The organism is Streptomyces sp. NPDC093089, assembly GCF_044754405.1.
Taxonomy (GTDB): Bacteria; Actinomycetota; Actinomycetes; order Streptomycetales; family Streptomycetaceae; genus Streptomyces.
On sequence record NZ_JBIVPA010000001.1, the window covers coordinates 478481 to 535116 of the forward strand.

Genomic DNA, 56636 nt, shown 5'->3' on the forward strand with positions numbered 1-56636 from the left:
GAAACGGAAAGGCCCGCCCCCTCTCGGGGACGGGCCTTCGCTGTTTCACGTGAAACAGCGGACGATCATCAGGCCTTGGCCTCGACGAAGGGCTCCAGGTCGCGCAGGATCGCGGCCTTCGGCTTGGCGCCGACGATGGTCTTCACGACCTCGCCACCCTGGTAGACGTTCAGCGTCGGGATGGACATGACGCCGTACTTGGCGGCCGTGGCCGGGTTCTCGTCGATGTTGAGCTTCACGACCTCGATCTCACCGTGCTCGGCGGCGATGGCCTCCAGCGACGGGGCGATCTGGCGGCACGGTCCGCACCAGGCGGCCCAGAAGTCCACCAGGACGGGCTTGTCGCTGTTGAGGACGTCCTCTTCGAAGGAAGCGTCGGTCACAGTCTTGAGGGCCACAGCGGCCTCCTTGATCTCGCGGGGTGTAGGGGGCGGAAGTCGGTGGATCAGACCGCGGGGGTCTCGGCCAGCTTCTCGCTGTCGGCGAGAGCGGACAGGAAGCGCTCGGCGTCGAGAGCGGCGGAGCAGCCGGTACCGGCGGCCGTGATGGCCTGGCGGTAGGTGTGGTCGACGACGTCGCCGGCACCGAAGACACCCGTGAGGTTGGTGCGCGTCGACGGGGCGGCCACCTTGAGGTAGCCCTCCTCGTCGAGGTCCAGCTGACCCTTGAAGAGCTCGGTGCGCGGGTCGTGGCCCACGGCGATGAAGAGGCCGGTGACCGCGAGCTCGCGGGTCTCGCCGGTCTTCGTGTCGCGCAGGGTGACACCGCTCAGCTTCTGCTCGCCGTGGATCTCGGTGACCTCGCTGTCCCAGGCGAAGGAGATCTTCGGGTCGGCGAAGGCGCGCTCCTGCATGGCCTTCGAGGCGCGCAGGGTGTCACGGCGGTGGACGATCGTGACGGACTTGGCGAAGCGCGAGAGGAAGGTGGCCTCCTCGATCGCGGTGTCGCCGCCGCCGACGACGGCGATGTCCTGGTCCTTGAAGAAGAACCCGTCGCAGGTGGCGCACCAGGAGACGCCGCGGCCGGAGAGCGTGTCTTCGTTGGGCAGGCCGAGCTTGCGGTGCTGGGAACCGGTCGTGACGATGACGGCCTTGGCGCGGTGCACGGTACCGGCGGTGTCGGTGACGGTCTTGATGTCACCGGTCAGGTCCACGGCGATGACGTCGTCCGGGACGAGCTCGGCGCCGAAGCGCTCCGCCTGGGCCCGCATGTTGTCCATCAGGTCCGGGCCCATGATGCCGTCACGGAAACCGGGGAAGTTCTCGACCTCGGTCGTGTTCATCAGGGCGCCACCGGCGGTGACGGCACCCTCGAAGACCAGCGGCTTCAGCGACGCTCGGGCCGTGTAGAGCGCAGCGGTGTACCCCGCGGGCCCGGAGCCGATGATGATCACGTTACGGACGTCGCTCACGGGTTTCTTCCTCGTCTCTGCAGACTGCCACTGCCTACGGGGGCGGTTGTCTCGGTCGCTCTCACCCCACCCAACGGATCCTAAGGGGCGTGCATTCCCGAGACCGCCGCGCGGCACCGTGGACGCGGCGGAGAGACGTCAGGAGCGGGGGTACGTCTGGCTCAGCAGGACATCGGCGGCCGGGCTCGAACCGTCCGCGGAGCCGTCGGCGCAGGAGGCGTCGAGCACATAGGCCTGGACCCGCGTGCTGTCGGAGCGATCGGCCAGGACCAGCAGATAGGAGGGCATGCCCTGGTATTCACCCCGCTCGTGACCGAGTACCGGGTCGGTGCGGCCGGTGCCGGCCAGGACACAGGCGGGTACGGCGTCGTCCCGGTTGCGCTGGGGGGCGGTGGGGGCGGTCTCGGAGGACATCGACTCGGGGCTGATGCCCTGGGGAGTCTTGGCGGCGGTGGTGTTCCCGGCCAGGAGCGCATGGACCCGATCCTCGACCGGGGACCCGGAGAAGGGGCTCAGGGCCGCGCCGGCGACGGTGTCGGCCTTCTTCGTATCGGAGGCGCTGTCGCCTGCGGTCAGATTTCCTGCCTGGCTGAGGTACAGGCTCGTCCCCAGGACCACGGCGCCGAACGCCGCGCCGAGCGTGGACAGCAGGGCGATCCGGCGGCGGCGGGGCTTGCCGGGGCGCCCGGGGCCGGTGGCGGCGCGAGAGTTGCCCGCAGGACGGTCCGAGGCCGGTGAAGGGGCACGGGAGGGGGTCGCGGCCTCGACCGGGAGGCGCGATGTTTCACGTGAAACAGCGGCTTCGCTCTCGGGCGCGGTGGAATTGAGGAGGGCCTCGGCAGCGAGCGCGGCGTCGATCCGGCCGGCGATCTCGGCGGGCATACGAGGAGGCCCGGGGAGGGTGCCCAGGAGCCCCCGGATCTCCTCCAGCGAGGACCGGACGTCCGCGCAGAGGGGACAGTCGTCCAGGTGCCGACGGACGGCCGCGGAGCGGGTCGGCGAGAGGAGCCCCTCGGTCAGATCGGAAATCTCCGAGACGTCCGGGTGCTGTGTGGTGTCGGCCTTGCCGGCCGTGAAAGTCACGTGCGCCCACCTCCGCCCTTCACAGCAGCTGGATCAGTCGGTCCGGTATCCGTCGGCCCGGGCACCGTTGGGACGGATCCCCCCGGCGTCCGGTTCCTTCCCCCTTCGACGGCCTCGTTACCCACGGTGTCGACGCGCAGATGAGTGACCATCGGCAGGAGGCGCGCCCGCCCGCGTGCGCAGCGGCTCTTCACGGTCCCGGCGGGGACGCCGAGGATACGGGCAGCCTCCGCAACGGGGTAACCCTGCATGTCGACCAGGACGAGCGCGGCTCGCTGGTCCTCGGGGATCGCGTCGAGTGCGGCCAGCACCTGGCGGTGGAGGTCCTGGCGCTCCACGGGCGCCTCGGCCGACTCGTGGGGGCCGAGGAGCTGCTCGAAACGGTCGGTGTCGTCGACGGGGGACGTGCGGCGCGAGGCGGTCTTGCGCGCGCGGTCGAGGCAGGCGTTCACCGTGATGCGGTGCAGCCAGGTCGTGACGGCCGACTGGCCGCGGAAGGTATGGGCGGCCCGGAAAGCAGAGATGAGGGCGTCCTGGACGGCGTCAGCGGCCTCCTCGCGGTCCCCCAGGGTTCGCAGCGCCACCGCCCACAGCCGGTCGCGGTGGCGCCGCACGAGCTCACTGAAGGCATCGGGGTCCCCGGCGACATGACGAGCCAGGAGTTCCTGGTCGTCTGCGGCATCTATCGGACGGTCCAACGGTGAGCCCCCTCCCCTGTGGTCGTCAGCCCATGACCTTGACTTCGGTCAGCTGGCCGCGGAACTCGCCTCCGGTGAGGGGCAGCTCCGTCAGCCAGACCAGAACGTAGCGGGTCGTGACCGGCTTGGTGAACTTCAGCTTCACATCGCTGTCGTTTCCGGACGCCTGGACGGTGAACCCTTCGGCCGTGGACGGCGCCGAGGAGGCGCCTTCGGGAGCCGTGCGGACCTCCACCGCGGTGCGCCCGACGAACGACAGGTCGACCTCGCGGACCTGCTGGGCCGAGCCCAGGTCCAGCACGATCCCCACGCCGCGCTTCAGATTGCCGAAGTTCGCGGTGGTGTAGTTCTTGGTGTGCCAGAAGGTGCTCGGATCACCGTCGTAGGCGCTCGCCACCGACTCCGGGTACTCCTCGCCGTTGCCCCCGGGGGGCGGGTCGAAGTCCTGGGCGGACGAGATGGCGATCGGCTTCAGCTGCTGCGGCTTCTCGTCGACCGGGGGCTGCACGATCGGAGTCTCGTTCTTGGGCTTCGGGGCGAGCAGCCGGTCGGCGATCTGCCAGCTGCCGAGGCCGAGCGCGGCGATCAGCAGGGCCGAGACGGCCCACTTCAGCGCCCTGCCGGTGCGGCTCTGCAGCGGGGGCGGAGGCACGAGGACCGGCTGGGGGACGACGGGACGCGACTGGGGTCGGCCGTACGTGCCCTGCTGGTACGTCGTGCGCTGGTACTCGGGCGGGGCGGTGTACTCGGGCTCGGGCGGCTTGACGCGGGGCATCGCCGCCACGGCCTTGGCCAGCTCGTCCGGGGTCGTGCAGGGCGGCTCCTGCCGCGAGGCGGTGGCGCCGTCGTTGGCGAGGGCGCGCATGGCGATCTCGGAGAGGCCGCGGTGGACGCCGGCGCGGACCTGGTCGGGCGGAAGCAGCCCCACGTCCTTGGGAAGCCCGGAGAGCCCGTGGGCGTCGCTGTCGTACGGCCAGCGCTGGGTGAGCGCGGCGTAGAGCAGGGCGCCGATGGCCTCGGTGTCGCTGCGCTGCGGACGGTCGGCGGTGATGCCGCGCAGGGCGGCGTTCACGGCCAGGCCGCGGATCCGGTACTGACCCGTGGAGCTGCGCAGGACGGCGCTCGGGGTGAGCCGCAGGTGGGCGAGGCCTTCGCGGTGGGCGGCGGCCATCGCCTGGGAGACCTGGCTGACGAGCTGGTAGGCGTCGTGGGGCTCCAGCGGGCCGGCCGCGAGCAGCGTGGTCAACTCGGTGGAATCGGGCAGCCACTCGTGCACGACGTACACCAGGTCGTTCTCCTCGACGGCGTCGAGGACCTGGACGAACCGGGGGTCGCCGAGGAGGGCCGAGGAGCGGGCCGCGGCCAGGACCGAACGGGCCCTGGGGTGGTCGGCGGGCAGCAGGTGGACCCCGACGGCGCGCCGAAGCTTCTCGTCGACCGCACGCCAACTGCTGAAGCCGTCCAAACGGGTGACGCACTCCTCCAGCCGGTAACGTCTGGCCAGTTTGTGCCCGCTGTGCAGTTCGGGTGCCGTGATGGAGGGCTGTTCGCCGCCCTGTCGTTCGACCGCCTTGTTCTCCGTGGCCTCGGCGGTCTTCTCCGCCGTTTTCTGCTCTTCCGCCACCCCGTCGGTCGCGGCCGTGTCCGCCTTGGCGGTCAGCGGGTCGTCACCGCTGTTGTCGGCCACGTCGACGGCAGCCGTGCTACGTTCCGCCACCGTCGTTCCTGCCTCCCCATCCGTTGCGCCACATCCAACAGCCATGCCAATTGTGCCCACAGTCCGACGCTGTGCACGACACGCGGTTCCCGCCGATGGTTGTGCGGGACCGTCGCATCAGCGTCCCAGGCGCCCGCGCACCATCCCGACCAGGGTGTTCAACTCCGCGATGCGCATGCGCTTTGCCGCGACGAAGAAGACGCCGAGGAGTACCGCTCCGCCGACGATCAGGGCGACGAGCGAACCGAGGGCACCCTCGCCCAGGAGTTTCAACAGGCCGAAACCGACGGCGCCGGCGACGATCGCGGCGGGTACGGAGGCCATGCAGAGGCGCGCGTAGGTCCGCACCACCTGGGTGCCGTCCAGGTCGCCGCCGAGGCGGTTGCGGAGGCGGCGCCAGGCGATGCCGACGCCGACGGCGTAGGCGAGCCCGTACGAGGCGGCCATGCCGACGACGGCCCACTGGGCGGGCAGCACGACGTAGCAGATCGCCGAGGCAGCCGCGTTGACGGCGGCGACGATGACCGTGTTGTAGAAGGGCGTCCGGGTGTCCTCGTAGGCGTAGAAGCCGCGGAGCACGACGTACTGGACGGAGTAGGGGATCAGGCCGAGGCCGAAGGCCATCAGGATGAAGCCCATGCCCTGGGCCGCCTCGACGCCGCTGGAGGCGTAGAGAAGGGTGCACATCGGAACGCCGAGCGCGAGGAAGGCGAACGAGACCGGGACGATCGCGACGGCCGAGTTCCGCAGGCCCTGCGAGATGTCGTCCCGGACGGCACCGGGGTCGTCGTCGTGGGCGGCGCGGGAGATCCGCGGCAGCAGCGCCGCCATGACGGAGACCGTGATGATGGCCTGCGGCATGCCCCAGATGAGCTGGGCGTTGGAGTAGGCGAGGAAGCCGGCGCCGTTCTTGCCCGACGCCTCACCGGCGGCCGTGGCGAGCTGGGTGACGACCAGGACGCCGGCCTGGTTGGCGAGGACGAAGAGCACGGTCCACTTGGCCAGCTTGACGGTCTTGCCGAGCCCGTGGCCCTTCCAGTCGAAGCGGGGCCGGAAGCGGAAGCCCGTCTCACGGAGGTACGGGATCATCGCCAGGGCCTGGACGACGAGGCCGAGGAGGGTGCCGACGCCGAGCAGGCGGATGCCCTCGTCCGGGATGGTCTGCACGCCCATGTGGGACTCGGCGGAGGTGCCGTACACCCAGATGAACAGGCCGAAGGTGACGATCATGACGATGTTGTTGAGGACCGGCGTCCACATCATCGCGCCGAACTTGCCCCGGGCGTTCAGAATCTGACCCATCACCACGTGCACACCCATGAAGAAGATGGTGGGCAGGCAGTAGCGGGCGAAGGTGACGGCCACGCTGTTGGCCGCGGCGTCGTCGGCGATGGTGTTCGACATCAGCCGGATCAGCAGCGGTGCCGCGAAGACGGCGAGGGCCACGATCAGGCCGAGCGCCACCATCACGAGGGTCAGCAGGCGGTTGGCGTAGGCCTCGCCGCCGTCCTCGTCGTTCTTCATCGAGCGGACGAGCTGGGGAACGAAGACCGAGTTGAGGCCGCCGCCGACGGTGAGGATGTAGATCATCGTCGGCAGGGTGTAGGCGATGGTGAAGGTGTCACCGAGCAGGGCCGCGCCGAGCGCGCCGGTGATCACCAGGCTGCGGACGAAGCCGGTGAGCCGGGAGACCAGCGTGCCGGCCGCCATGACGGCGCTCGACTTCAGCAGCCCGGAGGCGCGGCCGGACTTCTTGGCCGCGGGGGCGGGCAGCGGGTCGGGCTCGGGAGCGGGCGGCGGCACCTGCCCGGGCGTCTGCTGGTCCCGGTACAGGTGGGCGAAGGCGTCCGGCTCGGGCTCCTCCTCGCCCGCCCGGGTCACCAGGTCGTCGACACCGGTGAACTGGACCGTGCGCGCGTCGTCGCCGTACGGCAGATGGCGGGAAGGGCCCTCGGGCTCGGGCGCGGGCGTCTGCGCCCACACCCGGGGGTCGGGAGCGTGCTGGGGCGCGACCGGCTGCTGGTAGAGCGGCTGGGGCTCCTGGTAGGTGCCGGGCGGGGGCGGCGGGTGCGCGGCCCGGTCGTAGAGGGCCTCGCCCACCGGGTCCTGCGCGGCCAGGTCCTGCGCCCGGTACGGGTCGTGCGAGAAGGCGTCCTGGACGTAAGGGTCCTGGGCGTGCGGGTTCTCCCCGTAGGCGTCCTGCGCGTGCGGGTTCTGCGCGTAAGGGGCGTGCCCCTGCGGGTTCTGCGGGTAGGGCTCGTTCCCCTGCGGGCCGGGGGCACCCTGCGGCGCGGGGCCGCCCGCGCCCTGGCCGCGGTCACCGTCATACGGCGCGTTCATGCTTACCCCACCTCATCGTCCCCGGCCGACCGGCCACGACATCGCTCAACGGTCCACCTTCTCACCCGGTCCCGACGGGCCGCCGCTTTCGGACGCGGTGTCCGGTGTCGGGTCACTCGGCTGCTCGGGTTCGTCCCCGGAGGGTTCGTCCCCGCCGGTCTCCGCCTCGGCGGGCCCGTCGGTCTCCGCGGCTTCGGCCTCGGCGTTCCGTGCCGCGATCCGCTTCCGCTGGGTGTACATCCGCACGCCGGCGAGGACGAGGAGCAGGACGCCTCCCGCGATCACGAGCATCACCGTGGGCGTCATCTCGGAGACCTTCACGGTGAAGGTCATCGGCTGCCCGTAGGGGGTGCCGTCCTCGGTGTAGAGCTGCGCGGTCATCGGCACCTGGCCGTTGACGTTCGCGGAGGCCGTGAACTTCACCGACTGGCTGTGCCCGCCGTTGATCTTCACGGGGAGTTCGGCGAAGCCCTCGCCGTTCACCTCCAGCCGGTTCTTGTTGCCGGAGGTGAGGCGCAGCACCAGGTGGTCCACGCCCTGCAGCAGCTTGTTCTGGACGGTCACGGGGATCGTCGCGCTGCGGCCGGAGAGCGTGAGGTCCGACTTGTCGACCAGCTGGACGCTCTTGGTGAGCCCCTGGAGGTACTCCAGGACGTTGCTGCGGTAGACCAGCGCCGCTCGGACCTCGCCGCGCCAGGAGACCGACATCTCGCGGTTGATCGCGTTGCCGAACGGCGTCACGACGCGCTCGGGCTGCTCCAGGACGACCTTGAAGTCGTCCAGCTCGTCGCGGGTGGTCTTCATGTCGCGGAAGGCCTGGACCGGCAGCTCCCGGTCGCGCAGCTTCTTCGGGTACCGGGAGGAGCTGGGCACCGCGGTCGAGGCGTCCGGGTCGGGCTTGGCCGCCGCGGCGGCGACGAGGTCGAGCGGCTGGCTCCAGCGCTTGGCGGACAGGCCGCGCAGGGCCTCGGCCATGGTCTGGGCCTGGGCGGAGGTCGGCATCCGCTGCGGGGCGACCACGACGCTGCGCTGGTCCTCCGGCTGCTCCAGGGTGATCGCGAGGGACTGGGCGAGGAACTCCTGGACGGCGAGCGTGGAGCTCTCCTCGCGGACCATGTCGCCGTCGAAGGTGGTGGACAGCATGGCGTCGCTCACCACGGCCGTGGTGCTGCCGTTGCCCAGCGGGCGGGCCGCCGTGGGCGTGTAGGGGAGGTCGTCGCGGACGCTGTCGCTGCGCGCGATCACCTTGTCCGCGCCGGCCGAGGTCGCGACCGCCACGATCGAGGGGTCGACGGCGCCGTCGACGGGCCAGGCGAAGTCGGTGGACGGCCGCAGATGGAGGACGGTCTCGATCGTGGTCCCGGCGAGGTCGGTGGCCGACTGGAGGTGCCCCAGGGAGCCGGGGACGTCCTTGCCGTGATGGGCGAGCGAGGCGAGGTCGGGGTCGGCGAAGGGCAGGGCGACGACCTCGCGCCCCCGGACCGCCTTCTCCAGGGCGTTCAGCCACCGCTCGGCGACGTCCTTGTTCTTGCCGGGGACGTGCAGGGTGCCGTCCTTGACCCGGTAGCCGTTCGCCATCGCGTCGACGGTGGCCAGCAGGTCGGGGTCGAGCACCCAGGTGACGGGGAGGTCCTTGCCGAGCGAGACCATCTCGTCCAGGCGTCCGCCCGGACGCAGCTCGTCGGCCAGGGCGTCGTCCTCGAAGACCGGGGTCTGCTGGTCGTCCGTGGCCGTCTCCGCCGAGACGTGGGCAGAGGAGATCAGCGGCCAGAGGTAGGTCAGCTGGGTCTTCTTCTTGGTGGCTTCGGGCTGGTACGGCAGGAAGGTCCGCTCGATGCCGAGCACCCGGTCCGACCCCTGGTCGGAGGTGTGTCCGGTGAGGGAGACGCCCAGCTGGTAGACGCCCGCCTCGTCGAGGCCCAGCTCGGAGACCGGGACGGAGAGCGAGAAGTCCGCGCTGAGACCGGCGCCGAGCCGGGGGATCTTGACGGTGGGAGCGTCCTCCAGGGGAGCGGGGTCGCTGTCGTACCGGAAGCCGGTGCGTCCCGTCACCTGCTCGATCTCGCTGCGGCTCGTCATCCGCGGCCCGACGCGCAGGTCGACGGTCGCGTCGGTGACGGTCTTCTTCCCCCGGTTGGTGACCGTTCCGGTGACCGTGACGGTGTCCCCTTCGACGGGGCTGCTCGGGGCCATGGTGTCGAGCGACACATCGACGGTCCTGGATCCGGTGCCGTCCCCGGCCGCGAGCGCGGGGGACGCGCCGGCCGGGGCCTGGAGCAGCCCGGCGAGGAGCGGCGCCCCGAAGGCGACGGTGATCGTGCGCCGCAGCCATCGGCGGGCAGGTGAGGGACCGGTTCCCTGGATGTCTGCCGCCTCGGCCACGCGTTCGCCCGTCCTCGTCGTTGTCAGTGGTGCCAGTGGTTTCGATGGTTCCCGGTTGCTGTGTCCAGGCATGGTAACGAGGCACGCTGGGGGCAAGTGCCGGGGACTGCTCCAGGCGATCTTCCTCCTCGGAAAACGGGGACGTTGCGGCGAGCCGGGGCACGTACCCTTTTCTGTTGTGCCGAACGCCAACGAAGACACCCCGACTGAACTGAGCCAGGTGCAACGCCGCGCGGTCAGCGAACTGCTGCGTGTGTCCCCTGTCGCCGACGACCTCGCCCGCCGTTTCCAGGATGCCGGGTTCAGCCTCGCGCTGGTCGGTGGCTCGGTCCGGGACGCGTTGCTCGGCCGGCTCGGCAACGACCTGGACTTCACCACCGACGCCCGCCCCGAGGACGTACTGAAGATCGTCCGTCCGTGGGCCGACGCCGTGTGGGAGGTCGGAATCGCCTTCGGGACGGTCGGCTCGCAGAAGGACGGCTACCAGATCGAGGTCACCACGTACCGCTCGGAGGCGTACGACCGGACCTCGCGCAAGCCCGAGGTCTCCTACGGCGACTCGATCGACCAGGACCTCGTCCGGCGTGACTTCACCGTCAACGCCATGGCCGTGGCCCTGCCCGAGAAGACGTTCATCGACCCGTACGGCGGCCTGGAGGACCTCGCCGCCCGGGTGCTGCGCACGCCGAGCACGCCGGAGGAGTCCTTCTCCGACGACCCCCTGCGGATGATGCGGGCCGCGCGCTTCGCCGCGCAGCTGGACTTCGAGGTCGCCCCCGAGGTGGTCACGGCCATGACGGAGATGTCCGGCCGGATCGAGATCGTCTCCGCCGAGCGTATCCGTGAGGAACTCAACAAGCTGCTGCTCTCGGCACACCCGCGGAAGGGCCTCGGCCTCCTCGTGGACACGGGCCTCGCCGAGCACGTACTGCCCGAGCTGCCCTCGCTGCGGCTGGAGAGTGACGAGCACCACCGGCACAAGGACGTCTACGAGCACTCGCTGACCGTGCTCGACCAGGCGATCGACCTGGAGGAGGAGGGTCCCGACCTGGTGCTCAGGCTCGCCGCTCTGCTCCATGACATCGGGAAGCCGCGCACGCGCCGCTTCGAGAAGGACGGCCGCGTCTCCTTCCACCACCACGAAGTGGTGGGCGCGAAGATGACCAAGAAGCGCATGACCGCGCTCAAGTACTCCAACGAGATGATCAAGGACGTCTCCCGGCTGGTGGAGCTGCACCTGCGCTTCCACGGCTACGGGACCGGCGAGTGGACCGACTCCGCCGTGCGCCGCTACGTCCGCGACGCCGGTCCGATGCTCTCGCGGCTGCACAAGCTGACCCGCTCGGACTGCACGACCCGGAACAAGCGCAAGGCCACCGCCCTCTCCCGTGCCTACGACGGCCTGGAGGACCGCATCGCCCAGCTCCAGGAGCAGGAGGAGCTCGACGCGATCCGCCCCGACCTCGACGGCAACCAGATCCAGGAGATCCTCGGCATCGGGCCCGGTCCGGCCATCGGTCAGGCGTACAAGTTCCTGCTGGAGCTCCGTCTGGAGAACGGGCCGATGGGGCACGACGAAGCCGTCGCCGCACTCAAGGAGTGGTGGGCGGCGCAGAGCTGAGCCGTGCATCGGGGGCGGTCCGTTGTTTCACGTGAAACAGCGAGGCGCTCCCTGTGAGAAGGGGTGGTGTTTCACGTGAAACATCACCCCTTCGTGCGCTCCCCCCGCAGGGCCAGCGCGATGGCCGCGTAGATCAAGGCCACCAGCACCACCAGGAACGAGGACCGCCCGTCGGGCGGCAGCATCAGCGCGGCGACGCCGGCCGCGCCCACGAAGGCGACGTTGAACAGCACGTCGTAGAGGGAGAAGACCCGTCCCCGGTAGGCGTCGTCGACGGCGGTCTGCACCACCGTGTCCGTCGCGATCTTGACGCCCTGGGTGATCAGGCCGATGACGAAGGCGGCGATGAGGAAGGGGACCGGAGCGAAGGTCAGGCCGAGCGCCGGCTCCACGACGGCGGCGACCGCCGCGCACACGGTCATCCAACCGAAGGGGCCGAGCCGCCCCACCCCCCAGGGGGAGAGCAGGGCGGCCGCGAAGAATCCCGCGCCCGAAGCGGCGACGGCGAGCCCGAGGAGGCCGAGGCCCTCGGTGTCCGTGGAGCTCCAGGCGTAGCGGCTGAGCATGAGCACGGTGACGAGCAGGGCGCCGTAACAGAAGCGCATGAGGCCCACGGCGATGAGGGCCCGGGCGGCGGGTCGGCGCTCGGCGAGGTGGCGGAGCCCCCCGACCAGCGCGCGGGCCGTCGAGGCCAGTGCCGAGCCGAGTCGTTGAGGGGCCAGGTCGGGGTCCGGCCCCAGGAGCTCTCGGGGCATCCGCAGGGAGGCGAGGGCGGAGCAGAGGTAGAGCAGGGCGCCGACGGCCACGACGACCGCGTCGGAGTTGTCGGCGAGCAGCCGGACGCCGAACGCGAGGCCGCCTCCCAGCGTCGCGGCGAGGGTTCCCGCGGTCGGGGAGAGTGAGTTCGCCACGACCAGCCGCTCGTCGTCGACGACCCTGGGGAGCGAGGCCGAAAGCCCCGCGAGGACGAAGCGGTTGACCGCCGTGACGGAGAGGGCGGAGGCGTAGAAGAGCCAGTCGGGCACCGAGGCGAGGACGAGCACCGCGGTCCCGCAGGCGAGCAGGGCGCGCAGGAGGTTGCCGTACAGGAAGACCTGGCGTCGCTGCCAGCGGTCGAGGAGGACGCCGGCGAAGGGGCCGACGAGCGAGTACGGGAGCAGGAGTACCGCCATGGCCGAGGCGATGGCGGCGGGGGAGGTCTGCTTCTCGGGGGAGAAGACGACGTACGTGGCCAGGGCCACCTGGTAGACACCGTCGGCGCACTGGGAGAGCAGCCGTACGGCGAGCAGGCGGCGGAAGTTCGTCAGGCGCAGGAGTACGCGCAGATCACGTACGACGGGCATGGCAGCAAGACTCACATACGAAGAGGGCCCCCGGGCAGTGCCTCGGGGACCCTCGATCGACAAGCGTGCGGCGCTTTAGCGCTCGACCTCACCCTTGATGAACTTCTCGACGTTGGCCAGGGCCTCGTCGTCGAAGTACTGCACCGGCGGGGACTTCATGAAGTACGAGGACGCGGAGAGGATCGGGCCGCCGATGCCGCGGTCCTTGGCGATCTTCGCGGCGCGCAGGGCGTCGATGATGACACCCGCGGAGTTCGGGGAGTCCCACACCTCGAGCTTGTACTCCAGGTTCAGCGGAACGTCACCGAAGGCACGGCCCTCGAGGCGCACGTACGCCCACTTGCGGTCGTCCAGCCAGGCCACGTAGTCCGACGGACCGATGTGGACGTTCTTCTCGCCCAGCTCGCGGTCGGGGATCTGCGAGGTGACGGCCTGCGTCTTCGAGATCTTCTTGGACTCCAGGCGCTCGCGCTCGAGCATGTTCTTGAAGTCCATGTTGCCGCCGACGTTCAGCTGCATGGTGCGCTCGAGGCGGACACCGCGGTCCTCGAAGAGCTTCGCCATGACGCGGTGCGTGATGGTGGCGCCGACCTGGGACTTGATGTCGTCGCCGACGATCGGGACACCGGCCTCGGTGAACTTGTCGGCCCACTCCTTGGTGCCGGCGATGAAGACCGGGAGGGCGTTGACGAAGGCGACCTTGGCGTCGATGGCGCACTGCGCGTAGAACTTCGCAGCGGCCTCGGAGCCGACGGGCAGGTAGCAGACGAGGACGTCGACCTGGCGGTCCTTCAGGATCTGGACGACGTCGACCGGGGCCTCGGCGGACTCCTCGATGGTCTGGCGGTAGTACTTGCCCAGGCCGTCGAGGGTGTGGCCACGCTGAACCGTGACGCCCGCGTTCGGGACGTCGCAGATCTTGATGGTGTTGTTCTCGCTGGCGCCGATGGCGTCGGAGAGGTCGAGGCCGACCTTCTTCGCGTCGACGTCGAAGGCGGCGACGAACTCGACGTCACCGACGTGGTAGTCGCCGAACTGGACGTGCATCAGGCCGGGCACCTTGGTCGCCGGGTCGGCGTCCTTGTAGTACTCGACGCCCTGCACCAGCGAGGCGGCGCAGTTGCCCACGCCGACGATGGCTACGCGAACCGAACCCATTCCGGTTGCTCCCTGTGTGATCGTGGAAGCCCTGCTGTGCGCAGGGTTTCACTTGGCGGTGTCATCGGACGGATCCGGCCGGGTACTGCCCCCGTGCCGGGGCAGGCCGCCCGTTTCTCCAGAATCGTTGTCGTGCAGAGCGGGGGCGTCGGAGCCGGATCGCTGATCCCGCCCTGCCCGCTCGCTCTCGATGAGCTCGTTCAGCCAGCGCACTTCGCGCTCCACGGATTCCATGCCGTGGCGCTGCAGCTCAAGCGTGTAGTCGTCGAGGCGCTCGCGGGTCCGGGCCAGGGAGGCGCGCATCTTCTCGAGGCGCTCCTCCAGCCGGCTGCGGCGGCCTTCGAGGACCCGCATCCGCACCTCGCGTTCGGTCTGACCGAAGAAGGCGAAGCGGGCGGCGAAGTGCTCGTCCTCCCAGGCATCCGGGCCCGTGTGGGAGAGGAGCTCCTCGAAGTGCTCCTTACCGGCGGGCGTCAACCGGTAGACGATCTTGGCCCGGCGTCCTGCGAGTGACGCGGCCAGGGCCTCCTCCGGAGCGCTGCCCGGCTCCTCGATCAACCAGCCGTTGGCGACCAGCGTCTTGAGGCAGGGGTACAGCGTCCCGTAGCTGAAGGCCCGGAAGACGCCCAGCGAGGTGTTGAGGCGCTTCCGCAGCTCGTACCCGTGCATGGGGGCCTCGCGGAGCAGGCCGAGAACGGCGAACTCGAGGATGCCCGAGCGCCTGCTCATCCGTCGCCTCCTCCGCTTCCCCGGCCTTTATGCCGCGCTGATGTATCGACTCGATACATCAGCACGATAGAACGGCCTACCGGTCTCGACAAGTGGGACCGCCGTGACCGGCGTCACATCATCAATTCACAGCGATCGACTTGCCTGATTTGGGTGGAAGTCCGGCTCTCCGCGGGTTTTGGCCGTGCGTAGTCTGTGCGGCATGCAGACCACCGGGAACCAAGCGACGCCGTGGGGCGTCAGTGCTGCGGGTGACCGGCTGCGGTACGGATGGGCCTCCGATGAGGTGCCGTGCGTGCACATTTCGGGGGGACCGGAACTCAACTGCCGCTTCCAGGCGTACGCGCCTGCCCGAGGAGTAGTCGTTCGATGAGCGAGCATCGTCGCAAAATGCCGCCGCAGCAGCCGCCGACGGGTGGGCGCGCGGCGGCACGGCGCGCTGCCCAGCAGCCGGTGGGCCGCGGGTCGGCACCGGCCCATGACGTCGGTACGAGGGCCCCGTCGGCCTCGTACGGGCCGCCTTCCTCTCACGGAGAGGAGCGCGCTTACGGCGGCCGCGCGGAGGCCCGCAGAGCCGCCCAGCGCGGCAGTCGCCGCAAGGGCGCGGACAACGGTCCCGGGAGCCCGGGCGGCCCCGGTGGAGGCCGACGCGGAGGCGGCGGCGGTGGCGGGGGACGCGGTGGCGGTCCGGGGCGGGGCCCCGGCGGTCGCCCGCCGGGCAAGAAGCGGATCATCGACTATCCGCGGTACGGCAAGTACGGCTGGCGTCGCTGGATGCCCTCGTGGAAGCTCGTGACGGGCACGTTCCTGTTCTTCGCGGCGAGCGTGATGGGCGCCGCGGCGTTCGCGTACTCGCGGGTCGAGATCCCGAACGAGGCCGAGACCGCGACCTCGCAGAACAACATCTACTACTGGGCCGACAAGTCCCGCATGGTCGCGACGGGCAGTGGCACCAACCGTCAGATCGTGCCGATCGAGCAGATCCCGACGGCCATGCAGAACGCCGTCATCTCCGCCGAGAACAAGACGTTCTGGGAAGACTCCGGTGTCGACCCGATGGGCATCGCCCGCGCCGTGTGGAACATGGCCAAGGGCGGTGAGACCCAGGGTGGGTCGACCATCACCCAGCAGTACGTGAAGAACAACCGCCTCGACGACCAGTCGCAGACGCTCACCCGGAAGGTGAAGGAACTCTTCATCTCCATGAAGGTGGGCAACGAGGTGAAGAAGCCCGCCATCATGGCCGGCTACCTGAACACCTCGTACTACGGACGCGGTGCCTACGGCATCCAGGCCGCGGCCCGCGCGTACTTCAACAAGGACGCCAAGAACCTCAACCCCAGTGAGTGCGCGCTGCTCGCCGCGGTGCTGAAGGGCGCGACGTACTACGACCCGGCCGGCTACCCCGAGATCGACTCGGAGGCCACGGCCGAGAAGAACACCGCCCGGGCCACCAAGCGGTGGGGGTGGATCCTCGACGAGATGCAGAAGGACGGGCACCTCCCGGCCGAGGAGCGGGCGAAGTACAGCGCGTTCCCCAAGGTGAAGAAGCCCGGCCAGAGCGCCAACCTGAGCGGCCAGATCGGCTACCTGGTCAGGACCGCCAACGCCAACATCAAGACCCAGTTCGGCATCAGCGTCCAGGATCTGGAGCGCGGCGGCTACGAGATCTACACCACCTTCGAGAAGCAGAAGGTGGACAAGCTCGAGAAGTCCGTCAAGAAGATCCTCGACAACCACATCGACCCCAAGAAGCGCCCGGACGACGACACGCACGTCCAGTTCGGCGGTGCCTCCGTCGACACGGCCACCGGGAAGATCGTCGCCCTCTACGGCGGCGCCGACGCCACCAAGCACTTCAGCAACAACGCCGACGCCACCGGTGCCATGGTCGGCTCGACGTTCAAGCCCTTCGTGCTCGCCGCCGCGATGAAGTACGGCGTCCGCGACCCCAAGCTGGGCCCGGTCCAGGACGAGTCCAGCCGCAAGATCCTGGACCCGGACAAGAGCCGCTACAACGGCAAGAACAAGCTGACGGTCCGGAAGTACAACGGCGACATCTGGGTCAACGAGGAGGGCAAGGAGTGGCAGCAGGTCAACGACGAGGACGCCAGCTACGGCGCGATCTCGCTTCGTGAGGCCATGGTCCACTCCGCCAACTCGCCCTACGTGCAGCTCGGCATGGACATCGGCATCGACAAGGTCCGCCAGTCCGCGGAGGAGGCCGGACTCCTGAAGAGCTCGCTCGTCCAGGGCGAGGTGCCGTCGTTCTCCCTCGGCATCTCCAGCCCGAGTGCCATCCGCATGGCGGGTGCCTACTCGACCTTCGCCAACGGGGGCAAGCAGAACGACCCCTACTCGGTCGAGACCGTCAAGAAGGGGGGCGTCGTGATCAAGCAGCACAAGGCGGCGCCCAAGCAGCCCTTCAGCGAGGCCATCGCCAGCCAGGTCACCGACGTGCTCCGCGACGTCGTGCTGAAGGGCACCGGCACGAAGGCCCGCATCCCGGGCCGCGACGTGGCGGGCAAGACCGGCACCACCGACGCCAACATGTCGGCCTGGTTCGTCGGATACACCGCGCAGCTGTCGACGGCGATCGACATGTACCGCTACGACGACGACGACACCAAGAAGAACCGCAAGTTCGAGGACATGTACGGCACCGGTGCCCAGCCGAAGATCCACGGTTCGTCGTTCCCGTCGCGGATCTGGCAGGACTACATGTCGGACGTGGTCAAGGACATGCCGCTGGTGAAGTTCCCCGAGCCGATGGACATCGAGAACGCCGAGCCCGTGTTCGGCGGTGGCGCCACCAGCCCGACGCCGACGCCGACGGCCACGGAGACGCCCACCGAGTCCGCGACGCCGTCCACGACGCCGCCGGCCACCGCCACCACGACTCCCCCGACGACCAGGACGCCGAAGCCGGGCAAGACGACGTGTGACGTCTGGGACATCGAGTGCAACTACCCGGGGAACCCGGGTGGGAACACCGGAGGACCCACGACGACGGCGCCCGGCTCGGAATCACCGACGCCCACTGGTACGGCGACGGAGGAGAGCGGCGGCGGGAACGGCAGACCAGGCGGCGGGTCCTGGAGTCCCTGACCCGGTCGCGCGGGTAGTTCCCTGAGGGCCGCCGCGTCCGCTTCGTACCTTCCGTACGGAGCGGCCGCGGCGGCCCTCGCCGTTTTCACCGGGACGGTACGGCAGGATGTCCCCCATGCCGAGCCTCCAGAAGACGAGCGCGCCGCAGGACCGGCCCCAGGGCCGCTCGCGGACGGTCATCCCCACCCACCGGGACAAGGTGGCCGCCGCGGGCAGCGAACTGATCGGCGGCCCCTACGGGCGCCGGGCGCTGCCCGGTGCCGGGCAGCTCACTCCCGTGCGGGTGATCGCCCTCGTGGCCATCGGCATGTTCGCCCTCGGCATGGTGCAGAAGCTGCCCTGCTACAACTGGGCCTGGTTCCGGGGGACGACCTCCCAGTACACCCACGCCTGCTACTCCGACATCCCGCACCTCTTCGCCGGGCGGGGCTTCGCGGACGGCCTGGTGCCCTACTTCGACCGGCTGAGCGGCGACATACCGTTCCTGGAGTACCCGGTCCTCACGGGCCTGTTCATGGAGGTCGCCGCCTGGCTGACGCCGGGCGGCGGCAGCGGGGCCGAGAACGAGCGGGCGTACTGGCTGGCCAACGCGGGCCTGCTGATGGCCTGTGCGGCCGTCCTCGCGGTCTGCGTGACGCGGACGCACCGCCTGCGACCCTGGGACGGGCTGCTGGTGGCCCTGGCCCCGTCGATCGCGCTCACCGCCACGATCAACTGGGACATACTGGCCGTCGCGCTGACCGCCGCCGCCGTCATGATGTGGTCGCGCGGGCGGCCGCTGGCCTTCGGCATCCTGCTCGGCCTGGCCACCGCCGCCAAGTTCTACCCGATACTGCTCCTCCTGCCCCTGCTGCTGCTCTGCGCGCGGGCCGGGAAGTGGCGGGAGTACGGGACCGCGGTGCTGGGCGGGTGCGGCGCGTGGCTGGTCGTGAACCTGCCCGTGATGCTGCTCGCCCCCGAGGGCTGGAAGCAGTTCTACCTGTTCAGCCGGGACCGGAACGTCGACTTCGGATCGGTCTGGCTGCTGATCAGCCAGCGGACGGGGACGTCGATCACGCCGGAGCGGGCCAACCTGTACGCGCTGGTGCTGATGGCGCTGGCCGCGGCGGGACTCGCCTACCTGGCGTTCACGGCACCTCGCCGGCCCCGGTTCGCCCAGCTGGCCTTCCTGATCGTCGCCGCGTTCGTCCTGGTCAACAAGGTCTACTCGCCGCAGTACGTGCTGTGGCTGGTGCCGCTGGCGGTGCTCGCCCGACCCCGCTGGCGCGACTTCCTGGTCTGGCAGGCGTGCGAGGTCATGTACTTCCTCGGCATCTGGATGTACCTGGCGTTCACCAGCAGCGGCAACAAGCAGGGCCTGCCGGTGGACGGCTACCAGTTCGCGATCGTCCTGCACCTGCTCGGCACCCTGTACCTGTGCGTGATGGTCGTACGCGACATCCTGGCGCCCGAGAAGGACCCGGTGCGGCAGGACGGCTCCGACGACCCCTCGGGAGGCGTCCTGGACGGGGCCGAGGACGTCCTCGTGGCGGGCAGGGCCGCGCATCCGGCCCGGCACGCCGCTCCCGGCGCGGAGGAGGGCCGACGGGTGCGGTGGGGCACCTCGGACGACCCGCGCGATCCTTGGGGCGCCCCCGAGTAGCCACATGACTCACCCCCCGGGAGCAGGGCTCCCGGGGGGTGAGTCATGTTCCGGCCGGCTCAGCGCTCGACGAGCCGGTCGAACTGCGTCGTCGTGTGGCGCAGATGGGCCACGAGCTCGTCGCCGACCCGCGGCTCCTCGGCGTCGGAGGGCACGAACAGGATCGACACCTGCATGTGCGGCGGCTCGGCGAACCAGCGCTGCTTCCCGGCCCAGACGAAGGGCGACAGGTTGCGGTTGACGGTGGCGAGGCCGGCCCGGGCGACGCCCTTGGCACGCGGCATGACGCCGTGCATCGCCTTGGGGGCCTCGAGGCCCACGCCGTGGGAGGTGCCGCCGGCGACGACGACCAGCCAGCCGTCCGAAGCGGCCTTCTGCTGGCGGTAGCCGAACCGGTCGCCCTTGGCCACCCGGGTCACGTCGAGGACCGCGCCCCGGTACTCCGTGGCCTCGTGGTCGCCCAGCCACAGCCGGGTGCCGATCCGGGCGCGGAAGCGGGTCTGCGGGAACTGCTGCTGGAGCCGCGCCTGCTCCTCGGCCCGCAGGTGGCTCACGAACATGGTGTGCAGGGGCAGCCGGGCGGCCCGCAGGCGGTCCATCCAGGCGATGACCTCCTCGACCGCGTCCGTGCCGTCCGGGCGGTCCAGCGGGAGGTGGAGGGCGAACCCTTCGAGGCGTACGTCCTCGATGGCCGAGTGGAGCTGCTGCAGCTCCTCCTCGTGGACGCCGTGCCGCTTCATCGAGCTCATGCACTCGATCACGACCCGGGCGCCCACCAGGGCGCGGACGCCGTCCACGGACGACACGGAGCGGATCACGCGGTCGGGCAGCGGAACCGGTTCCTCACCCCGGCGGAAGGGGGTGAGGACCAGCAGGTCGCCGCCGAACCAGTCCTTGATCTTCGCGGCCTCGTAGGTGGTGCCCACAGCCAGCATGTCGGAGCCGAACCGGGCCGCCTCGTCCGCGAGGCGCTCGTGTCCGAAGCCGTACCCGTTGCCCTTGCAGACCGGGATGAGACCGGGGAACTGGTCGATCACGCTCTTCTGGTGCGCGCGCCAGCGAGCGGTGTCGACGTAGAGGGAGAGCGCCATGGCCGGCCCGGAACCTTTCTGGTGGCAGCGGTGTATCAAAGATGTGTACGAGACTACGAAAGCCTACGGAACGGTCAGCGGCGCGACATGTAGATGTCGAGCGCCTTGTGGAGCAGCTTGTTCAGCGGGAAGTCCCACTCGCCGACGTACTCGACGGCCTCGCCGCCGGTGCCGACCTTGAACTGGATGAGTCCGAAGAGGTGGTCGGTCTCGTCGAGCGAGTCCGAGATGCCCCGCAGGTCGTAGACGGTCGCGCCCATCGCGTAGGCGTCGCGCAGCATCCGCCACTGCATCGCGTTCGAGGGCCGGACCTCACGGCCGATGTTGTCGGAGGCGCCGTACGAGTACCAGACGTGGCCGCCGACGACGAGCATGGTCGCGGCGGAGAGGTTCACGCCGTTGTGGCGGGCGAAGTAGAGCCGCATGCGGTTGGGGTCCTCGCTGTTGAGGACGGTCCACATGCGCTGGAAGTACGAGAGCGGGCGCGGCCGGAAGTGGTCGCGGATCGCCGTGATCTCGTACAGGCGCTGCCACTCGGCCAGGTCTTCGTAGCCGCCCTGGACGACCTCGACGCCGGCCTTCTCGGCCTTCTTGATGTTGCGGCGCCATAGCTGGTTGAAGCCCTTGAGGACGTCGTCGAGCGAGCGGTTCGCGAGCGGGACCTGGAAGACGTAGCGGGGCTGCACGTCGCCGAAGCCGGCGCCGCCGTCCTCGGCCTGCTGCCAGCCCATCTTCCGCAGCCGGTCCGCGACCTCGAAGGCGCGCGGCTCGATGTGGGTGGCCTCGACGTCCTTGAGGCGCTTCACGTCCGGGTCCTGGATGCCGGCCTTGATCGCGGCCGAGTCCCAGCGCCGGATGACGACCGGGGGGCCCATCTTCACGGAGAAGGCGCCCTGGTGCTTGAGGTGCGCCAGCATCGGCTGCAGCCAGTCGTCGAGGTTCGGCGCGTGCCAGTTGATGACCGGGCCCTCAGGCAGGTAGGCGAGGTACCGCTTGATCTTCGGGAGCTGGCGGTAGAGCACCAGGCCGGCGCCGACGAGCTCGCCGGACTTGTCGAACCAGCCGAGGTTCTCCGAGCGCCACTCGGTCTTCACATCAGCCCACGCCGGGACCTGGCAGTGGCTCGCCGCGGGCTGGCTCTGGATGAATGCCAGATGCTGCTCACGGCTGATGGTCCTCAGGGTCAGGCTCATGCGGGGCGCTCCTCGGCAGGTGTGTCCCCATCGGTCAGGGGCTCCGGCTCTCGCGCCGAAGCCTACTGTGACCGGGGAGCGCCCCGAATGGGTGCGTGTGCCCTGACGTGCCGCCGGACTCAGCTGATGACGCCGCCGAAGAGGCCGCCGTGCGCCATGCCGAGATAGAAGCCGAACGCCGAGGCGCCGAGTCCGAGGACCAGCAGGAAGCGCTCGCGGGTCGTCGCGGAGATGAACTGTCCGTAGGCACCGGTCAGGATGCCGATCAGGCCCGACCAGGAGCTCAGCAGGTGCAGGTTGTCGAACATCGCGGTGACGAAGGCGATGACGCCCAGGACGAGCGTCACGCCGACCAGGGCGTCCTGGAGCGGGTGGGGCTTGCCGTCGGTCGCGAAGAGGGAGTGGCCGGGGTCGGGTCGCATTGCCTGTGCCATGGGGCACCTCCTGGCGTTGCTGCGCGAGGGCGGCGCCTTATGGCGCCGCCGACATCCGTTGTGTACAGATTGCGTCCCCTCACCGGTGAATTTCAACCGCAGGCCGATGTGCGGGTACTCTGTACAGCTGCGCCGGTGTCTGCCCAGGTCCCTCCGGGATCCCCGACGGCCCCCTCGTTCACCGAGGGGATTGTCAGTGGTGGTGGATACCGTCGCTCACGCATCACGACCCTCCTGCCACGGAACGACCGTGGCCGCTGAGTCCAAAGGAGGTGGGTTCCACATGCGTCACTACGAGGTGATGGTCATCCTCGACCCCGATCTGGAGGAGCGCGCTGTCGCCCCCCTGATCGAGAACTTCCTCTCCGTCGTCCGTGAGGCGAACGGAAAGGTCGAGAAGGTCGACACCTGGGGCCGTCGTCGTCTCTCGTACGAGATCAAGAAGAAGCCCGAGGGCATCTACTCGGTCATCGACCTGCAGGCCGAGCCTGCGGTCGTCAAGGAGCTCGACCGCCAGATGAACCTGAACGAGTCGGTCCTCCGGACCAAGGTCCTCCGTCCCGAGACCCACTGAGCTTCTAGCTCAGAGGTCATCGGGTTCGAGTAGCAACAAAGCAGCCAGAAGCAAACCCGCCGAGAGGTTCCCCCATGGCAGGCGAGACCGTCATCACGGTCGTCGGCAATCTTGTCGACGACCCCGAGCTGCGCTTCACCCCGTCCGGTGCGGCGGTCGCGAAGTTCCGTATCGCGTCCACCCCCCGCACCTTCGACCGTCAGACCAATGAGTGGAAGGACGGCGAGAGCCTGTTCCTGACCTGCTCGGTCTGGCGTCAGGCGGCGGAGAACGTCGCCGAGTCGCTCCAGCGAGGCATGCGCGTCGTCGTGCAGGGCCGGCTGAAGCAGCGGTCCTACGAGGACCGTGAGGGCGTCAAGCGCACGGTCTACGAGCTGGACGTCGAGGAAGTCGGCCCCAGCCTCAAGAACGCCACGGCCAAGGTCACCAAGACCACCGGTCGCGGTGGCCAGGGTGGATACGGCGGCGGCCAGCAGGCCGGCGGCGGTGGCGGCTGGGGTGGAAACTCCGGCGGTTCCCAGCAGGGTGGTGGCGGTGCTCCCGCCGACGACCCGTGGGCGACCGGCGGTGGTGCTCCCTCCGGCGGCGGCGGCCAGCAGGGCGGCGGAGGCGGCTGGGGTGGAAACTCCGGCGGCGGCTACTCGGACGAGCCCCCCTTCTAGGCCTCGCCTGGAAGCAGCTCGTACTCCCACTTCTTGATCACACAGGAGAAACACCATGGCGAAGCCGCCTGTGCGCAAGCCTAAGAAGAAGGTCTGCGCTTTCTGCAAGGACAAGACCGCGTACGTGGACTACAAGGACACGAACATGCTGCGGAAGTTCATTTCCGACCGCGGCAAGATCCGTGCCCGCCGCGTTACCGGCAACTGCACGCAGCACCAGCGTGACGTCGCCACGGCCGTGAAGAACAGCCGTGAGATGGCGCTGCTGCCCTACACGTCCACCGCGCGATAAGGGAAGGGTGACCGAAAAATGAAGATCATCCTCACCCACGAGGTCTCCGGCCTCGGTGCCGCTGGCGACGTTGTCGACGTCAAGGACGGCTACGCTCGCAACTACCTGGTCCCGCGTGGTTTCGCGATCCGCTGGACCAAGGGTGGCGAGAAGGACGTGGCGCAGATCCGCCGCGCCCGCAAGATCCACGAGATCGCGACCATCGAGCAGGCCAACGAGATCAAGGCCCAGCTCGAGGGCACGAAGGTGCGCTTGGCCGTTCGCTCCGGCGACGCCGGCCGTCTCTTCGGCTCCGTGACCCCGGCCGACATCGCCTCGGCGATCAAGACCGCGGGTGGCCCCGACGTCGACAAGCGTCGCGTCGAGCTCGGTTCGCCGATCAAGACCCTGGGCTCGCACCAGGTGTCCGTGCGTCTGCACCCCGAGGTTGCCGCGAAGCTCGGCGTCGAGGTCGTCGCCGCGTAACGCTGCCCTTGGCAGTCTGCGCTCAGCAGTGAGGAAGGGCCGCACCCCTCGGGGTGCGGCCCTTCCGCTGTTTCACGTGAAACAGGGCGTTTCACGTGAAACGTTCAGCGCGTGGCGCCCGTGACGATCCAGCGACCGGAGCGGGTGCGCAGCCACAGGGTCAGCATCCGTACCGTCATCATCAGCGTCATCGCCCACCAGAGGGCGGTCAGGCCTCCGCCGAGCGCCGGGATCAGCAGGGCCACCGGGGCGAAGACGGCGAGGGTCAGCAGCATGGCCCAGGCGAGGTAGGGACCGTCTCCCGCCCCCATCAGCACGCCGTCGAGAACGAAGACGACCCCTGAGATCGGCTGCGAGACCGCGACGACCAGCAAGGCCGGCAGCAGGGTGTCCTGGACCGTCGTGTCACTGGTGAACAGCGGGATGAACAGGGGCCGGGCCACGATGAGGAGCGCACCCAGCACGACGCCCGAGACCACGCCCCACTGGACCATGCGGCGGCAGACCTGCCGGGCGCCGTGGGCGTCGTCCGCGCCGAGACAGCGGCCGATGATGGCCTGGCCGGCGATGGCGATCGCGTCGAGGGCGAAGGCCATGAGGTTCCACAGGGACAGGATGATCTGATGGGCCGCGACCTCGGCGTCACCCAGCCGGGCCGCGACGGCCGTGGCGATCATCAGGACCGCGCGCAGCGAGAGCGTACGGACGAGCAGGGGGGCGCCGGCCTGTGCGGAGGCGCGGATGCCGGCCGCGTCGGGGCGGAGGGAGGCCCCATGGCGCCGTGCGCCCCGAACGACCACGAAGAGGTAGACGGCGGCCATGCCGTACTGGGCGATGACCGTGCCCCAGGCGGAGCCGGCGATGCCCAGATCGGCGCCGTAGACGAGCCCGACGTTGAGTGCGGCGTTGGTCGCGAAGCCCCCGATGGCCACGTAGAGCGGTGTACGGGTGTCCTGGAGGCCGCGCAGGACACCGGTGGCCGCCAGGACCACCAGCATCGCGGGGATTCCGAGGCTGGAGATCCGGAGGTAGGTGACGGCGTACGTCGCGGCGGTGTCGGAAGCCCCGAATACGTCGACGAGCCCGGGTGCGGTGGGCAGGGTCAGGGCGATGACGGCGGCGCCGAGGAGGAGCGCGAGCCAGATGCCGTCCATGCCCTGTCGGATGGCGGCCTGGAGGTCGCCCGCGCCGACGCGTCGCGAGACGGCGGCCGTGGTGGCGTAGGCGAGGAAGACGAAGACGCTGACGGCGGTGGAGAGCAGGGTGGCGGCGATGGCCAGGCCCGCGAGTTGGGGGGTGCCGAGGTGGCCGACGATGGCGCTGTCGACCATGAGGAACAGTGGTTCGGCGACGAGGGCACCGAAGGCCGGCAGGGCCAGGGAGACGATCTCGCGGTCGTGCTGTCGACGGACGGCCTTGGAGGTCACGGGGGCCTGGGTCATGGGGTCAATCTAATCTTCCACAGGTAAGCGATGCAATGCCTTTGCACTCCTTACTTTCCGAGGGTGTGGGGCTTCGGGTGTGGGCCGTTTGTTCTGATCTTGATCCAGGGGGAGAACTTTTTCTCCCCCACAGCCCGTGGATGGAGAAACCGCAGGTCAGATAGGTAAATTCAAGGAGGCTATGAGTTTGTCCACATGACTGTCCCCCGGTCCGTGCACAGGTTCCGGGGAGTTCTCCACAGCATCTGGGCCTTCATCCCCAGGGCCTGTGGATAACCAGATTGGCTGACGCCCCCGGCGGGCCTACCGTGGTGCGGCGCCCGACGCGTCAGAAGCGGTCGCAAAGCCACTCGTTGATCAAGCCCGTGGCGTAAGAAAGAGTGGCAGGGCGAGGTCCGCGGAGCGGACGGGAGGAGGTGCTTGGTGAGCGTCACCGAGCCCATGGACGACCCTTGGGCCGACAGCGGACCGAGTGACCGGCTGCCCACCCGTACCCGCGGTGAGGGGCGCGGCCGAGGCCGCGGCCGTGACGACCAGCACGAGCGGGGCAACGACGGCCCGTGGGACGGCGGACTCTCCGGCTTCGAGCGCGTGCCCCCGCAGGACCTCGACGCCGAGCAGTCCGTCCTCGGCGGCATGCTGCTCTCCAAGGACGCCATCGCGGACGTCGTGGAGATCATCAAGGGCAACGACTTCTACAAGCCCGCCCACGAGACCGTCTACGCGGCGATCCTCGACCTCTACGCCAAGGGCGAGCCGGCCGACCCGATCACGGTCGGCGCCGAGCTCACCAAGCGCGGCGAGATCACCCGGGTCGGCGGCGCCTCCTACCTCCACACCCTGGTCCAGTCGGTACCGACCGCGGCCAACGCCTCGTACTACGCGGAGATCGTCCACGAGCGCGCCGTCCTGCGCCGCCTAGTGGAGGCCGGCACCAAGATCACGCAGATGGGCTACGCGGCCGACGGCGACGTCGACGAGATCGTGAACTCGGCACAGGCCGAGATCTACGCGGTCACCGAGCAGCGCACCACCGAGGACTACCTGCCGCTCGGCGACATCATGGAGGGGGCCCTCGACGAGATCGAGGCGATCGGCTCCCGCAGCGGCGAGATGACCGGTGTGCCCACCGGCTTCACTGACCTCGACTCCCTCACCAACGGCCTGCACCCCGGCCAGATGATCATCATCGCGGCCCGACCCGCCATGGGTAAGTCGACCCTCGCCCTGGACTTCGCCCGGGCGGCGTCCATCAAGCACAACCTGCCCAGCGTCATCTTCTCCCTCGAAATGGGCCGGAACGAGATCGCGATGCGTCTCCTCTCGGCCGAGGCCCGGGTCGCGCTCCACCACATGCGCTCCGGCACGATGACCGACGAGGACTGGACGCGTCTCGCCCGCCGCATGCCGGACGTCTCCCAGGCCCCGCTGTACATCGACGACTCTCCGAACCTGTCGATGATGGAGATCCGGGCCAAGTGCCGCCGGCTCAAGCAGCGCAACGGCCTCAAGCTCGTCATCATCGACTACCTGCAGCTCATGCAGTCGGGCGGCTCGAAGCGGCAGGAGAGCCGTCAGCAGGAAGTCTCCGACATGTCGCGAAACCTCAAGCTCCTCGCCAAGGAGCTGGAGCTCCCGGTCATCGCGCTCTCCCAGCTGAACCGTGGCCCGGAGCAGCGCACCGACAAGAAGCCCATGGTCTCCGACCTGCGTGAGTCCGGCTCGATCGAGCAGGACGCCGACATGGTGATCCTGCTGCACCGCGAGGACGCCTACGAGAAGGAGTCCCCGCGCGCAGGCGAGGCGGACATCATCGTGGGCAAGCACCGTAACGGTCCGACGGCCACGATCACCGTGGCCTTCCAGGGCCACTACTCGCGCTTCGTCGACATGGCACAGACCTGATCCGAGCACCCTCCCGGGGAAGCTTCGTATGTGACAGGGTGTTGGATCGTTCCGTGACGACATCTTTCGAAGCTTTGTTGCCCGGTACCGAGCGTGCTCTGCTGCACCGCGTCGCGGTGGCCCAGGCCGAGGGGCGGGCGCCGTCCCTCGTGGGGGCGGTGGTCCGCGAGGGGGCGCTGGTCTGGAGCGGTGCGCGCAGTTGCGTGGACGGACACGCGCCGGACGCCGACACGCAGTTCAGGATCGGCTCGATCACCAAGGTGTTCACCGCCGTCCTGGTACTACGGCTTCGGGACGAAGGGCTCCTCGGGCTCGACGATCCGCTGGAGCGGCACCTGAAGGGAACCGGGGTCGGCGAGGTGACGATCGCTCAACTCCTCGGCCACAGCAGCGGTCTCGCTGCCGAGACGCCCGGTGCGTGGTGGGAGCGGTCGTCCGCAGAGCTGCGCCCGGAGCTCTCCGACGTGCTGGGGGAGGAGCCCTTCGTTCGGGCCCCGGGGCGCCGCCACCACTACTCCAACCCCGGTTACACATTGCTCGGTTCGCTGGTCGAGGCCGTGCGGGGCGTGCCCTGGGAGGAGGCGCTGCGGCGCGAGATCCTGGAGCCGCTGGGGATGGACCGGACGACGGTCGACCCCGTTGCCCCGCACGCGGGCGGCTGGGCGGTGCACCCCTGGGCTGACGTGATGCTGCCCGAGCCGTCAGAGCACCTGGGGATCATGGCGCCGGCCGGTCAGCTCTGGTCGACCGCCGCCGACCTCGCCCGGTTCGCCGCGTTCCTCGCGGCGGGCGACGAGCGGGTGCTCGCTGCGGCCACCGTGGCGGAGATGCGGGCGCCCGCGGCCGCGGCAGGGGAGGGCGACTGGGAGGGGAGCTACGGGCTCGGACTCCAGCTGATCAGCAGGGACGGCCGGACTCTCATCGGCCACACCGGGTCGCTCCCGGGCTTCGTCGCCTGTCTCTGGGTGAGTGTGGAGGACGGGCTGGCGGGGGTCGCCCTCTCCAACGCCACCTCGGGAGTGGCGATCGGCGCCGTGGCCGCCGATCTCGTCCGGATCGTGGCGGACGCCGAGCCGAGGCTCCCGCAGCCGTGGCGCCCCCTGCCGGAGGCCGAGGTCGACGAGGAGCTCCTGTCGCTCACGGGGCCCTGGTACTGGGGGACGTACTCCTACGGGCTCCGGCTCGGTCCCGAGCGGAGCGTGGTGCTCGAACCGCTGCGGGGCCCCGGTCGGCGGGCCCGCTTCCGGGCGCTGCCCGAGGGCGGCTGGGTCGGGCTGAACGGCTACTACGAGGGGGAGACGCTCCGGGCGGTGCGGCGCGACGACGGCACGGTGAGCCACCTCGACCTCGGGTCGTTCGTCTTCACGCGGGAGCCGTACGCGCCGGAGGACGCTGTGCCGGGTGGCTTCGATGAGGCGGGCTGGCGCGGGCTCTGAGCTCCTACCTGGGATGTTTCACGTGAAACGGCGTGCCGGCAGCCTCCCGGCACGCCGTTTCACGTGTGCCGACCTCAGAGACTCTTCTTGAAGCCCACGTGGGAGGCCTCGAAGCCGAGCCGCTCGTAGAAGCGGTGGGCGTCGGTCCTGGTGACATCGGAGGTCAGCTGGACCAGCCGGCAGTCCTGGCGACCGGACTCCTCGACGGCCCACTCGATGAGCTGCGTGCCGAGGCCGCTGCCGCGCTCGTCGGCATGGATGCGGACGCCCTCGATGATCGAGCGGGTGGTGCCCCGGCGGGAGAGCCCCGGGATCACCGTGAGCTGGAGCGTTCCGACGACCTTCTGGCCGCGGACGGCCACGACGACGTGCTGGTGAGGGTCGTTCGCCAGGCGCTCGAAGGCCGTGAGGTACGGGGTGAGGTCGTTGGGGGACTCCCGCTGCGCGCCCAGGGGATCGTCGGCGAGCATGGCGACGATGGCCGGGAGGTCGTCTGCGGTGGCGGGGCGTATCTCAAGATCGCTCATGCCTGGCAGCGTACTCCCGGCCGTCAGGCTCCCCCGGTTCAGGCGGGAACGGTCACGCCCTCCACGACCTGGACCAGCGGGGCGAGCTCGGGGTTCTTCGCGGCCTCGTCGAGGGCCTCGCGAAGGGCGCTGTCGTTGGTCGGGCGGGCCTCTTCGAGAAGCTTCTGGCCGGCCTCGGTGACATCGGTGTAGATGCCGCGGCGGTCGGTGGCGCAGAGGTACCGGGTGAGCAGGCCGCGGTCCTCGAGCCGGGTGACGAGCCGGGTCGTGGCGCTCTGGCTGAGCACGACGGCGTCGGCCACCTGCTTCATCTGGAGGTGGCCGCCCGGGCCGCTGTGCTGACGACTGAGGACGTCGAGGAGCGAGTACTCCCGCACGCTCAGACCGTGCCCGGACTCCAGTGCGCGCTCGATGTGGGTCTCGATCCGGCCGTGCAGCAGGGAGAGGGCGCACCAGCGCTGGGAGAGCGCGGGGTCCGTGGCGGTCATGGTCTCTCCTCGGTCTCTCCTGGTCGGCGGAGCGGCTCTCGACCAGGGTAGACGATGCGACGCAATAATGCGCGTGTGCAAGTAAACCTGTCCGGGTCCGACGGTGGCGATCGGGCCCGCCGGGTTACCCGGCCGCGACCGTCAGGGGCGCGAAGCGGCGTCGCCAGTCGCCGGGGAGGTCGGGCAGGGACCTGATCATCACCGAGTTGGAGGCGACGGGGTCGATGCCGTTCTCCTTCACCCAGCGCAGCAGGGTCGTGTGGCGCACGTCGATGTCCGTCCGCAGGGGCCGGTCCGTGGCCGCGGCCAGCGAGGCGATCAGAGCCTGCGCCGTGTCCGTGTCCCTCGCGACCAGAGGGCCGACGACATGGGTGTCCATGTTGGGCCAGGCCGCCGCGAAGCCGGTGATCTCGCCGTCCTCCTCGGCTACCCGGAGGTGGTCCGCGAACGAGGGGAGCCTGGTGAGGACGTGCGTGCGGTCCAGGCCGAAGACCTCGCGGTCGAGACGCAGGATCGCCTGAAGGTCATCCGCCGTCGCCGGCCGGACCGGAACGGCGGGGGCGGGCGTGGTGAACGTGAAGCGCCCGCGCACCATCTCCGCCCGGCTGGTCTCCGCGAACCCGAGCTCCTCGTACAGGGGCTGCCCGTTGGGGGTGGCGTGCAGGGTGAGCGCGGTGTCGCCGGCCTCCGCCAGGACGTGCCGCATGAGTCGGCGCCCCACACCCTGGCGTGCGTACCGCTCGGCGACGAGCACCATCCCGATCGCGGCCAGCCCGGGGCCGTACGACGTGACCACGCAGCCGGCGAGCAGCCCCGTGCCGGAGGGGTCGTCGATGCCGTACCCGGTGCCCGCGGTGAGCAGGAATCCCCACTTGTGTTCCTCGCGAGGCCATCCCCGGTTCTCGGAGAGGTCGGCGCAGGCGAGGAGGTCGTCCGAGGTGAGGCGTCGGACAGGAAGCTGTGCCAGGGGCGTGGGGGAGGTCGGCATGTCTTTCAGGCTGTCCGAACCGGGGATCGTCCGTCCACTGGTTTACGGATCCGGCCGATCATCCGAGGAGGCGTTGCCTCCGCCCCGTGGCACGTCGGACGATGTTTCACGTGAAACCCTCCACACGGCGCCTGCACCTCTTCGACCTCGACGGCACTCTGATCCGCGGGTCGGCCGCCGCGGTCGAGATCTCCCGGCAGTTGGGTCTCGTCGAGGAGATCGGGGCACTGGAGCGGGGCTTCCTCGAGGGCCTGACACCGGACGAGTTCGCCGTGCGGGCACGGGATCTGTGGGCCGAGCTCCTCCCGGAGCAGGTCGTGGCGGCGTTCGAGGGGGCTCCGTGGCTGGCGGGGATCCGCGAGGTCTGGGCGGACATCCGGGCCCGGGGTGACCGCTGTGCCGTCATCTCGCTCTCGCCCGACTTCTTCGTCCGGCACCTGCTGGAGTGGGGGGTCGACACGGTGCACGGTTCGGCCTGGCCGTCCGTCCCGTTCCGCGAACCGATCCACCGGCCGGGCATCCTCAACGCCGCGGCGAAGGTGCGGATCGCACGGGAGCTCTGCGCGGGGTACGGCATGGACCCGGCGGACTGCATCGCGTACGGGGACTCGATGTCCGACGCCGAGCTGTTCGCGCTCGTGCCGGACACCGTGGCCGTGAACGCGGACCACCATCTCGCCGGGCTGTCCCGCCACAGCTACACCGGCGGGGACCTGCGCGAGGCCTACGCCCTCGTCCGAAACAGCGCAGCTTAGCCAGAAACCCGGCTCTATGGCCCGAGAACTCCGCTTTCTGTCCGAGGCGGCGAAGCGAGGGGTCATGCTGCGAGCACGAAGCCGGTCAGCGCGAGGGCGAGGCACATGATGGATGCTCCGACCAGCACGACGGCCGCAGAGCACGCGGACCGAATCGAGCCCGGGGTGGTGTACGAGACCGCGGCGGAACCGGGGACGGAGGGCAACGAACCTCCGATACCGGGGAGAGGCTCCGCCGACGCACTGCTCGTCCGCCGCACGCTGGCGGAGATCGCACCCATCGCCGACAAGGTGACCTCGTACTTCTACGCCCTGCTGTTCGTCCGGAACCCCGAACTGCGCGAGATGTTCCCCGCGGCCATGGACACCCAGCGGGACCGGCTCCTGAAGGCGCTCCTGACCGCGGCCGAGCACATGGACGACGTGCCGGTGCTCACCGCGTACCTCCAGAACCTGGGTCGGGGACACCGCAAGTACGGGACCCGGGCGGACCACTACCCGGCCGTCGGCGAGGCGCTCATCGGCGCGCTCGTCCGGTACGCGTCGGAGAGCTGGAACGAGGAGACCGAGGCGGCCTGGGTCCGTACGTACACGACGATCTCCCAGATCATGATCGACGCGGCGGCGGACGATGAGCAGACCGCGCCGGCCTGGTGGTACGCCGAGGTGGTCTCCCACGATCTGCGTACCCCGGACGTCGCCGTCGTCACGCTCCGGCCCGACCAGCCGTACCCGTTCCTCGCGGGGCAGTACACGACGCTCGAGACCCCCTGGTGGCCCCGGATCTGGCGGCACTACTCCTTCGCCTCGGCACCGCGGCCCGACGGGCTGCTGTCCCTCCACGTGAAGGCGGTCCCGGCCGGCTGGGTGTCCAACGCGCTGGTCCACCGGGCCCGCCCCGGGGACGTGCTGCGCCTCGGTCCGCCGGCCGGCTCGATGACCGTCGACCACGCCACGGACACGGGTCTGCTCTGCCTCGGCGGTGGTACCGGGATAGCGCCGATCAAGGCCTTGGTCGAGGACGTGGCCGAGCACGGGGACCGGCGTCCGGTCGACGTCTTCTACGGGGCGCGCCACGGCCACGACCTCTACGACATCGACACGATGCTGCGGCTGCAGAAGACCTTCCCCTGGCTCTCCGTCCACACGGTCACCGAGGAGCAGGGGCGGCTTCCGGAGGCCGTGTGCCGCTACGGCCCCTGGAACGAACGCGACGCCTACCTCTCGGGCCCGCTGGGCATGGTCCGGCAGGGCGTGGACGCGCTGCGCGGGGCGGGGGTCCCGTCGGAGCGCATCCGCCACGACTTCCTGGCCGAACTGGCCCCGGCGTCCTCGGCCTGAGGCGCGTCGGGGCGGGGCGTCTCAGCCCAGGTCGGGAGCGTGCATGGCGCGGACGCCCTCGATGTTGCCGTCGAGGTAGTGGCGCAGGGAGAGGGGGACGAGGTGGACGGCGGCGATGCCGACCCGGCTGAAGGGCACCCGGACGATCTCGTACTCGCCGACCGGTTCGTCCATCTCGGGGCCGTGCCGCAGCGCGGTGTCCATGGAACCGAGCCGGCACACGAAGAAGTGCTGGACCTTCACCCCGGAGACCCCGCCGTCGACGATGTGCTCGACGGTGTCGACGAAGCAGGGCACCACATCGGTGATCTTGGCGCCGAGCTCCTCGTGCACCTCGCGGTGCAGGGCCTCGACGACGGTGGCGTCGGAGGGCTCCACGCCGCCGCCGGGCGTGACCCAGTAGGGATCCATCCCCGGCTTGGTGCGCTTGATGAGGATGAGGTCGTCGCCATCGAGCAGGATGGCGCGTGCGGTGCGCTTGATCACGGGCCGTTCGGTCATGGGCCGTTCGTTCATGGGAAGAAAATGGCCCGTCCGGGGTGTCCTGAAACTCACCAGCCCGCCGCGGCGCGCAGCAGTTCCTCGTGAGCACGCGCGAGGGGAGACAGCGCGAGCGTGCCCGTGCGCGCGACCAGGAAGTAGGTCCGCAGCGGAGGGACCGGGGGTTCGAGCAGCGCCACGAGCCGCCCCTCCGCCAGATCCTCCTCGCACAGATAGCGCGGCAGGACGGCCAGGCCGGCACCGGAGGCGGCGGAATCCCGGACGGCCCGCAGGTCGGGGGCGATCACGGTCGCGGTGGCGGCCGGTTTGGTGTCGAAGACCGTGGCCCAGTAGCGGGAGACGAACGGCAGCGACTCGTGCACCTCGACCACCGGAAGCTGCTCGAGGACGACCGAGCCCTTGCCGAGCAGCACCTCGGGGGAGAGCCGGGCCGCCCAGCGCTCCGCCGCGACCAGGACGTGCTCCTCGTCGCAGAGCGGGGTGGAGACGAACAGGCCGCCGCGAGGGCGGGCGGTGGTGACGGCCAGGTCGTGGTGGCCCGCGGCGAGCCCGTCGAGGATCTCCTCGGTGTTGCCGAGGAACGAGGCCCGCACGGCGAGCCCCTGCCCGACCAGCGGTGTGAGGGCGGGCAGCACGCGCAGCGCGGTGAACTCCGGAGGACCGGAGACATGGAGGGTGCGGGCGCCGCCCTGCTCGTCGAGGCCGGACTCGGCTATCTCGACCAGGGCGTCCAGGTGGGGTGCGGCGCGATGGGCCAGCTCGTCGCCGACGGTGGTCGGGGTGACGCCGCGCGCCTGTCGCAGGAAGAGGGGGCGGCCCAGCTGCCGTTCCAGGGTCCGGATCTGGCTGGTGACGGCCGGCTGGGAGAGGCCGAGGAGCGCCGCGGCCCGGGTGAAGGAGCCGGCTCGGTGCACGGCGACGAACGTGCGCAGCAGGGACAGATCCATGCCCGCCCCCTCCCGGCCGCGCGGCCGTGCGACTCAGGCGGTCGGCTGACTGCGCCTCAGGACTGTCCAACTATAAATAAGTCGATAGGTCGCTGTCGCTACCGTGATTGGACACTGACGCACAGTCAACTAGCCTTGTTCAGGCGGTCTCCGCGCGTGGAACCGAGGCGTTCCGAGCCACGAGGGGGGAGGCTCGGAGCGTCTCGTTCCATCGGTCGGCGCCCTGCTCTCAGCCGGTGGCGCCGGCCTCGTCGAGGGCCTGCAGGACATCGGCGATCAGGTCCTCGGGATCCTCGGCACCCACCGAGAACCGGATGAAGCCCTCAGAGACCGCGTCTCCGCCCCAGCGCCCGCGCCGCTCCGCCGTGGAGCGCACACCGCCGAAGCTGGTGGCGTCGTCCACGAGCCGCAGCTCCTCCAGGAACCGCTCGGCCCGCTTCCGGTCGGCCAGTTCGAACGAGATCACCGGGCCGAAGCGCCGCATCTGCCGGGCGGCCACCGCGTGCGACGGGTCGTCGGGCAGCCCCGGGTAGCGCAGCCCGGTGACGTCCGCACGCCCGGCGAGCTCCTGCGCGAGCGCCAGCGCGGTGGAGCACTGCCGGTCGATCCGCAGCTGGAGCGTGGCGAGCGAACGGTGGGCGAGCCAGGCCTCCATGGGGCCGGGAATGGCGCCGACGATCTTGCGCCAGCGCCGTACCTCCGCGGCCCGCTGGGGATCGCGGCAGCTCACGTGGCCGAGCAGGATGTCGCCGTGGCCGGTCATGCCCTTGGTGTCGCTGGCGACGGAGAAGTCCGCCCCCAGCGCGAGGGGCCGCTGGCCGAGCGGTGTGGCGAGGGTGTTGTCGACCGCCACGAGCGCCCCGACGGCGTGCGCCTCGCGCACCAGGCGCCGGATGTCGCAGACGTCGAGCCCGGGGTTGGACGGGGTCTCGATCCACAGCAGCCGGGCCCCTTCGAGCACGGCCAGCTGGCCGTCGCCCCCGGTCGGGGCGGTCCGGACCTCGACGCCGTACGCCCTCAGCTGCTCGTGCAGCAGCGGCAGGGCCTGGTAGCCGTCGCTCGGCACGACCACGGTGTCGCCGGCCTTCAGCTGGGAGAAGAGCACGGCCGAGATCGCCGCCATGCCGGAGGCGAAGACGAGCGTCTCGACGCCCTCCTCCCCCGGTGCCTCCAGCCCGCCGATCGCCCGCTCCAGATGGGTCCAGGTGGGGTTCTCGTCGCGGCCGTACGCGTAACCGCCGGTCGGCTCGCCCGGCAGGTGGAAGTGGGCGGCGAAGACCGGTCCCGGCAGGGTCGGTTCGTACTTCACGGGCTCGGGGAGCCCGGCGCGCACCGCGCGCGTGCCGTCGCCGTACGTCGTGTCGGTCATGCTGTCCGGTCCTCCAGTTCCGCGCGGACGGCGTCGAGCAGGCCTTCGCCCGCCGCCTCCACCATCTCCAGGCACTCCTCGAAGTCCTCACGGCCCCCGTAATAGGGGTCGGGGACGTCGAGCCCGTCCTCGGCGGCCGGGTCGTAGGAGCGCAGCAGCCGTATCCGGGCCGCTTCCTCGGGGGTGCGGGCCAGTGAGCGGAGCTCCCGCAGGTGGCCTTCGTCGAGCGCGATCACCAGGTCGAGGGCGGGGAACCAGGAGGCCCGGAACTGCCGGGCGGTGTGCGCGGACGTGTAGCCGCTCTCCTCCAGCACGGCCACCGTGCGCGGGTCGGCACCGTCGCCCTCGTGCCAGCCTCCGGTTCCCGCGCTGTCGACCACCACCGTCCCGCCGAGACCGGCCTCCTCCACCTGGCGGCGGAAGACGTGCTCGGCCATCGGCGACCGGCAGATGTTGCCAGTGCAGACGAAGCAGACGCGGTAGGTCACGGTCCCCACTCAGTCACCGTCGGGGAGCACGACGTTCAGCGCCCACGACACGATGGAGATGATCAGGCCGCCCAGGACGGCGGTCCAGAAGCCCTCCACGTGGAAGCTCAGGTCGAACTGCTCGGCCAGCCAGGACGTGAGGAGCAGCATCAGCGCGTTGACCACGAGGGTGATCAGGCCGAGCGTCAGGATGAAAAGGGGAAGCGTCAGCAGCTTGACGATCGGCTTGACCAGGAAGTTCACGAGCCCGAAGACCAGGGCGACGAGAATGAGGGTCAGGGCCTTCTTGCCGGTGCTGTCGCCGGTCAGAGTGATGTCCTGGAGCAGCCAGATGGCGACTCCCAGGGCGCCCGCGTTCGCGAGCGTCTTGACTACGAAATTCTTCATGTGTCTGATCGTGGCAGAGATGATCGGGCCGAGGCAGGGGCGGACAGGCGATGAAGGCATTCCGGCTGGATGAACTGGAGGCGGAGCGTGCCGCGAACGACGGTGCGTACCTTCAGTTCCTGCGCGAGCGGAACATGTCGGTGGGTCTGTACGCGCTGGATGCCGGGGCGCTCGACCCGCAGAAGCCGCACCGCCAGGACGAGGTGTACTTCGTGGTGAGCGGCCGTGCGTCGATCACCGTCGGGTCGGAGACGACCCAGGTGGCGCGCGGCAGCGTGGTCTACGTGCCGGCGGGGGCGGAGCACAAGTTCCACCACATCAGCGAGGACCTGCGGGTGATGGTGGTCTTCGCCCCGGCGGAGAGCTGACACCGGAGAGCTGACACCGGAGAGCCGGTGCCGGAAAGTCGAGCCGTCGAGCCGTCGAGCCGTCGAGCCGTCGAGCCGTCGAGCCGTCGAGCCGTCGCCGTCGAGCCGAGAGCGGAGCGCCGGTGCGCGCGGGCCCGGGCGGGCGGCTGAGGGCCGTGGGGCCGAAGCCCCTAGGGGTCGGATCAGGGGAGAGCGGGGGCCGCGGGGCCCCCGTGGGACTTTCCCGGCACCTAGCCTTGAGGATGTTCGGCGCGGAGCGCGCGGAACGGATTCTCGAGAGCGAGGTAGGGACGATGGCCGTACAGGAGATTCTCGCGGGGATGCCCTGGTGGGTGAAGTGGGTCGCGATACCCGCGCTGGCCCTGCTCGTCTTCGGCGGGCTGATCACGAGCGTCCTGGCCTTCGTGGTCGGACTGCTCTTCAAGGTGCTGCTCTTCGTCGCCCTGGTCGCCGGACTGATCTACGTCGTACGGAAGTTCAGCTCCTCCGGCACGTCGCGTGAGGACTGGTAGCACAAGCTACTGATCAGTAGGAGGCCGACGGTGGGGATTAGCCCGGGCGGGGGAACGCGCTGGTCGAATCAGGGCATCGGCCCAGGGGCTGCCACTAGAGTGGAATCTCTCCGCCGTGTTGGGGACTACGGGCGTAGATCCCCCTACTGACCAGCGGTTTTCCCTGGCCCGGCGGGCGCGCGGGGGCGGCCCCCGCGGGCGGGTGCACTGCATCCGTCGTCACGCCTGGGGGTGACCTTTGGCCACGGCTACGCAAACGGCTGCGCCTACCCTGATCGGCTCGGTACAGCGAGCGCTGAGACTCCTGGAGGCCGTCGCCTCCCACGCGGACGGCGCTCCGGCCAAGCAGCTCGCCCGTGAGACGGGCCTCCCGCTGCCCACCACGTACCACCTGCTCCGCACCCTGACGCACGAAGGCTATCTACGCCGCGAGAAGGGTGTGTTCGTCCTTGGCGACGCCGCCGTACGACTGGCCGGTGGCGGAGACGTGCAGAATCGTCGCATCAAGATCGAAGACTCCCTTGCCCGCTGGCGGGACGAGATCGGTGTGCCCATCTACTTCGCCCTGTACCGCGAGGGCGAGATCGAGCTCGTCGCCGTCGCCGACACTCCTTCCGCCCCCGCCGTGGAGGAATGGGCCGACTTCCGCGAGACCGCGCACGCCCATGCGATCGGGCAGTGTCTGCTGAGTCAACTCGATCTGAAATCTCGTCAAGACCACCTTGACCGCCACCCGGTGGAAGCCATCACTCCGTACACGGTGCGTAACCGGAGTCTGCTTTTGGGGCGTTTGGGCAGTTTGGGGCGAATGGAACCCCTGGTGGAGCGTCAGGAATATGCGCTCGGCACGGTCTGTGCCGCCATCCCCATTACGGCGGGCTCCGCGGCGGGCGCGATGGCCATTTCCCTCCCCCTCCACCAGGAAGAACGGTTGCTCCCAGCAGTCGAGCGGCTACGTACGGAGATCGGAAGGCTCCTCGGCTCGCTCGCTTTCTCTATCAGTATCTGAAAAATCACTCCTTGTGATCTGCTATCGCTTACAGCACGATTGCGTCAAGAGGGCCATGGGGGATCATTCCTGGCCGTTTCGGTCACAGCTTTCAGCAGCTGTGTTTACACAACTGCTTCATCTACTGCGGGGTACATGATGCGAGAGTCGGTTCAGGCCGAGGTCCTGATGAGCTTCCTCGTCTCCGAGGAGCTCTCCTTCAAGATCCCGGTCGAGCTGCGATACGAGGCCAGGGATCCCTACGCGGTGCGAATGACCTTCCACCTCCCCGGAGACGCGCCCGTGACGTGGGCGTTCGGCAGGGAACTGCTGCTCGACGGGATCAACCGGCCGAGCGGTGACGGCGACGTGCACATCGCGCCCACCGAGCCCGAGGGGCTGTCGGACGTCTCCATCCGACTCCAGGTCGGCGGCGACCGCGCCCTGTTCCGGGCCAGCGCACCGCCGCTGGTCGCGTTCCTCGACCGCACCGACAAGCTCGTGCCGCTCGGCCAGGAATGCACCCTCGGCGACTTCGAGGACAACCTGGAGGCCGCGCTCGGCCGCATCCTGGCCGAGGAGAACGCCGGACCCGCCTAGAGGGGCCTGCCGATCAGGCTCGGACAGGCCCCGGCGGGTCCTGCCTCACTTGGCGCGACGGCGTCGTCCGCCCCGTACCGCCGTGGCCTTCCGGCCACCGGTGACCGGAAGGCCGTCGGCGTCCGTGCGGTCGGCCGAGACCACGAGAGCCGCCAGGGCCGTGGTGACCGGAACGGCGGCGACCAGACCGATCGACCCGACCAGTGTCCGGACGATCTCCTCGGCGACCAGCTCGCTGTTGGCCACCGTCCCCATGCTGCTCTGCGCGATGGAGAAGAGCAGCAGCAGCGGGAGGGCGGCACCCGCGTAGGCCAGCACCAGGGTGTTCACGACCGAGGCGATGTGGTCGCGGCCGATCCGGATGCCGGCCCGGTACAGCGCGCGCGGCCCCATGCCCGGATCGGCCTGGTGCAGCTCCCAGACCGACGAGGTCTGGGTCACCGTCACGTCGTCGAGCACGCCGAGCGAACCGATGATGACCCCGGCGAGCAGCAGGCCGGACATGTCGATCTCCGGGTACAGGCCGTGGATCAGACCGGTGCTGTCGTCGGTGTTGCCGCTCAGCGAGGCCCAGTCGATGAAGACCGATCCGAGCAGACCGATCAGCAGCAGTGAGATCAGCGTGCCGAGCACCGCGACCGAGGTGCGGGCCGACAGGCCGTGGCACGTGTAGAGCGCGATCAGCATGATCGCGCTCGACCCGACCACCGCCACGACCAGCGGATTCGATCCCTGCAGGATCGCCGGCAGGATGAAGAACGTCAGGACCAGGAAACTCATGGCGAGCGCGACGAGCGCCATCACGCCCTTCATCCGGCCGACGATCACGACCGCGAGCGCGAAGATGCCGGCGAGCACCGCCAGCGGCACCTTCCGGTTCACGTCCGTCACCGAGTACTGCAGGTCGCGCGGGGCGTCGGGGGCGTAGGCCACCACCACGCCCTGTCCCTCGTGCAGTTGACGCGGGGCGTCGGGCTGCACGATCTCGGTGAACGTGCGCCCCTTCTCCGGGCCGCTGGTGACCTCGATCGTCGCCTTCTCGCACTCCCCCTGCTGCGCGGCGACCGCCTCGCGGCCCTCCGGGGTGGAGGTGTCCCCGGTCGGCGGGACCTGGGCGGCGTTCACGCTCTTGCAGTCGACCTGCTCGACGGAGACGACCTCACCCTGCTCGGTCTGCCGGTCGAAACCGACGCCGGTGCGCTCGTGCGCCGGAGTCCCGCCGGGCCACAGCACCACGAGCCCGACGACGACGGCGGTGGCGAAGGGGATCAGGACGGCGGCGATGACCTTGCGCAGATGCCGCGAGACGGGGGCTGCGGGGCCGTGGCCGTGGCTGTGCCCGTGGGAGTGCCCGGAGCCGTGTCCGTGGGAGCGTCCGTGCCCGTGGGCCGGACCGTGGCCGTGCTCGTGGGGAGGGCCGGGGTCGTGCCCCGGGCCGTGGCCGGGATCGTGCGCGGGGTCGTGGCCGGGATTGTGCGCGGGGTCGTGCGACTCGGGGGTCTGATGGGGGGAAGTCACCGGCCGATCATCGCAAGAACGACGGGGGCCCACTGTTCAGCACGCCAGGGTGACGCTAGCGTGGTGGCACCTTTGCACACGCGGGAGCTCGGAGCACCGGGCTGAGAGGGCGCTGATCACCGTACTCACGTACGGGAAGAGGCTGCGCCGACCGCCGAACCTGTTACCGGGTAATGCCGGCGTAGGGAGATCAGGTCTCATGACCATTCAGGACGCACGCACGCCTGCCTCCGAGCAGAACCTGTCCGAAGGACAGGAGCGCACGCCGGGCTGGCACAAGGGGTACCTCCAGGGTTCGCGCCCCGACCTCCGGGTGCCGGTCCGTCAGGTGCACCTCACCAACGGCAAGGACGTGACGCTGTACGACACGTCCGGCCCGTACACCGACCCCACCATCGACACCGACGTCCGTCGCGGCCTCGCGCCGCTGCGCGAGAACTGGATCATCTCGCGCGGTGACACCGAGGAGTACGCGGGCCGCCCGGCCCGTCCCGAGGACGACGGCATCAAGCACACCTCGCCGCGCGGCGGCGGGCTGAAGAACCTCGACGCCGTCTTCCCGGGCCGGCCGCGCCTGCCGCGCCGGGGCCGCGACGGCCAGGCGGTGACGCAGCTGGCGTACGCCCGCCGGGGGGAGATCACCCCGGAGATGGAGTACGTCGCGATCCGCGAGAACGTCTCCCCCGAGGTCGTGCGGGAGGAGATCGCCGCGGGCCGGGCCGTGCTCCCGGCGAACGTGAACCACCCGGAGATCGAGCCGATGATCATCGGCAAGAAGTTCCTGGTGAAGGTCAACGCCAACATCGGCAACTCCGCCGTCACCTCGTCCATCGAGGAGGAGGTGGAGAAGATGACCTGGGCGACCAAGTGGGGCGCCGACACGGTCATGGACCTGTCGACCGGCCGCAACATCCACACCACCCGCGAGTGGGTGCTGCGCAACTCCCCCGTCCCGATCGGCACCGTGCCGCTCTACCAGGCCCTGGAGAAGGTCGACGGCAGGGCCGAGGACCTGACCTGGGAGATCTACAAGGACACGGTCATCGAGCAGGCCGAGCAGGGCGTCGACTACATGACGGTGCACGCCGGCGTGCTCCTGCCGTACGTGCCCCTCACCGCGCGCCGCAAGACCGGCATCGTCTCGCGCGGCGGCTCGATCATGGCCGCCTGGTGTCTCGCGCACCACAAGGAGAACTTCCTCTACACGAACTTCGAGGAGCTCTGCGAGATCCTGGCGGCGTACGACGTCACCTACTCGCTCGGCGACGGCCTGCGCCCCGGCTCGATCGCGGACGCCAACGACGAGGCGCAGTTCGCCGAGCTGCGCACGCTCGGCGAGCTGAACACGATCGCCAAGCGGCACAACGTGCAGACGATGATCGAGGGCCCCGGGCACGTCCCGATGCACAAGATCAAGGAGAACATCGACCTCCAGCAGGAGATCTGCGAGGAGGCGCCGTTCTACACGCTCGGCCCGCTCACCACGGACGTCGCGCCCGCGTACGACCACATCACCTCGGGCATCGGCGCGGCCATGATCGCCTGGTGGGGCACGGCGATGCTCTGCTACGTCACGCCCAAGGAGCACCTGGGCCTGCCCAACAAGGACGACGTGAAGACGGGCGTCATCACGTACAAGATCTCGGCCCACGCGGCGGACCTCGCCAAGGGGCACCCGGGCGCGCAGGAGTGGGACGACGCGCTCTCGGACGCGCGGTTCGAGTTCCGCTGGGAGGACCAGTTCAACCTGGCTCTCGACCCTGACACCGCGCGCGAGTTCCATGACGAGACGCTGCCGGCGGAGCCCGCGAAGACCGCGCACTTCTGCTCGATGTGCGGTCCGAAGTTCTGCTCGATGAAGATCTCCCAGGACATCCGGCGTGAGCACGGCGGCACGCAGCAGGAGATCGAGGCGGGCATGGCGGAGAAGTCCGCGGAGTTCGCGGCGAGCGGCAACCGCGTCTACCTGCCGCTGGCCGACTGACGCACGGGCCCGGAGACCGGCCCGCGACTTCCGGGGGAGTCGCGGGCCGGTCCCGTCGTGTCAGGCCCCGCCGCCCGGGGGTCGGGTGGTCCCGTCGTGTCAGACCCCGTCGTCCCAGGGACCGGCCGGACCGGCTGGGTCGGCCGGACCGGCTGGGTCGGGTGGGGCGGCTGGGTCGGGTGGGGCGGTGGCGGCGAGGGCGTCGCGGAGGAAGGGCAGGATGCCGCGTTCGAGGAGGGCGTGACGCCAGGCCTCGCGGGCGCGGCTCAGTTCGTCGTCCGGTGCGGCCGAGACCGGTCCCACCTCGGTCGGACTGTTGCGCAGGGCCGTCAGGAGGAGTCCGGCGGCCGCACAGAGCAGCCCGCCCGCGGCGACGGAGCCGAAGACGAGACCGGCGGTCAGGAGCGTGGCGCCGAACGCGACGGTGGGGGCGATGGCGTGCAGCACCGCGCCGACCAGCAGGAAGATGACGGCGGCCGCGCCCGCGAGGACCGGCACCATGACGGTGACGATCGCGGCTACGCCCGCGCCGGGACCGGGAGGGTCGAGGTCGTGGGGCGAGGGCGCGCGGGTGCCGACGGCCGCGCGGTTCTGTTCGCGGACCTTGACGAAGTGGTCGTACTCGCTCGCCGCCGCGGTGGTGACCAGCGCCGTCGCGTTCAGCGTCATGGAGCGCAGCTGCGCGACCGTGAGCCGGCTGCCGACCCCGACGAGATCCGGACGTGCGTGGGCGGTGTTCAGTGCGTCGTCGAGGACCCGCTCGTACTCGGCGCGATCCTCGGTCAGCAGGTGCGGAGCCACGTTCATGTGCATCCCCCGATGCTCCGTAGGCCCGGGATCAGCCGTGGAAACGCTCGGCTGGGCGGAAACGGAGGAGAGCCTGCTACGGATGGACCCGATGGTATTGCGGTGACGCCACGACCTGACAGGGTGTTTCCGGAATTCGACTTCTCCGGATGCGCAGGGTTATGCGTCAGCCGTTCAGGGGGAGTTGGACGACCAGTAGCTTTCCGGCCATGGTCACTCCGCCGTCCATGGCGATGGCGAGGCCGTCGGCGTACACGTGCGGTCCGTCGACGATCGGGCCTCCGCTTCCCTCGCCCTCCTCCGTGCCGACCTGGCCGAGGAGGTACGGGATGGGGCTGTGGCCGTGCACGATCCGGCGGCCGCCGTAGGTGCCGAGGAGCTCCTGCACGGCCTGGGGGCCGCCCTCGTCGCGGAAGGCGAAGCGCTTGGTGAACTTCCGGAACAGGTCCCAGACCTCGTCGGCGTCGTTCCGGGTGAGGATCTCGTGGACCGTTTCGTTGACGTCCTCGATGGTCTCGCCGTATTCGAGGTACGCGGTGGTGTCGGAGTGCAGGAGGAGGTGGTCGTCCTCCCGCACCACGGCGTCGAGGCGGGACATCCACTGGAGGTGGACGTCCTGGAGGCGGTCCATGTCGTGCTTCTGGCCGCCGTTGAGCAGCCAGGCGGCCTGGAAGGTGGCCGTGCCCGCGCCGGAGTTGACGGGGGTGTCGCCGAAGCGCTTGGCCCCGATGAGGAGCAGCTCGTGGTTGCCCATGAGGGCCTTGCAGTAGCCGCCGGCGGCGGCGGCCTCCGCGGAGAGCCGCATGACGAGGTCGATGACGCCGATGCCGTCGGGTCCGCGGTCGGTGAAGTCGCCGAGGAACCAGAGGCGGGCGTTGCCCGCGGACCAGCTGCCGTTCTCGTCGATGAGGCCCTGCGCGCGCAGGGCGGCGACCAGCTCGTCGAGGTAGCCGTGGACGTCGCCCACGACGAAGAGGGGCCCGGGGCCCTCGCCGCCGGCGGCGGTGGGTTCGGTCGCCGCCTCGGGCGTGATCGGCACCTGGAGGGTGTCGCCGCGCTGGATGACCGGGAGGTCGCGCTCGGTCGGCGTGTACCCCTCGGGCAGCTCGCCCTCGGGGAAGGCGTTGCCGGGGTGGCCGGTGGCGACGGAGACGATGGAGGAGCCGGTCGCCTCGGGGTACGCGGGGGCGAGGCGGCGGCCCAGCTGGAGCGTCGGGGCGGCGGGCATGGGCGCGGTGGGGGCGGCCGCCGGAGGCGCGGGAGCGATCGGCACGGCCACGATCGGCACGACCTCGACCGGCGCGGGTGCGACGGGCGGCACGGGTCCGGACGGGTCGGGCAGCCGGTGCTCGACGGGAGCGGGATGGCCGCCGACCGGGACCTCGGCCGGCGCGGGTGCCGGCAGCGGGTCCTCGGACGGCGGTTCGGCGGCATGGCCCTGTACGGGCACCCGGGCGTACGGCGGTACGCGGAAGTCACGCAATGTCGCCGTGCGCACCACGGGATCCTGCCCGGCCCCCTGAGTCATCGACCCCTCCACCACCGTCGCGATGCCCTGCACATCGCGTCCCGGCCTGGTCGGGGTGGTCCACGATGTCGTGCGCCCATCATAGGAATGAGGTTCCTCCTGTGTGACGCACCAGGGGTGATGAATCCGGGTCCACTCCGGGTTCACCGGTTGTTTCGCCCGAATTGGGAAGGTCCAGTCCAGGGTTGAGGCCGGTGTGGTGTCCGGTTTCGCCGCCCCTGCCCACGGGCAGGGGCGGGACGGCGGCCGTGGCGGCGTGTCGGGCGGGTCGGTCCTCGGGCGTGTCAGTCCTTCGCGGGCGAGCGCGGCGGGCTGACCGTCGTGCGCGGCGAACGGCGCTGCGAGGAGGTGCGGATGATGAGTTCGGTCGGTATCACCTGTTCGACCGGGCCGTCGGCGTCGATCCCCTCGATGGCGTCGATGAGGAGCTGGACGACGGCCGTGCCGATGCGGCGCGGTTTGAGCGAGAGCGTCGTGATGGGCGGTTCGGTGGTGGCGTAGACGGTCGACTCGCTGCAGCAGACCAGCAGCAGGTCGTCCGGGACGCGCAGCCCGTAGCGGCGCGCGGCCGCCAGGAGGTCGGTTCCGTTGGGGTCGAAGAGGCCGTAGACGGCGTCGGGCCGGTCCGGGCGGGCGAGCAGCCGGTCGGCCGCGACGGCGCCCGCGCACGGGTCGTGCGCCGGGTAGGCCTCGTAGACGGGGTCCTGGCCCACCCGCTCGCACCAGTTCAGGTACGCGGTGGTGGACAGGTGGGTGTACGTGTCGGTGGTGGTTCCGGTGAGGAGGCCGATGCGGCGGGCGCCGGCGGCGGCGAGGTGGTCGAGCAGGTCGAGGACGGCGGCTTCGTGGTCGTTGTCGACCCAGGCGGTGACCGGAAGGGTGCCGGCGGGGCGTCCGTCGGAGACGACGGGCAGGCCTTGGCGGACCAGTTCGGTGACGACCGGGTCGTGGTCGGAGGGGTCGATGACGACGGTGCCGTCGAGGGCGACGTTCGACCAGACGTCATGGCGGGAGGTGGCGGGGAGGATGACCAGGGCGTAGCCCCGGGCGAGTGCTGCCGATGTGGCGGCTCTGGCCATCTCCGCGAAGTACGCGAATTCGGTGAAGGTGAAAGGTTCATCCCCGTACGTCGTCACGGTCAGGCCGATGAGTCCCGATTTGCCCGTACGGAGTGTGCGGGCCGCCGCGGATGGGCGGTAGCCCAGCCGGTCGGCGACCTCGCGCACGTGGCGGCGGGTGGCGTCCGGGAGTCGGCCCTTGCCGTTGAGCGCGTCGGAGACAGTCGTGATGGAGACCCCGGCGGCGGCGGCGACGTCCCGGATGCCCGCGCGGCCCTGCCGGTTTCCCCGGGTCTGTGCCCGGCTCACCTGGTGCTTCCCTGCTGCTGTCATGGCGAGCCGATAGTAGGGCGATGAGGGCCGGTGGCGACGGTCGCATATGCAAGCATTGACAGGCACGTTTCTGCATGATCGAAAAGCCTCAAGAGGCATGAAACCAAAGGCAGTTCGTGTCGCAGCCATGAGAACTGTGGTTGTCGAACGGTGTACGCCTGGTGAGGGGGTGAGGTCTCGAAGAGGTCTCAACTCACCTCTACGGGGGATGCGCGCCACGGCGCCCGCCACCGGCGCACGCCACCCTGCCGCGCGCCCCTCATGGGGTGCCGCGTTTCCACAGCGTGTCCCTCCTGTTGTCCACAGGCCATTCGCAGCGGGCGCGAATCCTCTTAAGGTGAGGAGTATTGGCGGTACGGACGGTCGAGGAGGCCACACAGTGAGCGAGACCAGCGGGACGAGCAAGGGCAGCCCGAGGCTGCGGGCCGAGCTGGACGGCGTCCCCACCTACAAGCCGGGCAAGCCGGCCGCCGCGGGCGGTCCGGTGGCCTTCAAGCTGTCCTCCAACGAGAACCCCTACCCGCCGCTGCCGGGGGTCATGGAGACCACGCTCGCGGCCGCCGCGAACTTCAACCGCTACCCGGACATGGCGTGCACCGGCCTGATGGAGGAGCTGGCCGACCGCTTCGGCGTGCCCGTCTCCCACCTGGCCACCGGCACCGGCTCGGTCGGCGTCGCGCAGTCGCTCCTCCAGGCCACCTCGGGCCCGGGCGACGAGGTCATCTACGCCTGGCGCTCCTTCGAGGCGTACCCGATCATCACGCAGATCAGCGGTGCCACCTCGGTGCAGGTGCCGCTGACCGAGGGCGAGGTGCACGACCTCGACGCGATGGCGGAGGCGATCACCGACCGGACCCGGCTGATCTTCGTCTGCAACCCGAACAACCCCACCGGCACCGCGGTCCGCCGCGCCGAGCTGGAGCGCTTCCTCGACCGGGTGCCCTCCGACGTCCTGGTCGTGATCGACGAGGCGTACCGCGAGTTCGTCCGCGACGCCGACATCCCGGACGGCATCGAGCTGTACCGCGACCGGCCCAACGTCGCCGTGCTGCGCACCTTCTCCAAGGCGTACGGCCTGGCGGGGCTGCGGGTCGGCTTCGCGGTCGCCCACGAGCCGGTGGCGGCGGCGCTGCGCAAGACGGCGGTGCCGTTCGGGGTGAGCCAGCTGGCCCAGGACGCGGCGGTGGCCTCGCTGCGCGCCGAGGACGAACTGCTGGGGCGCGTCGGCTCGTTGGTGGCCGAGCGCGAGCGGGTCCACGCCGGGCTCGTGGCCCAGGGCTGGACCGTGCCGGACACCCAGGCGAACTTCGTCTGGCTGCGGCTCGGTGAGCGCACGGTGGACTTCGCGGCGGAGTGCGAGCGGCACGGTGTGGTGGTGCGGCCGTTCGCGGGCGAGGGCGTGCGCGTCACGATCGGTGAGACCGAGGCGAACGACCTGTTCCTGAAGGTGGCGGAGGGCTTCCGCAAGGAGGGCTGACCAGTGGCTTCCGCAAGGAGAGCCGATCGGTCGCTTCCGTGAGGAGGGCGGATCGGCCGACTCCGCGAGGAGGGCTGATCAGCCGTCGACGAGCTCCACGCGGATCGGGTCGCCGTCCCTGACGGTGGCCAGGATCCGCGGGTCGTCGTCGAGCGAGCCCAGCAGGTTGCAGGGGCTCGCGAGCCGGCATTCCTCGCCCCGGGAGATCGGGGTCGGGCCGTAGGGGAGGGCGAGGGCGTCGCCGTCCGTCCAGAAGGCCACCGTGCCCGGGTCGACGACCTGGCGTGCGCCGTCCTCGACGGGCACGGAGACCGGAGTGTCGAAGTAGACCTCCTCGCCCCAGGTCCGGGCGGTGGAGGAGATCGGGAGGGCTCCCGCGAGCGCCGTGCTCGTGGGGGTCTCCTCAAGGGTGGCCGTGGTGTGTCCGGCCGGCCAGAGGATGCGTATCCGAAGGGTCATGACCCGGATTCAACAATATGTTGAAGGTCCTGGGAAGAGGTGACCTTCGGTAGGAGGACCCCGACTGAAGGTACGGATTTCGTATGAGTAATAATGCTTGTGAATGTGAACGCGTTCACAAGCGTGTCCTGGTTCGTCCCTTCTTGGGTGGGATTACCAGGGCAAACTGCCGATGTGACCACGGCGATGTAAGGAGAAAACGACGTGGACCTCGCTCTTGCGCCAGAGACTCTGGCGCGCTGGCAGTTCGGCATCACCACCGTCTACCACTTCCTCTTCGTCCCCCTGACGATCTCCCTCGCCGCCCTCACCGCCGGTCTCCAGACCGCCTGGGTGCGGACCGAGAAGGAGAAGTACCTCAGGGCGACGAAGTTCTGGGGCAAGCTCTTCCTGATCAACATCGCCATGGGAGTCGTCACCGGCATCGTGCAGGAGTTCCAGTTCGGCATGAACTGGTCCGACTACTCGCGCTTCGTCGGTGACATCTTCGGCGCCCCGCTCGCCTTCGAGGCGCTCATCGCCTTCTTCTTCGAGTCGACCTTCATCGGTCTGTGGATCTTCGGCTGGGACAAGCTCCCGAAGCGGATCCACCTCGCCTGCATCTGGATGGTGTCGATCGGCACCGTCCTCTCCGCGTACTTCATCCTGGCGGCCAACTCCTGGATGCAGCACCCCGTGGGCTACCGCATCAACGCGGAGCGCGGGCGCGCGGAGCTCACCGACTTCTGGCTGGTGCTCACCCAGAACACCGCCCTCACCCAGTTCTTCCACACCATCACGGCGGCCTTCCTGGTCGGCGGCGCGTTCATGGTCGGCATCTCCGCCTTCCACCTGGCGCGGAAGAGGCACATCCCGGTGATGCGGACCTCGCTGCGGCTCGGCCTGGTCACCCTGATCATCGCCGGCCTCGGCACCGCCATCAGCGGTGACCTGCTCGGCAAGGTCATGTTCAAGCAGCAGCCCATGAAGATGGCCGCCGCCGAAGCGCTCTGGGACGGCGAGGCGCCCGCCCCCTTCTCGATCTTCGCCTACGGCGATGTCGACAAGGGCCACAACAAGGTGGCCATAGAGATCCCCGGCCTGCTGTCGTTCCTCGCGAACGACGACTTCAGCTCGTACGTCCCGGGCATCAACGACATCAACAAGGCGGAGCAGGAGAAGTTCGGGCCCGGCGACTACCGGCCCAACATCCCGGTCGCGTACTGGGGCTTCCGCTGGATGATCGGCTTCGGCATGGCCTCGCTGGGCATCGGCATGCTCGGCCTCTGGCTGACCCGGAAGAAGTTCATGCTGGCACCGGGCCTGAGGACCGGTGAGGACGAGGTGCCGAACCTGGTCCTGTTCAGGCGGAAGGCGCTCAGCCCCCGCCTGGGCAAGTGGTACTGGATCATCGCCCTCTGGACCATGGCGTTCCCCCTGATCGCCAACTCCTGGGGCTGGATCTTCACCGAGATGGGCCGTCAGCCCTGGGTCGTCTACGGCGTGCTGCGCACCCGGGACGCGGTCTCCCCCGGAGTCTCCCAGGGCGAGGTGCTCACCTCGATGATCGTCTTCACCACCCTCTACGCGATCCTCGCCGTCATCGAGGTCAAGCTCCTCGTGAAGTACGTCAAGGCGGGCCCGCCGGAGCTCAGCGAGGACGACCTCAACCCGCCCACCAAGATCGGCGGGGACTCTCGTGACCCCGACCGCCCCATGGCCTTCTCGTACTGAGGCTCAGGAGATCGAGGCATGGAACTCCACGACGTCTGGTTCGTACTCATCGCCGTCCTCTGGACCGGCTACTTCTTCCTCGAAGGCTTCGACTTCGGGATCGGTGTCCTGACCAAGCTGCTCGCCCGCGACAGGGTCGAGAAGCGGGTCCTCATCAACACCATCGGGCCCGTCTGGGACGGGAACGAGGTGTGGCTGCTGACCGCGGGCGGCGCGACCTTCGCCGCGTTCCCCGAGTGGTACGCGACGCTGTTCTCCGGCTTCTACCTGCCGCTGCTGATCATCCTGGTCTGCCTGATCGTCCGGGGCGTCGCCTTCGAGTACCGGGTGAAGCGGCCCGAGGAGAACTGGCAGCGCAACTGGGAGCAGGCCATCTTCTGGACCTCGCTGATCCCGGCGTTCCTCTGGGGCGTGGCCTTCGGCAACATCGTCCGGGGCGTGAAGATCGACGCGGAGATGGAGTACGTCGGCAACTTCTGGGACCTGCTCAACCCGTACGCGCTCCTCGGCGGCCTGGTCACCCTGACCCTCTTCACCTTCCACGGCGCGGTCTTCGCCTCGCTCAAGACGGTGGGGGACATCCGGAGCCGGGCGCGGAAGCTCGCGTTCGGGCTGGGCCTGGTGACGGCGGTGCTCGCGCTGGCCTTCCTGATCTGGACCCAGGTCGACACGGGAGACGGCTGGAGCCTCGCGGCGATGCTGGTCGCCGTGGTGTCCCTCGTCGGCGCGATCGGCGCGATCAAGGCGGGCCGTGAGGGCTGGTCCTTCGCGCTCTCGGGCGTGACGATCGCCGCCGCCGTGGCGATGCTCTTCCTCGCGCTCTTCCCGAACGTCATGCCGTCTTCGCTCGACCCCGAGTGGAGCCTTACCGTGACGAACGCGTCGTCGAGCCCGTACACGCTCAAGATCATGACCTGGTGCGCGGCGATCGCGACCCCGCTGGTGCTGCTCTACCAGAGCTGGACCTACTGGGTGTTCCGTAAGCGCATCGGTACGCAGCACATCGCCGACGCTCACTAGAGGGGCATGTTTCACGTGAAACCGATCGATCCGCGCCTGCTCCGGTACGCCCGGGCCACCCGTCTCTTCCTGATCGCGGTGGTCGCCCTCGGCCTCGTCGGGGCGGCGCTGGTCGTCGCCCAGGCGATGCTCATCGCCGAGATCGTGGTGGGGGCCTTCCAGAAGGGCCAGTCGGTTTCCGCCCTGACCACTCCTCTGCTGCTGCTCGCGGGCGTCGCGGTGGCACGGGGACTGGTCTCCTGGCTGACCGAGCTCGCCGCCCACCGGGCGAGCGCGGCGGTCAAGTCCGAACTCCGCGGCCGGCTGCTCGACCGGGCGGCCGCCCTCGGTCCCGGGTGGCTGAGCGGCCAGAAGACCGGCTCGCTGATCGCGCTCGCGACGCGGGGAGTGGACGCGCTCGACGACTACTTCGCCCGCTACCTGCCGCAGCTGGGACTCGCGGTGGTGGTGCCGGTGGCGGTGCTGGCCCGGATCGTCACCGAGGACTGGGTCTCGGCGGCGATCATCGTCGTCACCCTGCCGCTCATCCCGATCTTCATGATCCTCATCGGCTGGTACACCCAGGACCGGATGGACCGGCAGTGGAAGCTGCTCTCCCGGCTCTCCGGGCACTTCCTCGACGTGGTGGCCGGCCTCCCCACCCTCAAGATCTTCGGTAGGGCCAAGGCCCAGGCCGAGTCGATCCGTGCGATCACCTCGGAGTACCGCCGGGCGACGATGCGCACGCTGCGGATCGCCTTCCTCTCCTCCTTCGCCCTGGAACTCCTCGCGACGCTGTCGGTCGCCCTCGTCGCCGTGACCATCGGCATGCGACTGGTCCACGGCGAACTCGACCTCTACACCGGACTCGTCATCCTCGTCCTGGCCCCCGAGGCGTACCTCCCGCTGCGGCAGGTGGGGGCGCAGTTCCACGCGGCGGCCGAGGGGCTCGCGGCGGCGGAGGAGATCTTCGACGTCCTGGAGCAGCCGGTACGCGACGGCGGTACGGCGCCGGTGCCGGACGGCCTGCGGCTCGCGCTCGACCGGGTGACGGTACGCCACGAGGGGCGCGCCGAACCCTCGCTCGACGCGGCGACGCTGACGGTCGAGCCCGGCGAGACCGTCGCCCTGGTCGGACCGAGCGGCGTCGGGAAGTCCACGCTCCTCGACGTGGTGCTCGGCTTCGCGGTGCCCGAGGAGGGCGGCTCGGTACGGGTCGGCGGCGAGGACCTCGCGGCGCTCGACCTGGAGGCCTGGCGGTCGCGGATCGCCTGGGTGCCGCAGCGCCCGTACCTCTTCGCCGGGACGGTCGCCGAGAACGTGCGGCTGGCACGCCCGGACGCCTCCGACGAGGCGGTACGGGAGGCACTGCGGGACGCAGGGGCGGACGGGTTCGTCACGGGGCTGCCGCAGGGGCTCGACACGGTCCTCGGCGAGGACGGCGCAGGACTCTCGGCGGGCCAGCGGCAACGGCTCGCACTCGCCCGCGCGTTCCTGGCGGACCGGCCGCTGCTGCTGCTCGACGAGCCGACGGCGGCGCTGGACGGGGAGACGGAGGCGGGAGTCGTCGACGCGGTCCGGCGGCTGGCGGCGGGCCGGACGGTGCTGCTGGTCGTGCACCGGCCCGCGCTGCTCGCGGTCGCGGACCGGGTGGTGACACTGGGCCGCGCGGAGCCCGACGGCGACGCGCTCGCCGTGGTGCCCGTCGCGGCGGAGGCCGCCGGGGGTACCGGTCGGGGCGACGGAGGCGTCGCGCCCGACGCGGCGGACGGGTGGCACCCGTCCGCCGCACCCGGTGCGGACCAGCCCGCTCCCGGTTCGTCGGTGCTCCGGCGCGTGCGGGGGATGGCCGGCGAGCTCAAGGGGCGGATGCTGCTCGCGCTGCTGCTCGGCAGCCTCGCGCTCGGGTCCGCCGTCGGACTGATGGCGGTGTCCGGATGGTTGATCTCGCGGGCCTCCGAGCAGCCGCCCGTGCTCCATCTGATGGTGGCCGTCACGGCCACGCGCGCGTTCGGCATCGGCCGGGCCGTGTTCCGGTACGCGGAGCGGCTCGTGTCGCACGACGGCGTGCTGCGGATGCTCGCCGAGCTGAGGGTCTCCGTCTACCGAGGCCTGGAGCGGATCGCCCCGGCCGGGCTGCGCCGCACCCGGCGCGGCGACCTGCTCGCCCGGCTGGTCCACGACGTCGACGCGCTCCAGGACTACTGGCTGCGCTGGTGGCTCCCGGTGGGCGCGGCACTCGTCGTGGGCGTGGCGTCCGTCGGCTTCACCGCCTGGATGCTGCCCGAGGCCGGCGCCGTCCTCGCCGTGGGCCTGCTGGTCGCCGGGATCGCCGTACCGGCGGCCGGCGGGGCCCTCGCCCGCCGGGCCGAACAGCGGCTGGCCCCCGCGCGCGGCGGCCTGGCGACCGCCGTGGCCGATCTGCTCCGCGGCTGCGCCGAGCTGACGGTGGCCGGTGCGCTGCGGGGCAGGATCGAACGGACCCGGGACGCCGACCGCGTCCTCACCGGCATCGCCTCCCGGCAGGCCGCGGCCACCGCGCTCGGGGCCGGACTCTCGGCGCTGGTCTGCGGCCTGACGGTGGTGGCCGCCGCGGCCGTCGGCGTCCAGGGCGTGCGGGACGGGCGGCTCGACGGAGTGGCCCTCGCCGTGGTCGTCCTGACGCCGCTCGCCGCCTTCGAGGCCGTCACCGGACTGCCGCTCGCCGTGCAGTACCGCCAGCGCGTCAAGCACAGCGCCGAGCGCGTCTTCGAGGTGCTCGACACCCCCGTCCCCGTACACGAGCCGGCCCGGCCCGACACTCCCCCGGCCACGCCGTTCCCGCTGGAGCTGGACGGGCTGTCGGCCCGGTACGCCGGTCAGGAGCGGCCGGCGCTCGCCGACTTCCGGCTCACCCTGGAGGCCGGGCGCCGGGTCGCCGTCGTCGGCGCCTCCGGCTCCGGCAAGACCACGCTCGCCCAGGTGCTGCTGCGCTTCCTCGACGTGGAGTACGGCATCTACCGGCTCGGTGGAGTGCCCGCCTGGGAGCTCGACGGCGACGCGGTCCGGCGGCTGGTCGGCCTCTGCGCCCAGGACGCCCACCTCTTCGACAGCTCCCTCCGCGAGAACCTGCGGCTCGCCCGCACCGGGGCGGACGACGACGAGCTGCGCGAGGCGCTGCGCCGCGCCCGGCTGCTCGACTGGGTGGACGGGCTGCCCGCCGGGCTCGACACCCTCGTGGGCGAGCACGGTTCCCGGATCTCCGGCGGCCAGCGCCAGCGCCTCGCGCTCGCGCGGGCCCTCCTGGCCGACTTCCCCGTCCTCGTTCTCGACGAGCCGGCCGAGCACCTCGACCTGGCCACCGCCGACGCGCTCACCGACGATCTGCTGCGCGCCACCGAAGGCCGTACGACCGTCCTCATCACCCACCGGCTGCACGGCCTCGAAGCCGTCGACGAGGTGATCGTCCTCGACGGCGGCCGGACCGTGCAGCGCGGCCCGTACGCGGAGCTGGCCGCGGCGGACGGCCCGCTGCGCCGGATGCTGGAGCAGGAGCGGCAGACCGATCTGCTGGCGGTGGGAGCCGGCGTGGGGGCCGGAGGCGGCGATGACCGGCCGACTTTTCTCGCCAAATAGGACTTACTAGGCTCAAGCCCATGACCGCCGCAGAGTCCGATGCCCCGGACCCCCTGGAAGCAGCCACCCAGGCCACCCGCAGCCTCCAGGGACTGTCCACGGAGCTCACCGCCCGTGTGCCGCAGCTCCTGGAGGCGATGCGCTCGGTCGGCACCGGGCTCGAACTCCACTCCACCCTCGACCGCATCTGCGAGACCGCCGCGGAGCTCGCCGACGCCCGCTACGCGGCGATCGGCGTCGTCGACGACGAGGGCGAGGGCCTGTCCGACTTCGTCACCTTCGGCGTCGACGAGGAGACGGCCCGCCGCATCGGCCGCCGTCCCGACGGGCACGCGGGACTGCTCGGCGCGCTGATCCGCGACCCGCAGACCATCCGCCTCGCCGATCTGTCCGAGGACCCCCGCGCGGCCGGATTCCCGCCGGGCCATCCGCCGATGCGGACCTTCCTCGGCGTCCCCATCCGGGTCCAGGGCGAGATCTTCGGCAATCTGTACCTCGCAGAGAAGCGCGGCGGCGGCGAGTTCAACGACTACGACGTCCACATGGTCCGGGTGCTCGCCACCGAGGCGGGCATCGCCATCGGCAACGCCCGCCTCTACGAGGCCGCCCGGCAGCGCGAACGGTGGATCGACGGCTCGGTCGCCGTCACCACCGCGCTGCTCTCCGGCGGCGACGCGGACGACGCCCTCGCCGTCGTCGCCGAACAGGCCCGGCGGCTCGCCGACGCCGACGCCGGGATCGTGCTCCTGCCCGCCGAGGAGGGCGGCCTGGAGATCGTCGCCGTCTCCTCGCCCCGGCCCACCAAGTCGCTCGGCGTGGTGATCCCGCCCGAGAGCGCCGTGGTCAAGGAACTCCTCGCGGGCGAGGCGGTCTTCGTCACGGACGCCTCGACGGACCCGCGCATGATCAGCCGACTGACCTCCGCGTACGGGCCCGGCATGATGCTGCCGCTGCAGAGCGGCGGGCGGGTCCTCGGGGCGCTCGCCACGCCCCGGGCGCGGGGCGCCCGCCAGTTCACCGAGGCGGAGCGGACGCTCGCCACCCAGTTCGCCTCGCAGGCCGCGCTCGCCCTGATGATGGCCGACGCGCAGCGGGACCGGGAGCGCCTCGCCGTGTACGAGGATCGCGACCGGATCGCCCGTGACCTGCACGACCTGGTCATCCAGCGGCTCTTCGCCACCGGGATGATGCTGGAGAGCGCTCAGCGCAGGTCGATCGTGCCGGCCGTCCGCGAGGGCGTGGGCAAGGCCGTCGACGAGCTGGACGTGACGATCCAGGAGATCCGTACGGCGATCTTCGCGCTCCAGCAGGGTCCCGCCGAAGCTCCGTCGGGACTCCGCACCCGCGTCCTGCGGGAGATCAACATGGCGGCCGTCCCGCTCGGCTTCAAGCCCGCGCACCGCTTCCTCGGCGCGATCGACTCCACGGTCGGCGAACTGACCGGCAAGAACCTCATCGCCGCCCTGCGCGAGGCGCTCTCCAACGCCTTCCGGCACGCCGAGGCGGACCGGATCGAGGTCGTCGTCGACGCCACCGTCACCCTTCCCGACGGCTCCGCGGGAGTGCGGCTCTCCGTCGCGGACGACGGCATCGGCATCCCGGCGGGCGGGCGCCGCAGCGGCCTGCGCAACCTGGCCCGGCGGGCCGAGTCACTGGGCGGCGCCAGCTGGTGCGGGCCGGGGCTCGGGGAGGACGGCGGTGGTACGACGGTGGTGTGGGAGGCGCCGCTGTAGACCGCGTACGGGAGTGCCGTGCGGGAGTTCCCCGCGTACGGAGAGTTCCCTGCGTACGGGAGTCCCCCCGTGCGTGAGTCCCCTGTGCGTGAGTCCCCGTGCGGGCCGGTCGGTCCGGCGGTCAGCCTTGCGCGGCGGCGTCCTGCTTCGCGGTCAGCGCCTCGGCCACCAGCTGTTCGATGACGACGGCGACCCCGTCCTCGTTGTTGCCGACCGCGCGGCCGGAGGCGGCGGCGATCACGTCGGGGTGGGCGTTGCCCATCGCGTACGAGCGGCCGGCCCAGGCCAGCATCTCGATGTCGTTCGGCATGTCACCGAAGGCGACGACCTCGTCGGCCGTGATGCCGCGCTCGGCGCAGCACCGCGCGAGCGTGGACGCCTTGGAGACGCCGAGCGCGCTGATCTCGATGAGCGCGGTGGGGCTGGA

49 protein-coding genes and 1 riboswitch (1 of these 50 cut by a window edge) are annotated in these 56636 nt (G+C 70.3%); of the genes, 21 read left to right on the forward strand and 28 right to left on the reverse strand.

Going from position 1 to position 56636, the window contains the following annotated elements; translation table 11 throughout:
* Nucleotides 1–68 precede the first annotated feature (68 nt).
* The 7 genes from trxA to ACIQFX_RS02325 form a co-directional block, all read right to left on the reverse strand.
* Nucleotides 69–398, reverse strand: a complete 330-nt coding sequence (trxA, locus tag ACIQFX_RS02295) for a thioredoxin (RefSeq protein ID WP_367822222.1) — start codon at nt 396–398, stop codon at nt 69–71.
* A gap of 47 nt (nt 399–445) precedes the next feature.
* On the reverse strand, nt 446–1411 hold the full coding sequence (gene trxB, locus ACIQFX_RS02300; protein WP_376483783.1) for a thioredoxin-disulfide reductase: 966 nt from the start codon (nt 1409–1411) through the stop codon (nt 446–448).
* Between the two features lie 138 nt (nt 1412–1549).
* Nucleotides 1550–2494, reverse strand: a complete 945-nt coding sequence (locus tag ACIQFX_RS02305) for a hypothetical protein (protein ID WP_402458002.1) — start codon at nt 2492–2494, stop codon at nt 1550–1552.
* Nucleotides 2491–3192 carry an RNA polymerase sigma factor SigM gene (gene sigM / locus ACIQFX_RS02310; protein ID WP_402458004.1) on the reverse strand — a complete coding sequence of 234 codons (702 nt, stop codon included), beginning with the start codon at nt 3190–3192 and terminating at the stop codon, nt 2491–2493. Before sigM ends, ACIQFX_RS02305 begins: the two co-directional genes overlap by 4 nt.
* Before the next feature lie 25 nt (nt 3193–3217).
* Complete coding sequence (locus tag ACIQFX_RS02315; protein WP_402458007.1) at nt 3218–4909, reverse strand: protein kinase family protein; 1692 nt, start codon at nt 4907–4909, stop codon at nt 3218–3220.
* Between the two features lie 117 nt (nt 4910–5026).
* Complete coding sequence (murJ, locus tag ACIQFX_RS02320; protein ID WP_402458009.1) at nt 5027–7249, reverse strand: murein biosynthesis integral membrane protein MurJ; 2223 nt, start codon at nt 7247–7249, stop codon at nt 5027–5029.
* A 45-nt stretch (nt 7250–7294) separates the two neighbouring features.
* Nucleotides 7295–9631 carry a DUF6049 family protein gene (locus ACIQFX_RS02325; RefSeq protein ID WP_402458012.1) on the reverse strand — a complete coding sequence of 779 codons (2337 nt, stop codon included), beginning with the start codon at nt 9629–9631 and terminating at the stop codon, nt 7295–7297.
* 178 nt (nt 9632–9809) lie between these two features.
* Between ACIQFX_RS02325 and ACIQFX_RS02330 the strand changes: the two genes are divergently transcribed.
* On the forward strand, nt 9810–11252 hold the full coding sequence (locus ACIQFX_RS02330; protein WP_402458015.1) for a CCA tRNA nucleotidyltransferase: 1443 nt from the start codon (nt 9810–9812) through the stop codon (nt 11250–11252).
* Between the two features lie 83 nt (nt 11253–11335).
* On the opposite strand, the gene ACIQFX_RS02335 is transcribed toward ACIQFX_RS02330, so the two are convergent.
* From ACIQFX_RS02335 to ACIQFX_RS02345, 3 genes are all read right to left on the reverse strand, one after another.
* Nucleotides 11336–12595: an MFS transporter gene (locus tag ACIQFX_RS02335; protein ID WP_402458018.1), complete on the reverse strand. Its 1260-nt coding sequence runs from the start codon at nt 12593–12595 to the stop codon at nt 11336–11338.
* Nucleotides 12596–12670: 75 nt separating this feature from the next.
* Nucleotides 12671–13753, reverse strand: a complete 1083-nt coding sequence (locus ACIQFX_RS02340; RefSeq protein WP_376483768.1) for an inositol-3-phosphate synthase — start codon at nt 13751–13753, stop codon at nt 12671–12673.
* A 48-nt stretch (nt 13754–13801) separates the two neighbouring features.
* The gene (locus ACIQFX_RS02345; protein ID WP_351176439.1) at nt 13802–14482 is read right to left on the reverse strand and encodes a helix-turn-helix transcriptional regulator; all 681 of its coding nucleotides are present in this window, start codon (nt 14480–14482) and stop codon (nt 13802–13804) included.
* 369 nt (nt 14483–14851) lie between these two features.
* On the opposite strand from ACIQFX_RS02345, the gene ACIQFX_RS02350 reads away from it, so the two are divergent.
* Together ACIQFX_RS02350 and ACIQFX_RS02355 are read left to right on the forward strand one after the other, a co-directional pair.
* Nucleotides 14852–17590, forward strand: coding sequence for a transglycosylase domain-containing protein (locus ACIQFX_RS02350; RefSeq protein WP_402458022.1), 2739 nt, complete (start codon nt 14852–14854; stop codon nt 17588–17590).
* A 115-nt stretch (nt 17591–17705) separates the two neighbouring features.
* Nucleotides 17706–19232: a glycosyltransferase family 87 protein gene (locus ACIQFX_RS02355; protein WP_402458025.1), complete on the forward strand. Its 1527-nt coding sequence runs from the start codon at nt 17706–17708 to the stop codon at nt 19230–19232.
* A 59-nt stretch (nt 19233–19291) separates the two neighbouring features.
* Here the strand turns inward: ACIQFX_RS02355 and ACIQFX_RS02360 are convergent, their stop codons facing one another.
* From ACIQFX_RS02360 to ACIQFX_RS02370, 3 genes are all read right to left on the reverse strand, one after another.
* Nucleotides 19292–20323 carry an alanine racemase gene (locus tag ACIQFX_RS02360; protein ID WP_402458028.1) on the reverse strand — a complete coding sequence of 344 codons (1032 nt, stop codon included), beginning with the start codon at nt 20321–20323 and terminating at the stop codon, nt 19292–19294.
* 74 nt (nt 20324–20397) lie between these two features.
* Nucleotides 20398–21516: a lipid II:glycine glycyltransferase FemX gene (locus ACIQFX_RS02365; protein WP_376483761.1), complete on the reverse strand. Its 1119-nt coding sequence runs from the start codon at nt 21514–21516 to the stop codon at nt 20398–20400.
* A gap of 119 nt (nt 21517–21635) precedes the next feature.
* Nucleotides 21636–21950 carry a hypothetical protein gene (locus tag ACIQFX_RS02370; protein WP_402458032.1) on the reverse strand — a complete coding sequence of 105 codons (315 nt, stop codon included), beginning with the start codon at nt 21948–21950 and terminating at the stop codon, nt 21636–21638.
* Nucleotides 21951–22233: 283 nt separating this feature from the next.
* On the opposite strand from ACIQFX_RS02370, the gene rpsF reads away from it, so the two are divergent.
* The 4 genes from rpsF (at nt 22234) to rplI (ending at nt 23943) form a co-directional block, all read left to right on the forward strand.
* The gene (gene rpsF, locus ACIQFX_RS02375; RefSeq protein ID WP_017240415.1) at nt 22234–22524 is read left to right on the forward strand and encodes a 30S ribosomal protein S6; all 291 of its coding nucleotides are present in this window, start codon (nt 22234–22236) and stop codon (nt 22522–22524) included.
* Nucleotides 22525–22598: 74 nt separating this feature from the next.
* Nucleotides 22599–23186, forward strand: a complete 588-nt coding sequence (locus ACIQFX_RS02380; protein ID WP_402458035.1) for a single-stranded DNA-binding protein — start codon at nt 22599–22601, stop codon at nt 23184–23186.
* Between the two features lie 55 nt (nt 23187–23241).
* Entirely contained in the window at nt 23242–23478 is a 237-nt protein-coding gene (gene rpsR / locus ACIQFX_RS02385) for a 30S ribosomal protein S18 (RefSeq protein ID WP_005315025.1), read from the forward strand.
* Between the two features lie 18 nt (nt 23479–23496).
* Nucleotides 23497–23943, forward strand: a complete 447-nt coding sequence (rplI, locus tag ACIQFX_RS02390) for a 50S ribosomal protein L9 (protein WP_053640001.1) — start codon at nt 23497–23499, stop codon at nt 23941–23943.
* A gap of 104 nt (nt 23944–24047) precedes the next feature.
* Here the strand turns inward: rplI and ACIQFX_RS02395 are convergent, their stop codons facing one another.
* Complete coding sequence (locus ACIQFX_RS02395) at nt 24048–25385, reverse strand: MATE family efflux transporter (protein WP_402458039.1); 1338 nt, start codon at nt 25383–25385, stop codon at nt 24048–24050.
* A 423-nt stretch (nt 25386–25808) separates the two neighbouring features.
* Between ACIQFX_RS02395 and dnaB the strand changes: the two genes are divergently transcribed.
* The gene (gene dnaB, locus ACIQFX_RS02400; RefSeq protein ID WP_079039525.1) at nt 25809–27290 is read left to right on the forward strand and encodes a replicative DNA helicase; all 1482 of its coding nucleotides are present in this window, start codon (nt 25809–25811) and stop codon (nt 27288–27290) included.
* Nucleotides 27291–27343: 53 nt separating this feature from the next.
* Nucleotides 27344–28726, forward strand: a complete 1383-nt coding sequence (locus ACIQFX_RS02405; RefSeq protein ID WP_402458043.1) for a serine hydrolase domain-containing protein — start codon at nt 27344–27346, stop codon at nt 28724–28726.
* Between the two features lie 74 nt (nt 28727–28800).
* Here ACIQFX_RS02405 and ACIQFX_RS02410 read toward each other — a convergent pair whose 3' ends face one another.
* The 3 genes from ACIQFX_RS02410 to ACIQFX_RS02420 all read right to left on the reverse strand — a co-directional run bounded on the left by ACIQFX_RS02410 (nt 28801) and on the right by ACIQFX_RS02420 (nt 30729).
* The gene (locus ACIQFX_RS02410) at nt 28801–29253 is read right to left on the reverse strand and encodes a GNAT family N-acetyltransferase (protein WP_402458046.1); all 453 of its coding nucleotides are present in this window, start codon (nt 29251–29253) and stop codon (nt 28801–28803) included.
* Nucleotides 29254–29291: 38 nt separating this feature from the next.
* The gene (locus tag ACIQFX_RS02415) at nt 29292–29741 is read right to left on the reverse strand and encodes a MarR family winged helix-turn-helix transcriptional regulator (protein WP_402458049.1); all 450 of its coding nucleotides are present in this window, start codon (nt 29739–29741) and stop codon (nt 29292–29294) included.
* A 124-nt stretch (nt 29742–29865) separates the two neighbouring features.
* The gene (locus ACIQFX_RS02420) at nt 29866–30729 is read right to left on the reverse strand and encodes a GNAT family N-acetyltransferase (RefSeq protein ID WP_402458051.1); all 864 of its coding nucleotides are present in this window, start codon (nt 30727–30729) and stop codon (nt 29866–29868) included.
* Between the two features lie 101 nt (nt 30730–30830).
* On the opposite strand from ACIQFX_RS02420, the gene ACIQFX_RS02425 reads away from it, so the two are divergent.
* Both ACIQFX_RS02425 and ACIQFX_RS02430 read left to right on the forward strand, forming a co-directional pair.
* Nucleotides 30831–31484, forward strand: coding sequence for an HAD family hydrolase (locus ACIQFX_RS02425; RefSeq protein ID WP_402458054.1), 654 nt, complete (start codon nt 30831–30833; stop codon nt 31482–31484).
* Between the two features lie 105 nt (nt 31485–31589).
* Nucleotides 31590–32825: a globin domain-containing protein gene (locus ACIQFX_RS02430; RefSeq protein ID WP_402458057.1), complete on the forward strand. Its 1236-nt coding sequence runs from the start codon at nt 31590–31592 to the stop codon at nt 32823–32825.
* Nucleotides 32826–32846: 21 nt separating this feature from the next.
* On the opposite strand, the gene ACIQFX_RS02435 is transcribed toward ACIQFX_RS02430, so the two are convergent.
* From ACIQFX_RS02435 to ACIQFX_RS02455, 5 genes are all read right to left on the reverse strand, one after another.
* Nucleotides 32847–33326, reverse strand: coding sequence for an NUDIX domain-containing protein (locus ACIQFX_RS02435; protein ID WP_402458560.1), 480 nt, complete (start codon nt 33324–33326; stop codon nt 32847–32849).
* A gap of 50 nt (nt 33327–33376) precedes the next feature.
* Nucleotides 33377–34273, reverse strand: a complete 897-nt coding sequence (locus ACIQFX_RS02440) for a LysR family transcriptional regulator (RefSeq protein WP_402458060.1) — start codon at nt 34271–34273, stop codon at nt 33377–33379.
* A 229-nt stretch (nt 34274–34502) separates the two neighbouring features.
* Nucleotides 34503–35642, reverse strand: a complete 1140-nt coding sequence (locus ACIQFX_RS02445; protein WP_402458062.1) for a cystathionine gamma-lyase — start codon at nt 35640–35642, stop codon at nt 34503–34505.
* Nucleotides 35639–36130, reverse strand: a complete 492-nt coding sequence (locus tag ACIQFX_RS02450; RefSeq protein WP_402458563.1) for a low molecular weight protein-tyrosine-phosphatase — start codon at nt 36128–36130, stop codon at nt 35639–35641. The genes ACIQFX_RS02445 and ACIQFX_RS02450 overlap by 4 nt, the downstream gene beginning before the upstream one ends.
* Nucleotides 36131–36139: 9 nt before the next feature.
* Nucleotides 36140–36517 carry a phage holin family protein gene (locus tag ACIQFX_RS02455; protein WP_402458064.1) on the reverse strand — a complete coding sequence of 126 codons (378 nt, stop codon included), beginning with the start codon at nt 36515–36517 and terminating at the stop codon, nt 36140–36142.
* Nucleotides 36518–36567: 50 nt separating this feature from the next.
* Here ACIQFX_RS02455 and ACIQFX_RS02460 point away from each other — a divergent pair, with 50 nt between their 5' ends.
* From ACIQFX_RS02460 to ACIQFX_RS02475, 4 genes are all read left to right on the forward strand, one after another.
* Nucleotides 36568–36885: a cupin domain-containing protein gene (locus tag ACIQFX_RS02460; RefSeq protein WP_402458066.1), complete on the forward strand. Its 318-nt coding sequence runs from the start codon at nt 36568–36570 to the stop codon at nt 36883–36885.
* Nucleotides 36886–37178: 293 nt separating this feature from the next.
* Nucleotides 37179–37397 (forward strand): DUF5326 family protein, encoded by a 219-nt coding sequence (locus ACIQFX_RS02465; protein WP_376483737.1) that lies wholly within the window; start codon nt 37179–37181, stop codon nt 37395–37397.
* 238 nt (nt 37398–37635) lie between these two features.
* Entirely contained in the window at nt 37636–38406 is a 771-nt protein-coding gene (locus tag ACIQFX_RS02470) for an IclR family transcriptional regulator (RefSeq protein WP_402458070.1), read from the forward strand.
* Nucleotides 38407–38544: 138 nt separating this feature from the next.
* Entirely contained in the window at nt 38545–38985 is a 441-nt protein-coding gene (locus tag ACIQFX_RS02475; RefSeq protein WP_376483829.1) for an SsgA family sporulation/cell division regulator, read from the forward strand.
* Between the two features lie 45 nt (nt 38986–39030).
* Here the strand turns inward: ACIQFX_RS02475 and ACIQFX_RS02480 are convergent, their stop codons facing one another.
* Nucleotides 39031–40536, reverse strand: a complete 1506-nt coding sequence (locus ACIQFX_RS02480; RefSeq protein WP_402458073.1) for a YibE/F family protein — start codon at nt 40534–40536, stop codon at nt 39031–39033.
* A gap of 37 nt (nt 40537–40573) precedes the next feature.
* Nucleotides 40574–40709: riboswitch (TPP riboswitch) on the forward strand.
* Here ACIQFX_RS02480 and thiC point away from each other — a divergent pair.
* Nucleotides 40703–42487, forward strand: coding sequence for a phosphomethylpyrimidine synthase ThiC (thiC, locus tag ACIQFX_RS02485; protein ID WP_402458076.1), 1785 nt, complete (start codon nt 40703–40705; stop codon nt 42485–42487). It overlaps the preceding riboswitch by 7 nt.
* Nucleotides 42488–42586: 99 nt before the next feature.
* Here thiC and ACIQFX_RS02490 read toward each other — a convergent pair whose 3' ends face one another.
* The 3 genes from ACIQFX_RS02490 to ACIQFX_RS02500 form a co-directional block, all read right to left on the reverse strand.
* On the reverse strand, nt 42587–43300 hold the full coding sequence (locus tag ACIQFX_RS02490; protein ID WP_402458079.1) for a hypothetical protein: 714 nt from the start codon (nt 43298–43300) through the stop codon (nt 42587–42589).
* A 160-nt stretch (nt 43301–43460) separates the two neighbouring features.
* Nucleotides 43461–44822 carry a metallophosphoesterase gene (locus tag ACIQFX_RS02495; RefSeq protein WP_402458082.1) on the reverse strand — a complete coding sequence of 454 codons (1362 nt, stop codon included), beginning with the start codon at nt 44820–44822 and terminating at the stop codon, nt 43461–43463.
* A gap of 284 nt (nt 44823–45106) precedes the next feature.
* Nucleotides 45107–46213 carry a LacI family DNA-binding transcriptional regulator gene (locus ACIQFX_RS02500; protein WP_402458084.1) on the reverse strand — a complete coding sequence of 369 codons (1107 nt, stop codon included), beginning with the start codon at nt 46211–46213 and terminating at the stop codon, nt 45107–45109.
* 379 nt (nt 46214–46592) lie between these two features.
* Between ACIQFX_RS02500 and hisC the strand changes: the two genes are divergently transcribed.
* On the forward strand, nt 46593–47690 hold the full coding sequence (hisC, locus tag ACIQFX_RS02505; protein ID WP_367822296.1) for a histidinol-phosphate transaminase: 1098 nt from the start codon (nt 46593–46595) through the stop codon (nt 47688–47690).
* A 78-nt stretch (nt 47691–47768) separates the two neighbouring features.
* Here hisC and ACIQFX_RS02510 read toward each other — a convergent pair whose 3' ends face one another.
* Entirely contained in the window at nt 47769–48149 is a 381-nt protein-coding gene (locus ACIQFX_RS02510; RefSeq protein ID WP_402458087.1) for a cyclophilin-like fold protein, read from the reverse strand.
* A gap of 204 nt (nt 48150–48353) precedes the next feature.
* Here ACIQFX_RS02510 and ACIQFX_RS02515 point away from each other — a divergent pair, with 204 nt between their 5' ends.
* Genes ACIQFX_RS02515 through ACIQFX_RS02530 form a run of 4 tightly spaced genes read left to right on the forward strand, consistent with a single transcriptional unit; the run spans nt 48354 to nt 56209 of the window.
* The gene (locus tag ACIQFX_RS02515) at nt 48354–49862 is read left to right on the forward strand and encodes a cytochrome ubiquinol oxidase subunit I (RefSeq protein WP_402458090.1); all 1509 of its coding nucleotides are present in this window, start codon (nt 48354–48356) and stop codon (nt 49860–49862) included.
* Nucleotides 49863–49880: 18 nt separating this feature from the next.
* Nucleotides 49881–50882, forward strand: coding sequence for a cytochrome d ubiquinol oxidase subunit II (gene cydB / locus ACIQFX_RS02520; RefSeq protein ID WP_402458093.1), 1002 nt, complete (start codon nt 49881–49883; stop codon nt 50880–50882).
* 15 nt (nt 50883–50897) lie between these two features.
* Complete coding sequence (gene cydD, locus ACIQFX_RS02525) at nt 50898–54476, forward strand: thiol reductant ABC exporter subunit CydD (RefSeq protein ID WP_402458097.1); 3579 nt, start codon at nt 50898–50900, stop codon at nt 54474–54476.
* Nucleotides 54477–54496: 20 nt separating this feature from the next.
* Nucleotides 54497–56209, forward strand: a complete 1713-nt coding sequence (locus tag ACIQFX_RS02530; protein WP_402458100.1) for a GAF domain-containing protein — start codon at nt 54497–54499, stop codon at nt 56207–56209.
* Between the two features lie 121 nt (nt 56210–56330).
* Here the strand turns inward: ACIQFX_RS02530 and ACIQFX_RS02535 are convergent, their stop codons facing one another.
* Nucleotides 56331–56636, reverse strand: partial view of a Cof-type HAD-IIB family hydrolase gene (locus ACIQFX_RS02535; protein ID WP_402458102.1) — the final stretch only. It continues 576 nt past the right edge of the window; the window shows 306 of its 882 coding nt (coding positions 577–882); its start codon lies beyond the right edge, outside the window; its stop codon occupies nt 56331–56333.

What these genes read in the sequence shown, in the direction of transcription:
- murJ (WP_402458009.1), bottom strand. Translation starts at nt 7,249, where the DNA reads ATGAACGCGCCGTATGACGGTGACCGCGGCCAGGGCGCGGGCGGCCCC.
- ACIQFX_RS02335 (WP_402458018.1), bottom strand. Translation starts at nt 12,595, where the DNA reads ATGCCCGTCGTACGTGATCTGCGCGTACTCCTGCGCCTGACGAACTTC.
- ACIQFX_RS02340 (WP_376483768.1), bottom strand. Translation starts at nt 13,753, where the DNA reads ATGGGTTCGGTTCGCGTAGCCATCGTCGGCGTGGGCAACTGCGCCGCC.
- ACIQFX_RS02345 (WP_351176439.1), bottom strand. Translation starts at nt 14,482, where the DNA reads ATGAGCAGGCGCTCGGGCATCCTCGAGTTCGCCGTTCTCGGCCTGCTC.
- ACIQFX_RS02350 (WP_402458022.1), top strand. Translation starts at nt 14,852, where the DNA reads ATGAGCGAGCATCGTCGCAAAATGCCGCCGCAGCAGCCGCCGACGGGT.
- ACIQFX_RS02355 (WP_402458025.1), top strand. Translation starts at nt 17,706, where the DNA reads ATGCCGAGCCTCCAGAAGACGAGCGCGCCGCAGGACCGGCCCCAGGGC.
- ACIQFX_RS02360 (WP_402458028.1), bottom strand. Translation starts at nt 20,323, where the DNA reads ATGGCGCTCTCCCTCTACGTCGACACCGCTCGCTGGCGCGCGCACCAG.
- ACIQFX_RS02365 (WP_376483761.1), bottom strand. Translation starts at nt 21,516, where the DNA reads ATGAGCCTGACCCTGAGGACCATCAGCCGTGAGCAGCATCTGGCATTC.
- ACIQFX_RS02370 (WP_402458032.1), bottom strand. Translation starts at nt 21,950, where the DNA reads ATGGCACAGGCAATGCGACCCGACCCCGGCCACTCCCTCTTCGCGACC.
- rpsF (WP_017240415.1), top strand. Translation starts at nt 22,234, where the DNA reads ATGCGTCACTACGAGGTGATGGTCATCCTCGACCCCGATCTGGAGGAG.
- ACIQFX_RS02380 (WP_402458035.1), top strand. Translation starts at nt 22,599, where the DNA reads ATGGCAGGCGAGACCGTCATCACGGTCGTCGGCAATCTTGTCGACGAC.
- rpsR (WP_005315025.1), top strand. Translation starts at nt 23,242, where the DNA reads ATGGCGAAGCCGCCTGTGCGCAAGCCTAAGAAGAAGGTCTGCGCTTTC.
- rplI (WP_053640001.1), top strand. Translation starts at nt 23,497, where the DNA reads ATGAAGATCATCCTCACCCACGAGGTCTCCGGCCTCGGTGCCGCTGGC.
- ACIQFX_RS02395 (WP_402458039.1), bottom strand. Translation starts at nt 25,385, where the DNA reads ATGACCCAGGCCCCCGTGACCTCCAAGGCCGTCCGTCGACAGCACGAC.
- ACIQFX_RS02410 (WP_402458046.1), bottom strand. Translation starts at nt 29,253, where the DNA reads ATGAGCGATCTTGAGATACGCCCCGCCACCGCAGACGACCTCCCGGCC.
- ACIQFX_RS02415 (WP_402458049.1), bottom strand. Translation starts at nt 29,741, where the DNA reads ATGACCGCCACGGACCCCGCGCTCTCCCAGCGCTGGTGCGCCCTCTCC.
- ACIQFX_RS02420 (WP_402458051.1), bottom strand. Translation starts at nt 30,729, where the DNA reads ATGCCGACCTCCCCCACGCCCCTGGCACAGCTTCCTGTCCGACGCCTC.
- ACIQFX_RS02425 (WP_402458054.1), top strand. Translation starts at nt 30,831, where the DNA reads ATGTTTCACGTGAAACCCTCCACACGGCGCCTGCACCTCTTCGACCTC.
- ACIQFX_RS02430 (WP_402458057.1), top strand. Translation starts at nt 31,590, where the DNA reads ATGATGGATGCTCCGACCAGCACGACGGCCGCAGAGCACGCGGACCGA.
- ACIQFX_RS02435 (WP_402458560.1), bottom strand. Translation starts at nt 33,326, where the DNA reads ATGACCGAACGGCCCGTGATCAAGCGCACCGCACGCGCCATCCTGCTC.
- ACIQFX_RS02440 (WP_402458060.1), bottom strand. Translation starts at nt 34,273, where the DNA reads ATGGATCTGTCCCTGCTGCGCACGTTCGTCGCCGTGCACCGAGCCGGC.
- ACIQFX_RS02445 (WP_402458062.1), bottom strand. Translation starts at nt 35,642, where the DNA reads ATGACCGACACGACGTACGGCGACGGCACGCGCGCGGTGCGCGCCGGG.
- ACIQFX_RS02455 (WP_402458064.1), bottom strand. Translation starts at nt 36,517, where the DNA reads ATGAAGAATTTCGTAGTCAAGACGCTCGCGAACGCGGGCGCCCTGGGA.
- ACIQFX_RS02460 (WP_402458066.1), top strand. Translation starts at nt 36,568, where the DNA reads ATGAAGGCATTCCGGCTGGATGAACTGGAGGCGGAGCGTGCCGCGAAC.
- ACIQFX_RS02465 (WP_376483737.1), top strand. Translation starts at nt 37,179, where the DNA reads ATGGCCGTACAGGAGATTCTCGCGGGGATGCCCTGGTGGGTGAAGTGG.
- ACIQFX_RS02475 (WP_376483829.1), top strand. Translation starts at nt 38,545, where the DNA reads ATGCGAGAGTCGGTTCAGGCCGAGGTCCTGATGAGCTTCCTCGTCTCC.
- thiC (WP_402458076.1), top strand. Translation starts at nt 40,703, where the DNA reads ATGACCATTCAGGACGCACGCACGCCTGCCTCCGAGCAGAACCTGTCC.
- ACIQFX_RS02490 (WP_402458079.1), bottom strand. Translation starts at nt 43,300, where the DNA reads ATGCACATGAACGTGGCTCCGCACCTGCTGACCGAGGATCGCGCCGAG.
- ACIQFX_RS02495 (WP_402458082.1), bottom strand. Translation starts at nt 44,822, where the DNA reads ATGACTCAGGGGGCCGGGCAGGATCCCGTGGTGCGCACGGCGACATTG.
- ACIQFX_RS02500 (WP_402458084.1), bottom strand. Translation starts at nt 46,213, where the DNA reads ATGACAGCAGCAGGGAAGCACCAGGTGAGCCGGGCACAGACCCGGGGA.
- ACIQFX_RS02510 (WP_402458087.1), bottom strand. Translation starts at nt 48,149, where the DNA reads ATGACCCTTCGGATACGCATCCTCTGGCCGGCCGGACACACCACGGCC.
- cydB (WP_402458093.1), top strand. Translation starts at nt 49,881, where the DNA reads ATGGAACTCCACGACGTCTGGTTCGTACTCATCGCCGTCCTCTGGACC.
- ACIQFX_RS02530 (WP_402458100.1), top strand. Translation starts at nt 54,497, where the DNA reads ATGACCGCCGCAGAGTCCGATGCCCCGGACCCCCTGGAAGCAGCCACC.